Source organism: Candidatus Zixiibacteriota bacterium (genome assembly GCA_034003725.1).
In the GTDB taxonomy this organism is placed as follows: domain Bacteria; phylum Zixibacteria; class MSB-5A5; order GN15; family FEB-12; genus WJMS01.
In genome coordinates this window covers 228,416-286,086 of record JAVEYB010000001.1, presented here as the reverse complement: position 1 = coordinate 286,086, position 57,671 = coordinate 228,416, and the positions used below count along the sequence as shown (strand labels likewise).

The window sequence follows — 57,671 nt, the reverse complement described above, 5'->3', positions numbered from 1 at the left end:
CTTGTTTTCCTGAAAACAGTCAACCCCGCCTCCCGATGGTCAGTATAAAGGGGCAAGTGTTTTCTTTCACGGACATTTCGATAGGGTTCCGGACCGGAACGCCGCTGCTGGCCTGGATATCGCTGGCGGTGCTCATAGGGCTGGCTGTCTGGTTGTATCGCCGGACCAACCCGCCGCTGCCCGCGTGGCTCCGCCTTTTGCTCGGCACGCTCCGGGTCGGGGCGGTGGCGCTGCTGATGCTTGCGCTTCTGGAGCCCGTGGTCAGCTACAGCCGAGAATACGAACGCACCCGCCGCGTCCTTGCGCTGATCGATCATTCGGCCAGCATGGACCGACAGGAGCTTGGCGCGACCCGGGCCGCGCGAGTCGATTCTCTTCAACAGATCGAGACCTTCCGCGATCTTGAAAGTGCTGTGGAATTGACGACGCGGTATTTCGGCGCCGATCTTTCCGCCTCACCGGTACAGGTCGACCGGTCCAGCACCGCGCTCGGAGACATTCTGTTTGAAGCAGACCAGCAGCAGTTGACCGCGCCGGCCGACTACTGGCTGGTGATAAGCGACGGGCGGTCCAATGCGGGCCGCGACCCTGTCGATGTTGCGTCCCGGCTGCGTACTGCCGTGATAGCAGTCGATATGGCGATCGACGTGGGCGCTTTCGATATCCGCCTGGCCGACCTCGACTATGATCTCGTGCAATTTGTCGGCCAGTCGACTCAGATCACGGCTCGCCTTTCCTGGCATAACGCCTCCGGAAAGGAAGCGCTCATAGAGCTTCGGCAGGGCAACCGAGCGCTCACACAAACAAGGTACACTATAGGTCAGGAGGGGGGATTCGGTGACGTGGCGCTCACGTACACGCCGACCGATCCCGGACAGCACCTGCTTGAGATTGCCATCGTGCCGCTGGACGGTGAAGAAACGACCGACAATAACTCCCGGACGATTTCCGTTAAGGTTCTCAAGAGCCGACTTCTGGTATTGCTGGCAACCTCCCGACCCGACTACGAAGTCGGCTTTTTCAAACGGTATTTGGACCAATCGGATAAGTACGATGTCGACTTGGTGGTAACCGCGCCGGTGTCGGGTAACCTTGGCGGGCGTCTCCCGGAGCGCCAGACGGAACTGAATCGGTACGATCTGGTTGTGCTTCACGATCCCGATCCACAACAGTTGGAATCGAGCCGCCCGCTGCTGGAATCATACCTTGCCGACAAGGGAGGCGGCCTGTGGGTCATGATGGGTGAACGCTTTGCCGCTCGCGGCCCGGTCGCCTGGTTTAATGGCATGCTGCCCTTTTTCCAGAGTGTGCGGCGCGAGATCCAGTACGCGCAGTTCGACGGGGAACCGGCGGAAGGGCAGCTTTTCCATCCGGCCGTCCGACTGGCAGAGAGTCGGGCTGCTATCCGCGACGTCTGGTTGAACATGCCGCCGTTCGGGACGCTGGTTCCGTGCGATTCGGCTGATCCTGACGCCGTCATGCTTGCCTTTGTCGGCGGGGGCAGTCCGTGGGCGCGGTTGCCGATTCTCGGATACAAGCGTGTCGGTCCCGGAAAGGTTCTGGCTTCCGCCGCCGGTCCCTACTGGCCGTGGGGATTTGTTACGCTGGGGCTCGGGCAGGGGGCCGAGACGTATCAGGCGCTGGTTAACGGCGCCGCCGAGTGGCTCACGGTCGCGGACGACTTTGATCCAGTCCGGATCGGTCCTGACAAGCAGGTCTTCCCCCGCGGGGAAACCGTTCGATTTTCGGGTTTTGCCGGAGATCTCGGATTCCGCCCGATTGAGGGCGCAACCGGGTCTGTCTCCCTGCAGAGCCGCGGGGGTGATGATCGGTTCGAACGCGATTTGCTTGAGCTCGGCGAGGGCCGTTATCGGGCCGACTTTGAGCAGCTCCCGCCCGGAGAATATTCCTATGAGGCTTTCATCGAGAACGGCGGACGGGAACTGAAGCGGACGACCGGGGCGATCCAGGTCGAGTCGTTTTCACTGGAGGAGTTCGACCAGAGCGGAAACCCGCAGGTGCTGCGGGCGATTGCCGGTCAGTCCGGCGGTTCCTACCACACGTTCAGAGAGTTCGAGCAGGCGCTGGCGTCTATCGATACAACTCCTGCGGTGGAGACGGTGGAGGGGAAAATCACGTTCTTCAACAAGCTCTGGCTGTTGCTGCTGTTCATTGGATTACTTGCGATGGAGTGGTTGCTCCGCAAGCTCAACCACTTAGTCTGAGGCCCCAGTCCGGCGAAATTCATCTAGAACCGCCTCAAGATCGATCTTCTCTGCTAATGCGGCTTTCTGCTGCGAGAGTGTTGCCACCTGGGCGCGAATCCGCTCGGCGCACCTCATGATTTGCCCGATGTAGTGGCGCTGGTCTTCCGTGAGCGGCTGGTCGTCATCGAGCATGTACTCGGCATAGCCGATTATCCCGGCGAGTGGATTGTTGATTTCGTGATTGAGACTCAGGCACTCGGCCAGGTACGGTTTGAGCTGTTGCAGGACGATCAGGTCGCGGTGCTGGCGTTCGTTTAACGTGTTGGTCGGCATGGACTGAATCCCTCGCCCATAGGTGTCGCCAAAGTAATCCAGATACCCGGGATCTTCTATACATCTATGTATCGGAACAAGAACTACCGAAATGAACCCTGATGACGATTAACGCTCGATAATTTCTTTTGAACCGTGCTGCTTCCCCCTATATTCGCCACAACCATCTGGAGGACTTTATGAAACTGGCAGTATTGGGGGCGGGACTGATGGGCCGGGCGGCCCTGTACGACTTTTCCCGCGCTGACGGCGTTGAACAGGTTGGTGTATTTGATATCGATGGAGCGCTGGCGAAGGAGATCGCCGGCGCCTACGGTGGCGGAAAGGCAGAGCACGGGACGCTCGACGCCGGTGACGAGGACGCGGTCGAACGAATTTTTGCCCGGTACGATGCCGCGGTTTCCTGCGTGACGTACCGGTACAATCCCGGCCTGACCCGAGCCGCCATCAAAGCGGGCTGTCACCTGTGCGACCTGGGGGGCAATAACGACGCCGTGCGCGATCAACTGGCGATGTCCGACGAGGCGGAAAAAGCCGGGGTCATCATTGTTCCGGACTGCGGGCTCGCTCCGGGCATGGTGGCTGTGCTCGCCGCGGATGGAATCAGTCGGTTCGACAAGGCCCTTTCGGTAAAAATCCGGGTTGGCGGTCTGCCCCAGTCGCCGCGTCCTCCGCTTAATTACCAGATGGTGTTTTCCTCCGAAGGTCTGATCAACGAGTACTGGGAGCCGTGCCTTATTCTCGAGGGGGGAAAGAAAAAGACGGTGAATCCGATGACCTCGATCGAATCGCTGGAATTCGACGGTATTGGCAAGCTCGAGGCGTTTTATACATCGGGCGGGACATCGACTCTCCCCGACACGTTCGAGGGGAAGGTAGATTTTCTCGATTACAAGACTATCCGCTATCCGGGCCATTGCGAGTTGTTCCGTCCCATGCTTGAACTCGGACTGGCGTCGCGCCACAAACTGACGGTCGACGGTCACTCGGTCGAGCCACGGGCGGTATTTAAGGCTGTTCTCGACCGAAATCTGTCATTTGGCGATCTGGATTTGGTGCTGTTACGCGTGACGGTCGATGGGATCGCAGGCGGTGTGACCAGACGCGTAGTCTATGAGATAGTCGACCGGCAGGATACTCGCACGGGATTGACTGCGATGATGCGCACAACCGCGTTTCCGGCCGCGATCGTCGCCTGGATGGCTGCCGACGGGCAGATCAGCGCTCGCGGGGTCAAGCCGCAGGAAGTCGCCATCAATCCAAAGCTGTTTATCCCCCAGTTGAAGAAGCGCGGGATCAACCTGTCCATTCGCGAGGAGGATCTGTAGGTCCCCGGCCGCGATCACCAGAGATCGATCGGCGAAATCAATTCAACCCGGGTCGTACGTCCGGGTTGAACGCATACGGAATAGGACAGGGTGTCGCCGGAAGGCGTATAGATCATTTGCAGACAGTGGTTACCGACCGGTACACCCGCGAACGAAAACGAACCGTCGGGAGCCGGAGCGGTCACACTGGCGACCAGCGCCCCCGCGCCGTTGGGATGGATCAATCGAAGCATGACGGAGTCGGACCAGACCGGTCCCGGCATGGATCCGTCCGCGTTCAGCAGCATCCCGCGCACGTCGTTTGATGTGAGCTCGGCCGCCTGGGCGCAAATGACTTTCTCGATAGTCTGTCCCGAGCCGGTCGATCGAAGCACCGTGCCCGAGAGGGTGTAATCGGTGCCCCACGCGTCGCGCCTGTATTCCCATCCATTGATGCCAGGCTCGATGTAGGGACCTTTCCAGTTGGGGAAGCTTGCCGGGTTTGAGACCAGCACCTCAAGGGTGGCGGGCAGCGCACCAATATCGCCGACATAACCGAAATCTGTCCGCGCGCCGCTGGTGCGGACCTCCGGGTTTCCGGCGATCGCCCATGCCAGTTGTTCCATCTCCAGTTTGGTCTGTTCGAATCTGGCCGTCTCTATCGACGGCTGCAGCTGGCGTGTGGCGATAGTGGCAAGAATACCTATAGTCACGATGATGATCACCAGCTCCACCACCGTGAAGCCGCGCTGAAATTCTGCACGCCGTATCATGGACAACTCCCGGTCGTGACGTCGAAGGTCGAGCCGTCGGAAAACGCCAACGTGAAGTTGGTGTGGTCAATATCGACGTTGGGACCACCGTTCGAAAACGCCTTGAAGAAATCAAAGTCGATTCGGATCGATGAGGCTGCCTGCAGCGTCTGCGGTGTCGAGAACGTCGCGGTCTGCCCCGATGCAACCTGCGGGTTGTTCTGATTCACGACGGTGGCGCCGTCCCAGATGACGTAGCGATAGTAGGCGGTCGGGGAGAGCCAGCTCAATCTTACCCACTCCACTTCTATGTCGGTACCGCCGTTGTTTTCGATCCACACGGAGAATCCGTGGCAGTCCGAATACAGGGAGTCCGAACCACCCGCGAGTGCAATTGAACCGGTGGTTCCGCCGGCGCCGGGGGGCCAGACGTTTGATGGCAAGTGGTATTCGGTATACAACCGGCTGTCCGGAAGCACGGACACGAACCGATGCAAGGTATCCGCCGTTGGCTGATACACCAGCATAAGATCGTGGTTGCCGACAGGGATGGAGTCGAAGGTGAAGAATCCGCCGCCGTCCGGGGTCAATTGGCCGGTGGTCATGCCGCCCGCGCCATCGGGATAGGTCAGCCGGACGATGACCGAATCGGCCATGGTATCGCCGGGAGGGGTGCCGTCAAGATCGTAGACGTTGCCGCTCACAGAATTGTACAGCAAGTGATCGAGCGACTCAATGATTCGACGTGTTAACGGAGATCCTGAACCGGTAGACGTAATAACCGCGCCACCGCTATACGTGTACGGCACGCCCCATGCATCCACTTTGAAATCGTCGGATGTTTGTACAAATCGATTCTCGATATATGGTCCCCGCCACGTCGCAAACGCACCGGGGTTGGTGTGGAGATTATCGAGACTCAGCGGCACCGCCCCGACGTCGCCGACATACCCGAAGTCCGAGCGAATACCGTTGTTGTGCAGCGCGGGATTGCCCGCGATTGCGTGAGCGAGCGCGTCGAGCTCTCGGCGTGTCTCTTCGAGCTTTGTCGTCTCGCTGATCGAGCGACCGCCCCGAAGGGCCACGGTCACGAGAATCCCGGCAATCACGATCACGATCACCAGTTCGATGAGCGTGAATCCGCCGGATCGACCACATGTGGAGGCTCGGATCGACTTCATGGGGTCTCCGGTGTCTGCGGTAGAACGAAGGTGGCGGGGCTGTCATGATTGTTGAACTGCGCTTTTACGTAGGCAGCGGACCGTACCACGCGGGATACCCGAATTTCGTCCACGCGTCCGCGATAGTAGGAGTCGTTCCAGCCGGCGTTGAGCGCAATGCCCAGATCGTAGTTGCTTGCGGTGGGATTTAGATCACTCGTGTAGCTGTACGTTCGGTCCGGGTCTCCATCGATGTAGGAGCGAACCTGCGCGCCATCGTACGTACATACGACATAGTGCCAGTCATCCAGGAACCAGGTTGCCGCCCGTCCGAAATTGAATCTGCGCCAGGAGTTGTCGAAGAAAACATTGTACGGCGTGCCCCCGTCGCGAATTTCCCACAGGGCGTAGTTGGAGCCCCGCTCCATGAGGTTGGCATCACCGGTTGCACGGCGAAGGTACATCCACCCTTCCATCGTAATAGCTTTGCCGGTGACGGTCGCACCGGCTGCCGGTATGCGAATGTAATCATTGTTGCCGTCGAAGTCGATCGCCCGACCGATCCGCCCGCCGACGAGATCACTGCTGTTCATTCCTCCGAGCGAGGTGCCGTTATTGCCGTTGCCGGTGGCGTCAATTGCCTGGGGTGCGATACCGCCAGGGTTGTCATCGAGGTGGTGAACGAGCACGTAATTGGAGTCCCACACTTCATAGGCTCCGCCGGGATCGTCGGGAAGCGGCTGGGTGGCGCCGGGTTTATCATACCACACCCAGATCGATGTGTTCACGCTGCCCGAGACAAACGGCACTTTGACCCATATTTCGGCCGAGGCGTTGGATGGAATGTTGTTTGGGGTAAACTCGACAATCTCGCATGCGAGCACGTTGTTGCCGTTGCGATCCAGGGTGAAGCGAATGTCGCCGCCTCCGTTGTCCGCCGGATGGGCTCCGTCGGCATCGAGCATTTCCGAAGGAAGATTCAACCTGGTAAGCAACAATGGGAAGTCGGCCAGATCTGCGGGCACGCGTGCCGCCACTATGATGAGTTCGGCGCGGCGGCCGAATCCCGAGGGGCTTCCTCCGAAGTAGTCGGCGGCAAACCTGAAGGTGGCCGTGCCGTTGTGGCGAGGCAGCACGGTGGCGTACCGAACCAGCGTATCAACACTCGGGAGAAAGACGAGCTCGATACGGTGTCGCCCCGCCGGTACATTCGACAGTGCAAACGCACCTGATGAATCCGGGTGAATGGACTGACTCGTCATCGACCCCGCACCGTCCGGATAGGTCAACGTCACTGTTACCGAGTCCCGGTAAATCGGGCCGGGCACGCCTCCGGATGCATCCAGGACGACCCCGGCATACCAGTTCAGAAGGTAATCCGACGGGTCGTCAGCGAGGCTGTGAGTGAGTGAAGAGCCGCCGCCCTGGGAGACGATTTCGACTCCGCCGGTGTACTGGTAGGACTGACCCCATTCGTCACGGAGGAAGCCGGTTGTATCCTCTACCATCCCGGGCGGAAGGTATGGTCCGCGCCAGGTGCTGAGGCCCGGATTCACCAGTAACGCGTCGAGGTCGGAGGGGAAGGCACCCACATCTCCGAAGTATCCGAAGTCTGCCCGCACGCCGGACTGTAACACAGAGGGATCACCGGCAATCGCTTTTGCCAGCATCTCCATTTCGCGTTCCGTTTTGATACGTCTCGTGTCGATGACCAGACTGGTCATCGACTGCATCGCCACTGCCGCGAGGATCCCAACAACTACAATCAATACCAGCAGCTCAATGAGACTGAATCCGCAGTCGGGCAAGTATGTGCGATGCCGGCGAATCAATGGAGCCCCCGTGTCAGCGTGATATCGGTGTAAAAGGTTCTGCCCGGGTCGACATTGACCAATCGTGTGATCGTGTCCGAGTCGGGAAGGTATATGATGTGCAGGCGATGGAGCCCTGCAGGTATCGAGTCAAACTCGAGCCGTCCGCCGGCGTCGGGGGTTGCGGAACGCCACCGGTATGATCCGGCGCCATCCGGGTACACCAGCACCGCACGGATGGAATCGCGATAAGTGGAGCCGGGCGGCACGCGCTCGACATCGGTGATCGCCAGCGTGACGCTGTTGTAGAGCAGGTCTTCGACCGAAGCTGCGATATGCCTCGTCAGCGTGGTGCCGGAACCAGTGGACACTATGGAAGCCCCGCCGGAGTATTGGAACGGCACGCCCCACGCGTCCTGTCTGAACGTGTAGTCCGGTCCACCGTTTCCGAACTTGTCAGTGACATAAGGGCCGCGCCAGGTTGCCAGTCCGCCCGGGTCAGTGACAAGTGCGTCGAGTGTCGGCGGCAACGAGCCAATGTCGCCGACATAACCGTAGTCGGAGCGAACACCTCCTGATACCCGGTCCGGGTTGCCGGCGATGGCGGAGGCCAACAGGTCCATCCTCGCAAGAGTCGCATTGGTACGAGATACTTCGTTGCTGCTTCGCAGCGATCTCACGGCGATTCCGGCAATCAGGCCGATGATCATCACGACAATGATCAGTTCGATAAGTGAATAGCCGCACTGGCTCTTGAGACGGTGGTATGGCATAGTAATAGTCCGGCGACCTTCGGCGAGCCGCTTAGTCCGTATATCGACTGATTCAGGCGGGAGTTTACGCTAAGAGATTGGGGGAGATAGCGGTAGGAGTAGTATTGCGATACGGAGTCAGAGGGGTTGAGACGGGAATTCCCGGCGAAACCGTATTGGCCCGGTCGGTCGCGGGAAGCAGGTCGGAAGGGCGGAACCCGATCGGTGACCGGGATCCGGCGGGGGCTTGAAATCGATTAGAAGGTATCGTCGTCGTCCCACTCCGACGACTTCTCAGGAATTCTGACGATCAGATCCGACGTAATCTTGCACTGGCAGGCGAGCCGGGAATGATCGGTGAGATTCTCCGCCTCGTCGAGCATATCTTCTTCGTCTTCGGTCTTCTCGTTCAGCGTCTCAAAGCCCTTTTCGACGATCACGTGGCATGTGGAGCAGGCGCAGTTGCCGCCGCAGTTATGATCGATTTTGATGTTGTTGTCGAGCGCCGCATCGAGAATTATCGTTCCCTCGGGGACGTCCACCTCGATATCCAATGGCAGAAACGTTACTTTCGGCATAGCAGCCAGACTCAACCTCCTTATCGAGTGCCCGGACCGGACTTCAGTGGGGCGTTATCTTCCGGCGGCGAGGCCGGAGCGCGGTACACCACGATATTGTCGTGTTCATTGCCGAAGCGGACGGACCTGGCCACTCCGGCGAGCTTTCCGGTGATATACATGTACGCCCAGGGGGGAATAACGGTAGAATTACAGCCGCGCACAAGTACCTGACGGCCGGCGAAGGAATTCCAATCGACAGCCCCGGCTTTGTCAATGAAGGAATCTTCGAAGAACGCACCATCGGTCAGGAACTCGGCCGGGTCCACCACCACAAATGCCATCGAACGCGTAACCCTCAGCAGGTGAACGAAGTACCGCAGCCGCAGGAGCGCTTGGCGTTGGGGTTTTCGAAACTGAAGCCGCCGCCGAGCAACCCACCTTTGTAGTCCACGATCGAGCCCTTGATGTAGACAAGGGCCGAGGAATCGACGCGAACCCTGAGGCCGTCGAAATCGAACTCGTGGTCGGTGTATTTGGGCTCGTTGTCGAATTCCATGGCGTAGGACATTCCGGAGCAGCCGCCCGAAGCAACGCCGATACGGACAAAGAGGTTTTCTTCTTTTTCCCGGCCAATCAGCCGTTTGAGTTCGGCTACCGCCTGTGGCGTCACGCGCACGATCTGCTCATCGGCCTGCGGTTGAACGCCGCCGGAAGTCATCTGGTCAGCCATTGCTATCTCCTTCGATCGCTTTCGAATTACAGACCCATGTCCCCCTGCCCGGTCGTCGAATATAACAGCGGCAGTGGCCGGCGGTTCACGATTTTTCGAGATTTCGTAAAAAATGGCCGAATTTGGTCCATGAACCGGATTTGGCGGGGAACTGACGGGGGCGCAAGCAGGTCGGCGGGGCGGTGTCGGAGAAAAAATGGTCCAAAATGCAATTTTTTTGTAGACTAAGCAGAGCCTTTTTACTATTTTAGGCCGGTAAATGTGGAAGCATGGGTAAATGATTCTGACATATTCCAAGAGCCAGTGACAGCAAGGATGTGTGACGATGCAATTATCACGTAAGGCCGACTATGCACTTCGGGCGGTGCGGCACATTTCGACTCTGCCGAAGGGGAAGCTGGGGTCGATCAATTCGATTGCCGAGGCCGAGTCGATTCCGCGCGAGTTTCTCGCGAAGATACTCAAGGATTTGACCCGAAGCGGCATCCTGGTGTCCTACCAGGGCGTGACCGGCGGCTATCGTCTCTCCCGCCTCCCCAAAGAGATTTCATTCCTCGACGTGATCGAGGCGATCGAGGGGCCGATCCACATGAACCTGTGTACCGAAGGCCCCAATTGCGGCTGCGACCAGTACGGCGGCTGCCAGTTCCGCGAGTTCTGGGAAGTCCAGGAGACCAGCGTGAAGAAGGCGCTCGCGAAGCACCATTTCGGCAAGTACGCCCGCCGCGGAGTGCGCCGGTAGAGACGGCCCTCCGCCGGAATGATTCGATATCGAAGGTCTGCCCGGGCAGTCGGCCCGCGCGGGCCTTTTCCATTTCCGGTTGTGGGAGACCGGTGGACGATGCTATATTGCGTGGCTGAAAAAGCCCTGCGGGGCTACGAACGAACACACTCGGCTTGCTGTTGAAGGTATAGAAGAGGCAGTAAGTCGTCGGAGGATAGAAGCAATGATGACACGGTTCGACAGCAAGGAACACAAGGTGAAAATCGGTTTGGCCGAGATGCTCAAGGGCGGCGTCATAATGGACGTTACGAGCCCGGAGCAGGCCAAGATTGCCGAGCAGTGCGGTGCGGCCGCAGTCATGGCGCTGGAGCGCGTGCCTTCCGACATCCGGGCCGAGGGCGGGGTCGCCCGCATGGCCGATCTGGACATTATCGACGGCATCAAGCGGGTGGTGACGATCCCGGTCATGGCGAAGTGCCGGATCGGGCATTTCGTGGAAGCGCGCGTGCTGGAGACGATGGAGATCGACTTCATCGATGAGTCCGAGGTGCTGACGCCGGCGGACAACGTTTTCCATGTCAACAAGTGGGACTTCAAGGTACCGTTCGTGTGCGGCTGTCGCAACCTGGGCGAAGCCCTTCGGCGTATCTCCGAAGGGGCGGCGATGATCCGCACCAAGGGCGAGGCGGGAACGGGCGACGTTTCGCAGGCCGTGAAGCACCTGAGAGAGATTACATCGGTGATGCGCTCGCTCACCGCCATGACCGAGACCGAGCTGTACGGGGTGGCGAAAGAGCACCGGGTGTCGATCGATCTGGTTCGCAAGGTTGCGGAGACGGGCAAGCTTCCGGTGCCGAATTTCGCCGCAGGCGGAGTGGCGACGCCGGCCGATGCGGCGTTGTGCATGCACCTGGGCGCCGAGGCGGTGTTTGTCGGCTCGGGCATTTTCAAGTCGAGCAACCCCGAGAAGTACGGTACGGCGATCGTCAACGCGACCACGCACTGGCAGGATTTCGCGGTGATCGCGGAGCACTCGCACGGGCTGGGCGGCGCGATGAAGGGGATCCAGGCGGAGTCGATCCCGAAAGAAGAGCAGTTGCAGGTGCGGTAAGGCGCGCGCGGTTTTCATCAGAGTTATCCTTTGACCCGGTTCGCGAGGGCGAGCCGGGTTTTTGTTTGGGGGTCCGTCAGATGTAGCCCGCTCGCCATGGCGAGGTGGGCGACCCGGGCGGACAGGTCTGCGACCTGTTTCTCTTTCAAGATAGATTCCCTCGTCCGAGGGAATGACAGACTTCGTCTGTCTTGGAGTCATGTCGACGAAAACATCCCAGATGTGTCATTCCCGTCCGGCGTGGCGGGGGAATCCTTCCTCAATTCATCCAGAAAAGCACCACCGAAAACGTAAAAAGTCGTTGTACGAGGTTGTGTCACAGTCGGTTACAGCGAAATGGCTTTGTTTTGTCATTTTTAGGGGTACCCTATTGTTCTCTTCTCTTCGGTCGACGCTTCCGGGGGGAGTAAATACCTGCGGAAAGGGCGTGAACGGATGCATGGTACCTCCTTTGTTCTACAAGAGGGGGCGGTCACATTATTTCCTCCGAGTTGGTAGCGAAAGTGGAGGGCATGCGAATTTGACTCAGTCGGCGTTCGAAAGACGTCACCCTTCTACCCGCCGCGGCGGGTGGGCGTGGAATGACGAACCCACCTGCCGTCCCCGCCCGAGGCGGGTGGGCGACGCGACCGCCTTTGTTTTGTGGAGGGCGGCGTTTTCGTGATCAGGTGTGAAGTGGTGGGGAAAGTGGGAGCGGGCGAGTGGAACCCACAGCAAGCTGTGGGCGACCCCGCCCTCTCAAGAGAGCGTCGAATGTGATTCTTGAGTCTCAATGCTGCCACTACATTTCTCAGATGTCCGACCATGCCAGAATCGAGTATACGTGGCTGACCTGGAACCCGGTCACCGGGTGTGATGCGGTGTCGCCGGGGTGCGAACATTGCTATGCCGCCCGCATGGCGAAACGGCTTCAGGCGATGGGAGTGGCCAAGTACAAAAACGGGTTCGCGGTCACGCTTCACCCGGACCTGCTTGAAGCGCCCCTGTCGTGGAAAAAGCCGCGAGTGGTGTTTGTCAATTCGATGTCCGACCTCTTTCACGATCAGGTGCCCACAGAATACATCCAGCGGATATTCGATGTCATGCGCCGGGCCGATTTGCATACGTTCCAGATTCTCACCAAGCGCTCGAAGCGCCTCAAACGAATCGCCAGTGAGATCGACTGGCCGCCGAATGTGTGGATGGGGGTAACGGTCGAGCGGCGAGAGTATGTCTACCGAATCAAGGACCTCTGCGCGACCGGGGCGACGGTCAAGTTTCTGTCGCTCGAACCGCTGTTGGGGCCGCTGTCTGATCTCGACCTGAGTGGGATTGACTGGGCGATTGTGGGCGGGGAGTCCGGCCCGGGGGCGCGTCCGATCAGACCGGAGTGGGTGCGGGATATCCGCGACCAGTGCGAGGTTCAGGGGGTGCATTTCTTTTTCAAGCAGTGGGGCGGGGTGAACAAAAAGCGCGCGGGCCGGAGGCTCGATGGGCGGTTGTACGAGGCGATGCCGGAGTTGTATGTGCGGGGGGAGGCGCAGGGGCGGTTGTTGTAGTCTGGCCGTCAGATGTAGCCCGCTCGCCATGGCGAGCGGCCAAGCATCTGACGGAACATCTGCAATCCCACCTGCCGTCCCCGCCCGAGGCGGGGACTTTAGGTGGGCCACAAGTTCTGTAACATTCCCATCTGCCATCCCCGCCCGAGGCGGGGACTTTAGGTGGGCCACAAGTCCTGTAACATCTTCCCCTGCCGTCCCCGCCCGAGGCGGGGCGACATTCGACGGAAGTCATTGAGTACAAATGGCGGTTTTAGCGAGTGCGGTCAGGCGGGGTCGCCTGACCGCACTCACATAGGCTTTATTCAACAAGCCCCAAGCTATGGGCGACGCGGACAGTCGGTGCTATGGGCGACGCGGACAGTCGGTGCTGTGGGCGACGCGGACAGTCGGTGCTGTGGGCGACGCGGACCTACAGCGCTGAGTCGCTTTTCGGATACATCGAGTAGTTCGGAAGCCAGTACATATCGGGCATCATCGCGAACGTTGCGTGGGTCGAGTCCGAAGCAAACAGGTACGTGCGGTCGTTGTACACCATGCGCGGTGACTGCTCGGTCGGTCGGAAGCGTTCTTTGCTCACCGGGTCGGTAACGATGCCGCAGTGCTTCACGATGTCCCGGTCGAACCGCTGTTTCTCGCCTGCTGAAGCAAAATAGAACGCTTCGAAGTCGACAAAGCTTGCGAACCTGCTATCAAGGACCGCCGGTGTCGCCGAATCGAATAACGACGGGACGCTGACGCCGAGCTGGTTCAGATAAAATCCGGGGTCTTGCACGAAGACCTTCTGGCAGGGAGTTCAGCAGAACCCGACCGGCCGCCCGTTGACGTACAGCGCAGGAAGGCGAAGGCTCAGCCGGACTTTGCGGACGGGGCAGCGGTCGTTTACGGTGACCTGACTGTCGGCCATCAGCATGTACGGCATGGGGCTGGCGCTCGTGTCAGTCGGGGCGCCCTCGGCCGTTACGTAGGCGACCGGCCGGTTCTCGGCGATTTCGACCGGGGCATCGCCGGTGCAACTCACCATAAGCATCGCTGTGGCCAGCGCTGCCGCCGGCCATACGAGTCGTGCGTTCATAGGTTAGTCCTTTTTCGAGATCCGCAGTGTAAGAGATTCGTGGAATTATTTGCTCCATTATATGCGGACCGGCGTCGGGGGTTTCATATCTAACCGTCATAACCGGTCGATCAGAGGTCTTTACATTCAGGCGCGAGCCGATATATTTCGGCACCTTTTTCCTTCTCGCGTGTGTTATGTAGAGATCATGAACGCCAGTGACAAAACAATCGGAGTATTGGCGCTGCAGGGCGACTACGGGCTGCACAAGCGGCAGATCGAGTCGCTGGGGGCGCGGTACCGCGAAGTGCGGCTGCCGCGCGATATGGAGGGGCTCGACGCGCTGATCGTGCCGGGGGGGGAGTCGACGACGATGGACATCCTGATCGATCGGTTCGGCCTTCGGCAGCCGATCGCCGAGTTTGGCGCGGCGCGTCCGATTTACGGCACGTGCGCGGGGATGATTTTGCTGGCGAAGGAAATCGAGCGGAACCAGGCCGGCGTAAAGACGTTTGGATTGATTGATATCGATGTTGCCCGGAACGATTACGGGCGGCAGGTTTTTTCGTTTGAGGAAGAGATCGAGGCCGACTTTCACGGGACGAAAAAGCGCTTTCTGGGCGGGTTTATCCGGGCTCCCCGGGTGACGCGAGCGGGGGCGGCCGTGACGGTGCTGGCGCGGTTTCAGGACTGGCCGGTGCTGGTGGAGCAGAACAATATTCTGGCGGCATCGTTTCACAGTGAACTGGAAACGGACACGACACTGCTGGCGTATTTTTTCGAACATTTTTTGCTCGACAGCGCCGATCATAAACGTATATTAGATGGATGAATAAAGTCTTTTTTACCCAACCGATGGAACGCTATTCGGCCGAGTCGCCGAATCCCAAAGCGCCACCGGTATCCAGGCGAATGAATACGCCACACCAGCGTCTGCCGGAGTGGATCAGAATACGCCCGAAAAACGGGCCGAACTTCGAGCGGGTCAGAGATATCCTGAAGACCACCGGGTTGCACTCGGTCTGTCAGGAGGCAGCCTGTCCGAATATCCGCGAGTGCTGGGATGAAGGCACCGCGACTTTCATGATTCTGGGCAAGCACTGCACGCGCGGCTGCAATTTCTGCGACGTGCTCAAGGCCCAGCCGATCGGACATGACCTGGAGGAGCCGCAGCGGCTGGCCGATGCGGTGGCCCAGCTCAAGCTCAAGCAAGTGGTGATCACCTCGGTCACCAGAGATGACCTGCCGGATGGGGGAGCCTCTACATTTGCCCGGACTGTAGAGCTCCTCCGAAGGCAGGATAAAGAAGTCAAGGTGGAAGTCCTCACGCCGGATTTCACCGGCCGGAGGCAGGATATCTATACGGTACTCGACGCCGGAATCGACGTTTTTGCGCACAATGTCGAGACGGTGGGGCGGCTGCACAAGCGGGTGCGCGGTGCGGCGAAGCTCGACCGATCGCTGGAAGTCCTCAGAATAGCATCGCAGTATTCTCCACGCCCCGTGATCAAGACCGGATTCATGGTGGGCTTGGGGGAGACGAAGGATGAGCTGATGGAGCTGATGTACCAGTGTCATGCGGCGGGCGTGGATATTGTCACGATCGGACAGTACCTGAGGCCGTCGCTGGCGCATCTACCGGTTGAGCGGTTTTATCATCCTGAGGAGTTCGCCGAGCTGGCGCGGATCGGGATGGAGCAGGTCGGGCTGGGGCACGTGGAAGCCGGGCCGCTGGTGCGCAGTTCGTACAAGGCGTTTCATCAGTCGAAGCACCTCCTGGAGGTTTCATGATCAAGGAGATCCATATCGCCCGGCACCACGGTTTTTGCATGGGTGTCAAGCGTGCGATAAATATCGCCGAGGAGACGGCGGAGAAATCGTCCGGGAAAGTGACGATTCTCAACGAAATCGTGCACAACGAAGCGGTGGTGGAGCGGTTTCGCAGCCAGGGGGTGGGGCAGGCGTTTTCGGTCGATGATGTCGACGAAGGGACGCTGATCATATCGGCGCACGGTATCGCCCCGGACGTGATTCGGCGGGCCGGGGCCAAGGGTTTGAACGTGGTTGATGCGACCTGTCCGCTGGTGACCGTGATATACGATATCATCAAGAAGGTCGTCCCGCAGGGGTACTACGTGATCCATTACGGCGACCGCAACCACGACGAGACCGAGGGAGTGGTCGGCTACGCGCCGGACCGAATCACGGTGGTATCGTCAATCGAGGAGCTTGCGGGTTTGCCGTCGTGGACGGATCGCAAGCTGGGGTTGACGGTCCAGACGACATCGGAGATGTCCAAAACCGAAGAGTTCAAGAAGGCGGCCCAGGAGAAGTGGCCGCATATCGAGATATTCGACACCATCTGTAACGCCACCAACAAGCGGCAATCGGCGATATTGGCGCTGGCGCCGCACATGGACATGATGCTGGTGGTCGGATCCAAGAGCTCCGCCAATTCCACCCGGCTGGCGAAGATTTCGCATGAGTTGTGCGGTCGGGGGTACCTGATCAATTCAGCCGACGATATCGACGAGCGCTGGTTTATCGACCAGCCGGAGATCGAGAAAGTCGGTATATCCGCAGGCGCATCGACCCCCGATTTTCTGGTCGAGGCGGTCGTGCAGAAGCTGGTCGATATATCGGGCGGTACGGCGCACGTGGTACTACCTGAAAAGAAGCAGCGAATCCGCAATGTAGCGGGCACGGCCCGCTGACGACGCCGGGACTCCGAGAGCATCATCCGGGCGGGTGAATATCGTGACCACGACAAGCAGGTGAGGTACCATGCCGTATCTGGGTGATTTCTTCATAGTCGCATCGTTCGGCTTCGCCGTCTTTTCATTGATAGCCTATCTGCTGGCGTGGCGTGGCCGCGAGGATTTGGTCGGTCTCGCGCGGCGTTTTTTCCAGATTTCAACGGGGTCGGCGGCGCTGGCGATGATAACGCTGCTGTACCTGATTCTGACCCACGACTTCACGGTGAAGTATGTCTTTTCCTATTCCTCCACCGATATGCCCGTGTACTACCTGTGGTCGTCGCTGTGGGGAGGGCAGGAAGGAACGTTTCTTCTGTGGGTGTTTTTCGTCGGCGTGATGGGCCTGGTGATGATGCGGACGGCCGGGCCGTTCGAGCGCGGCAATATGGTGTTCGTCAATCTCTTCATTCTGTCGATACTGCTCATCCTGCTGAAGAAGTCTCCGTTCGAGTTGATGCCCGTGTGGCGGGAGGAGGGATCGGGGCTGAACCCGCTCCTGCAGAACTACTGGATGACTATTCACCCGCCGATCATGTTTCTGGGTTTTGCCGGCGCGGTGTTTCCGTTCGCCTTCGCGATGACGGCGCTGGTGGAGCGCAATTACCAGACGTGGTCCGAAGCCGCGCGTCGCTGGACGCTGTTTGCCTGGTCCGGGCTGGGTGTGGCGCTGGTCCTGGGGGGATACTGGGCGTATGAAACGCTCGGCTGGGGCGGATTCTGGGCGTGGGACCCGGTGGAAAATTCATCGTTGATACCGTGGCTGTTTTTAACCGCACAGGTGCACGCGCTGTTCATCAAGCGACAGCGCCGCGGGCTGCTTCGTTTCTCACTCATCGCCGTCTGTCTGTCGCTGTGGTCGGTGCTGTACGGGACATTTCTGACGCGGTCGGGCGTGCTGGCCGATTTTTCCGTACACTCGTTCGTCGATCTGGGGATCAACCAGTTTCTGATCGGCGGGTTGCTGTTTTTCATCCTGCTCGGGCTGTCGCTGGTGCTCTGGCGGTGGCGAGATATCGATCCGGAGAAATCGTTCGCAACGGTCAATTCCCGCGCGTACCTGGTGACTCTCGGCGTGTTGTTATTGTCGCTGGGGGGTGCGCTGGTACTCGCAGGAACGTCGTCGCCGCTCATAACGCGCCTTGCCGAGAACCCATCCAATGTCGGGCTGACATATTACTTCAATACCATGACTCCAATCGCGGTGGCGATTCTCATTCTGGTTTCGTTGTTTCCGGCCTTCAGATGGAACAAAGGGCTGGACCGGCCGCGGCTGATCATAGTCGGCGCATCGGCAGCTGCAGTTGTGATCGCGATACTGCTGCTCACCGGGTACACCAACAACCTGCTGTATCTGCTGCTGTTCGGGTTTGCGGCGTGGGCGATCGTGAGTAACGGGTGGGTGTACCTGCTGTCGTTGCGTAATCCGATTTCGCAGCCGGGATACCTGTCACATGTGGGGCTGGCGCTGGCGCTGATCGGCGCGGCGACGTCGGCGGGCTTTGCGACGTCGGCGATCGTCACCCTGAAACAGAACGAATGGGTTCAGGTGGACGACTATCGTTTGCGCTTCACGCATATGCAGGATACGCCCAAGGGGTTCGATTGCCACGTCGAGGTAGACGACGGTCGCGGAGTCTTTATCGCGACGCTTCCGCATGAGTTTCCCCGCAACTCCGAAGGTGTCATGAAGAAGCCGTTCGTGCAAAACTACCTTAACCGGGACCTGTATTTGTCGCCGGTTTCAATCGAACGTCCGGCTGTTCCCGATCCGGGTGCGATGACGTTGACGAAGGGGGAGTCGGGACAGATCGGTGAATACGCGGTGACGTTTCACGAGTTCGACGTGAAGGGCGCGCACGGCGGCGAGTCGATGTCGGACATGACGGCGGCGGCGCGTCTTACGATCATCCGTGACGGAAACAGCGAAGAAATCGCTCCGTCGCTTTCGGTGTCCAATCGGGAGATTACGCCGATTGTGGCGTCGTTCGACGGTGGTCGGGGCTCCGTCCATATTACCGGCGTGGACCCGGACAACGGGGGCGTCATGCTACAGTTCCACGGCGATTTCGTCCCGACGGGCGACTCGATGGTGGCCGCGACGCTGACGATCGATATTTCGGAGAAGCCGTGGATCGTGCTGTTCTGGCTCGGGACCTTCCTTGCGTTTGCCGGCGGCGGTATGAGCATGGTACAGCGTCGCCGCCGCAAGAACCGCGGAACGGAGATCGTTGAGACGGCCGACACCGAGCGCGCGGTTATCGCGACGCGCGATGTCGCGTAGCGCGGGCGGGCCAAAAAGCGATTGTGGCGCTCAGAATTTTATTGCATTTATTCGAGAAACGTACTTCTTTAGAGCGTGGTCAGGGGCGTTTGACCACGTAACCTTCGAACGACTCAATGTGTCGGTGGACACAGTTTCGAGGTATCTGTCATCACGACATCGTTAGTGCGTTAGCGGGCGGCATAGCCGCCGGCAGCACGGCGCACTTTGTGCGCCGCGGGGCAGGCAGGGGGGCCGAGGTATGGGGCAAACGGAGGGTTGTGCGTGCCACGGATCAAGATGGCGCGGCTGGTCGATTTACCGCCGGGCGCAATGGTCGAAAAGCAAATCCTGGCGCGTCGCGTGGCGGTGGTCAACGATAACGGGACCATTTTGGGCATCCAGTCGGAATGCGCGCATATGCGCGCCTCGCTTGCCAAGGGCGGTATCAAGGACGGTATCCTGACGTGTTCGTGGCACGGATGGCAGTATGATCTCCGCACCGGTGAATGCATCAATAACCCGGGCTTTCGTCTGAAACAGTACGAGGTTGAGATCGACGGCGGTGACGTGTACCTGCTGTTGTGATAAACGAACATTCGATGACTTCCAAGATCGAGAAATACCTGCACCAGGTGACGCCCGAACGCGAGGCGGTGCTTCGCGAAATGGAAGCCTTTGCAGAGGAGAGCGACTTTCCGATAATCGGTCCGCTGGTCGGTCGCTTTTTGTACCAGATGGCGGCGCTCACCAAGGCCCGGCGGGTACTGGAACTGGGGTCGGGATTCGGATACAGCGCTTATTGGTTTTCGCTGGCCATGAAGAGCAAGGGGCATATTGTCATGACGGATGTTGACAAGGCGAACAAACGGCGGGCGTTCGATTATTTTCAGCGCGCCGGCCTGCAGAACCAGTTCGATTTTCGGATCGGTGATTCGCGCAAGGTCATCTCGACGCTGGACGGCCCGTTCGACATCATTCTGAACGATATCGACAAGCAAGGGTACCCGGCGACTATCGACCTGGTTGCCCCGAAGCTCCGCAAAGGCGGATTGTTCATTACGGACAATGTGATCTGGAACGGGAAGGTTGCCGAGCGGAAGCAGGACGAGGCGACGCGGGCGATCGTGGAGTTCACGCAGAATCTGTATCAGGACAGCCGGTTTTTCACCACGATCCTGCCGATTCGCGACGGGGTTGCGGTCGCGCTTCGCGTATAGGAGGCTCGATGTCACGGCTGGCGATGATACGGGACTGGAAGCGGCGCATGGACGATTATGCGCTGCGGCTCGCGGGAGCCGTTCCCGAGGAGTTATCGGAGTACCGGGGGGCGCCGACGCAGTTTACGTGCGCTGAACTGGTGGCTCATCTGGTGGAATGCGAACTGGAAATGGACAACGATCTGGTGCGGGGCGGGGCGGGGCCGGTCGAGATTCCGAAACTTATTTTGGATAGAAGTGTTACAAACAATAGAAAGGCGCTTAAGCTCGTTTTTCAATTCACCGATACAGTAATTGGATCGCTGACGGACGGCGATCTCGATACGCTGATCGGTTTCCCCGGTACAGACAAGACGGTGCCAGTCGAGTTGGTGTTACGGGCGATGATCGAGCACCAGGTTCATCATCGCGGACAGTTGATCACCTACCTTCGATTAAACGGTGTCGCGGTGCCGGCGCGATGGAGCGACTGACGAGCGAGCCTGAGAGAGAATTATAATAGTTGACAAAACAGTCGCCGGCGCGTTTCTATGGTGACTCAAATACCCTCCCGTGCTGGGGTGGAGTGTTCTCGCCGGCGATCACAGACGGTCCCGGAACCGGGCGTGTCCCAGGGTTCTCACATAGTTTTCGGGCTGGTTACGCTACGGGGTTTTGTCACAGCAAGTGCCCACGTTGTAAGGAGGTGTTGGTGTCATGCCACCCAAACGCGCAAAGTTTCTGACATACGGCGAAGACGCGACGTGTGCGGAAGCGAAGAAGTTCATCGAGGACGCCGGTGTGATGCTGGAGATCCGAGATATCGTGCAGCAGCCGCTTTCATACGACGAAGTCGACCGGCTGATCAAGCATATGGATCCGAGCCATTTTCTCAACTACATGTCGCCGTCGTACGAAAAGCACGGTCTGGACGAGAAGATGCCCGACCGGCCGACGCTGATCGGCTTGATAGTCGAAGACCCGACGCTGCTTCGTCGCCCGATTATCCAATCATCCCGGCTGGTAACGGTCGGCTGCGACAAGAAGAATATCGCGTTGATGTTGCAGATCGGGATGAACGGTAACAAGGACGACGACGAGCGCGAGAGCGACCGCCACAATCGGCGGGCGAATCGCGGGCAGAACGCCAAGCAGCCTACAGCCGCGCGCTGACCGGGCTGCTTCGCAATTTCCTTTTCTCACTGCGTACGGCGCTCTATATTCCGTAGAACTTCCAGAAGCCGAGAGCGGCGAAAGGCGGGTGCATGGATATAGAACGCGAAATCCTCGAGACAGACATACTCATTGTCGGCGCCGGACCGGCCGGCCTGGCGATCGCGTACAAGCTTGCGACGACGATAGCCTCGGATGAATCACTTTCGATGCCGGAAGTGATTGTCATGGAGAAGGCCTCGTACGTGGGCGGGCATGCGCTATCCGGGGCGGTCATGGACCCACGGGGGCTGGTGGAACTGATCCCGGACTATCGAGAGAAGGGCGCGCCAATCGAGGCGGAGGTGTCCGGAGACTCCTTCTATTATCTGAAAGAAAACGGATCGTTTAAGTTTCCTTTCATGCCGCCGCCGGTGCAGAATCACGGCAACCAGGTAGTCTCACTAAACAAGCTGTGCGGCTGGCTGGCGGAGCAGGTAGAGGCGGCGGGAGTCGATATTTTCGCCGGGCTGGCGGGTTACGATCTGATCGTCGAGGACGGTGTGGTCACCGGCGTGCAGACGGTCGATATGGGTCGCGACAAAGACGGGACGCCCCGCGCCAATTTTGAACCCGGGTCGATCATCAAGGCGAAAGTAACGGTATTGTGTGAGGGGGTACGCGGTTCGCTGACCCGTCACGCATTCGAAAAGATCCCTGAACTCACCGCAGGGCGAATTCCGCAGGCATATTTGACGGGCGTTAAAGAAGTCTGGGAAGTTCCCGCGGGTCGGATCAAGGCGGGGGAGGTCATCCACACGATCGGCTGGCCGCAACCGTCGCACGAGTACGGTGGCGGGTGGATTTACGGGATGAGTGATTCGATGGTGTCGCTCGGTTATGCGGTGGGTCTGAACTCACCGGATCCGACCAATGATCCACACATGAAGTTCCAGCGCTACAAGACACATGCGGTCGTCAGGCGCATTCTCGACGGCGGGACGATGCTTCACTACGGCGCGAAAGCCATCCCCGATAACGGGTACTTTTCCGTACCGAAGCTGTACCATGCGGGTTTGATGTTGTGCGGCGACAGCGCGGGTATGCTGAACCCGGCGCGGCTGAAGGGTATACATCTTGCTATCAAGGGGGGGATCATGGCGGCCGAGACGCTGGTGGACTGTGTGCGTGCCGGCGACTTTTCGGCGGAGCGGCTGGCGGCTTATCAGACGCGTTTTGACGGCAGCTGGGCTCGGGAAGAGCTGTACAAAAACCGCAATTTCCACGCCGGGTTCGACGGCGGGTTGTTTGCGGGGATGTTTCACGGCGCGGTGCAGATGGTGACCGGCGGCGCAGGATTGTTCAATCGGCGGCCGCACAAGCCGGATCATCAGTATGTGCTCAAGACGAACGAATACGCGGCCCGGTTCGGTCATGGACCGGAGAAAAAGACGGTCAAGTTCGACAACAAGTACCTGTATGACAAGGTGACGGACGTTTACAAGTCGGGGACGATGCATGAGGAGCACCAGCCGCCGCATTTGCTGGTGGAAGACTATGACATTTGCAACAATCGCTGTACCGAGGAATACGGCAATCCCTGTCAGCACTTTTGTCCGGCGTCGGTTTACAATATGGTTGATGACGAAAACCGTCCCGGCAGAAAGAAGCTGGAACTAACGCCGTCCAACTGCGTGCATTGCAAGACGTGCGATATCGCCGATCCGTACAACATCATTCGGTGGGTCACGCCGCAGGGGGGCGAAGGGCCGAACTATACGAACATGTAAGTGGGCGGGCGCAGAGTCTGCGGTCGGCCGGAGCGATCCGGCCGACCTTTTTTGTTTCGGCGTCCGGTTGTTGCGAACAAGGAGGGACCTCGAGCGTATTAGAGGTAGACAATCCGTCAGAAGGAACGCGTGATGCTGGTCAAAGTGGTTGCGGTCCAGTCGGAGATAGGCCGGCTGCCGACGCTGGAAGAGAAAATCTACATTTTTAAGCAACGTCCTGACTTTGTGTGTCTTCCGGAGTACTGCCTGGTAAGTCCGGAGGACACAGACTATCATCGGGCGGAGTTACGCACGCCCGAGCATCTTCAGACGCTGTCGCGACTTTCGTCGGATCTGTCGACCTGCCTCATAGCGGGCTCGATGGTGGAGCCGGACGGCGATCGCCTGTATAACACGTCGTATCTGATAAATCGCGGCAACGTGCTGGGCAAGTATCGGAAACGATATCCGGTCGAGAGCGAGATCCGACAGGGGATCAGTCCCGGGGACGGTTCGGTGGCGTTCAATATCGAGGGGACGATTGTCGGATTGTTGTTGTGCGCCGATGTCCTGGAACCGGGATCGTATGGGTCTTTGGCGGCACGGGGGGCCGATATCATTTTCGCGCCGACCATATCGCCGTTGCGTCAGAGCGACACGGTGGGGCAAAAGCGAATTCGCGACGAGCAGTATTATGTCTCGGGCGCGCGCGAGACGGGCGCGTATGTAGTGAAGGTGTGCGGGGTCGGTGAGATATTCGGCAAGCCCCTGCAGGGACGTTCGCTGATTGCAGCGCCGTGGGGGGTTCTGGAGCAAACGGAGATCGAGGCCGAGCAGCGTCGGCGCATACTCACGGTGACGATCGATATCGAGGAAGTCCGGGAATTTCGGCGCAAGCAGCTCATTCGGTCGGCGCTGACGGCGCGCAGTCCGGTGTCGTGACGTATCCACACACTACCAGTGAGGAACCCGCCGGTGTATATTGATGCATCGGCGGTTTTTGCTGTCTGGAGACGTTCCGAGGAGAGAGTACATGGCTAATGAAGTGATTGGGGCGGTCGGTGTGGGACTTATCCTGTTCGCCTTCCTGTTGAATCTGTTTCGACGATTGAGCGAACGACACCCGGCGTATCTGTTGTTGAACGCTATCGGGGCCGGGATGGCCTGCTGGTATGCGTGGATCGGCGGCACACTGCCGTTCGTGATATTGGAAGGCGTGTGGTGCCTGGCGGCGCTGGTTCAGCTGGTGATGGTAAAAAGAAGCGCCCCCGTGGAGACGGGGGCGCGGTAGTCCGAATATGATTGCGAAATCAACGCCGAAGCGCCGGCTTACAGCGAGGCCTGTTGCTGATCCTGCAGCTCGCGGTTGCGTTCGAGATAGTTGACAATATCCGAATCCTCAACGAGCTTCTGGTACCAGCGCGCGTACAGTTCCTGCTGTTTGGCCGACTTGACGGCCATGTAAATCGAATCGCGCTTCTGGGTAAACAGGCTAAGGTCGGGAGCTTCGCGGTTGATCAGTTCCATCACCGTGCCGCCCGCAGTCCATGCCACCGCTTCGGAGATCTGACCGGGTGTCGACATGCTGAAAGCCGCGCCGATGATTTCGGGCTGCCGCCCGATGCCCTCGATGAATCCCTGGCGGGTGATGGGTCCCTGCATTTTGTAGGTGAGGCCGACCTTTTCGGCCGCTTCTTTCAGGGTAACACCACCGTTGACAACCAGCTCCCGCACTTCTCTGGCTTTGTCGGCACAGCGCGCGCGGACGGAGTCACGCACGAGTTCCGATTCGATCCGCTGGCGCACATCGGCGAAGTCCGTGGGTCCCGCGGGGAGAACCTGTCCCACCTGGGCAACGAAGTACATCGACGAGCTTTCGCGCACGCCGGTCAGGCCGCCGGGCTCGTTGCTGAAGGCGAAGGAGTTTGCGTCGGCATCGGGGCCGAGGAAATCGGCGCCGCTGCCCTTGGTGAACGGCTTGGTTTCCTTGACCTCGAGACCGGTCTGCTCGGCTGCGGCGTCGAATCCCTGTTCGAGCGCGATAGTGCGGAAGTTCGACAGGGAATTGTAGGCGCGATCGAGCGTCGCGGGCGACGCCTCGATCCGCAGGAGGATATGAGAGACATTCGCCTTGCGGATCTTTTCCTTTTCCTGCTTGCCGCGCGGAACTTCGAGATCGGTCCGGTAGCCGTGGTGCTGGATGATATGCCATCCGAACTGGGTCTGGAACGGTTCGGACAACTCGCCTTCCTTCATCGAGAACGACCGTTCGTTGAATTCCGGAACCATCTGGTTTTCGGGGAACCAGCCGAGGTCGCCGCCGTTGACGGCGGAGGCTCTGTCATCGGAGCTAGCTTCGGCCAACGCGGCGAAGTCGCCGCCGGCCTTGACCGAGTCGTAGATGGCCTGAATTTCGAGCCGGGTCGTTTCGATGTCCTCATCGGACGGCGCCTTTTCGATCATCGCAACCTTGAGCGTACGGCGTTCGCCGACCGTGTAGTCCTCGATATTTGCATCGTAATAGGCGCGTATCTGCTCTTCGGTGATGGTCGGAGTCGGCTTGATGAAATCGTTGTATGCGGCGTTGGCGACGCCGACCGTCACGGTTTCGTTGCCGGCGACGAAGTTCTGTCTGACCTCATCTTCGGTCACCATTGCAGCGGAAATTACCATTTCCTGGATCTTGAGTTTCAGGATGTCCAATCGGGCCAGTTGTTCGACCTGCACCCAGAACGGCGCGGCCTGGGGATCGAGCATGAGTCGGAAGTACTTCTGCGGATCAAACACGCCGTTCGTCTGAAAATCCGGGATGCTTCTTACGTACTCGGGCGGTGACATCTGCAGGTAGTAGAACAGTTCGGTATCGGAGACAGTCAGTTCCTTTTCCTTGACCTGTTGCATAAGCAGGTGGTCGTGGAGCAGTTGGTTGAAAGCGATATCTTCAATCTCCCGCGAGCGCTCCTCGGACACTTCGCCGTCGGTCTGCTGCGACTCCTGGCGGTACAGGTTGTTGTAAACCGCGTAGTAATTCTCCCAGGGAATCTCTTCGCCGTTGACGACGGCGACCACGTTGGGGTTGCCGTACTGGGCGGAGCTGCTGAAACTGAGACCCCACTCGAGCACAATCATCGCGACGAAAAAGAGCAGGGTGATAATGATGATCGGGAAGATCATCTTGCGAAGCGCTTCAAACATTCGAACCGTCTCCTTCGTTGAATCACATCTATCCGGACAGCGTGGCGCACGCGGCCGAAAGGGCCGACACGAGCCATCCAATATAACCAAAACCCGCCACTTGGCAACAATCGGCTATTGCAAATTATACGTGTAAGTCGTTATTTGGGCACAAATCGACAGCCACAGGGTACAACCATCGACTGATACACGAGCATATGACCACGTTATCGACCATAACCCGGGGATGCTTAGCGATTGTCGGCTTCATTGCCGCAACTGCTTATGCCGCAACGATTGACTGGCCCTTAACCTCGTCGGTTGACCTCTCGTCCGGTTTTGGCGACTACCGGAATCGCCGGTTCCATGCCGGGGTCGACCTTCGAACCGGCGGCCGTATCGGCGAGACCGTGGTGGCCCCCGTTTCAGGTTACGTAATGCGGGTGAGGACCTCCTACGACGGTTACGGCAAGGTGATATACCTTCGAGGGGATGACAGCCGCGTGTATGTGTTTGCGCACCTTGACAGCTTCAACGACCGGATTGATCGGACTGTCATGGCGGCACAGCTTGCATCTCATCGTTATTCAATCGACCTGTCTTTGCCGTCGGATTCGATTCGCGTGGCGCAGGGCGAGTTTCTGGGCAAATCCGGCCAAACCGGCTCCGGGGCACCGCATCTGCATCTCGAAGTTCGTACGCTTGACAACGTTCCGCTCAATCCGCTTCTGAACGGCTTCACTCTCAACGACCGGACTCGGCCGACATTCGAGCGACTGGGCATGGTGATGGGCGACCGTCGGTCGCTCTTTCCCGATGGCAGCCGGAAGATCTTCTTCCCCGCCGTGCCGTCGGGTCGTCCCGGGAACTATACCATAGCGGAGAAGCCGCAGTTCAACAGGCCCTTCGGTATTCTCGCGGACTGTTATGATCAGATGCGGGAGGGTGGTATGCGGCAGGCCATCTATGCGCTTCGTTTGTATATCGATGACCGTCCGTACTATGAGATCATCCTTGATTCGCTTCACTTCGAATCCGGCGCAATGTCGGATTTGGAATTCGACAATGTCGAAGCGGCCGGCGACAGGAAGCGGGTTCGGCGACTGTATCAGGAGACCGGCAACGAATTCAGGGGAAGCCGCGTCCTGACGGGTGCACAGGGGATGGTGGGGGCGGGCGACAATCTTGCGTATGGACTGCACCGCGCGCGCATTGTCGGGACGGACTGTTTTGGAAACGAAGCCGAGTTGGCGTTTGATTTCGTGTGGGGGCCACCGGACGGCTGGTGTCATGTCGAATCGACATCCGAGAGGGGAGAGCGCTCGATCGATGTCGTGATGACCCCCAACGCCGCGCTGTCGGCAGTTGACGTTGATCGTATCGACATACAGGTGTTTTTCGAGAACCAGTGGGTGGGAGTTGACAGCGTGCACAGAGCCGATCTGAGCGACGGTCGTTCGCGGTACTCAATCGTCAGTCCTGCCAGCCTCTCCCGCTCGGTGCTTCGCTTTGCGGTGCGCACCAGCGACGGTTTCCGGCTGCTCGACGAGCCGTTTTACGGGCTCAGTTCTTTTGCCTACACCAAGATAGGGCTCGTGCCGAGCGTGCTTGACGACGGTCTTTTTGTCACGATGCACTCGGCGGCTCCTCGCGCCGGAGCGGCTCGCCTGGAGCTGTACTATCGAGACTCGCTGCTTGGGGTAGAGTATCCGGCCGGTTTTACGAGTCCGTATCGGTACCTGTTCTTTGTGCCGCCGGAAGTCAAATATGCCCGAATCGACCGCCTGAACGCGTCGCTGAACGAGGATCGAAGCATGCCGGCCGGGGGCCAGACCTCGGTGGACATTCGTTTAGTTGGCGATGAGGGCTCGGAAACGGTGACACTCGATTCGGTCGCCATGTTCAAGTTCGGTCGTGAGCACTTCTACCGGCCACGATTCGTGCAACTGACGAAGATCGACACTATCATGGCCGGTGACTTAAACTCAGACCTGTATGAGTTGTCGCCAGCGGTATTCTTGACGCGCAAGGACTTTGAAGTGACGTTTGCGATCAGATCGATCAACCAGGTGAACGACAAAACCGGGTTATGCTGGTGGAATCCGGAGAAAAAAGAGTGGATATGGCTGACCGACAGCCGCTGGAATGCAGAGCGCAAGACAGTGACCGCGTCGGCGGCCGGCGGGGGACGATACGCGGCGCTGTTCGACCTTCAGCCGCCGGTTATCTCGCGGATCAATATCAAGCCCGGCATGACGTATTACAATCCGCGCCCGGAGATCCGCTTCACGCTCGCCGACAATTTATCGGGTATCGCCGACGACCGGGCGATCGATGTCAGACTGAACGGGCAATGGCTCATCCCGGAATACGATCCGGAATCAAAGATTTGTAAGACCCGACCCGTCGATCCTTTGCCAGACGGAGAGCATCATGTCGGAATTACGGTGGTCGACCGCGCCGGTAACCGGGCCGAACAATACTTCCGCTTCTATGTTAAGGATAAGAGCCGTAACTGAGCCGTCACGAACCAGAGGAGCTGCCGGGTAGGTGTTATTTCCCATTCGCGATGATCAACCGACGGTCCGGACGCCATACGTGACGGTCGCGTTGATCGTTGTCAATACGCTCATTTTCCTCTATTCGCAGACCATGGGACCGCGCGGTTTCCAGGTATTTCTGGCAACCTATGGTTTCACACCGGGGATTTATTTCGGCAGCGCGCACGAACTGACGATTCCGGGCTGGTACTATCTGACGCCGTTCACATCGATGTTTCTCCATGGGGGGTGGATGCACCTTATCGGCAACATGCTTTTTTTGTGGATCTACGGCAATAATATCGAGGATTTCTTCGGCCCGGTGAAGTTCACGTTGTTTTACCTCGTGGCCGGTCTCGCTGCAGTGGGTCTGTATACGCTGCCCAATGCCGGATCGACCGTGCCGCTGGTGGGGGCATCGGGAGCTATTTCGGGCGTTATGGGGGCGTACCTGGTGTTGCATCCCCGGGCCGAGGTTACCTGTCTGCTCTTTTTCTTCTTTATCCAGTTTATCGTTTTGCCCGCCAAGGTAGTCCTGGGAATCTGGCTGGTGTATCAGCTGGTGATGACGTTGATCGGCGATCAGTCCGGCGTAGCCTATCTGGCGCATGTCGGCGGGTTCGTGTTCGGCTGGGTGATACTCTGGGCGTGGGTGAAGTTGAGCGGTCGCGGGTCCGGTCCCCGCGGCGGCCAGCGAGTCTACCGCATGCAGTGGTAAGCGGCTGCTCAGAATCTGCGCAGTTCCCTCCTAACTGACTATCCTGCAATAAGATGTTCTCCGGGCGGTTCGCCCGGTAAAGTAGCGGCTTATTCCGGCCGATACATCATGTAAGTGTAAGTATGTCTCGAACACCCCCTAAGGAGGATGGCGATGGCCGCAAAAAAACAATGGGTGTTTCGCTCCTATGAGGATGTCGAAGAGCGGTACCTGAAGGGCGAATTCGACTGCGACGATATCGCGGACTTTGATGATCCGATGGTGCTTGACTGGTGCGAACGACTTGCGGACTGGGCGCCGAAGGTGGCGCTCTGTTTCAATCCGAACACGAGTCCGGTGACGCTGGACCGTATCTCCCAGCACGAAATGCCGGAGCTTCGCCGCCTGGTCTGTTTCCATAAGAACACGAGTCCGGAGACGCTGGAGCGTTTGCTGACCGATGGAGACCGAGAGTGCCGGGACAGCGCGTCGGTTTATCTGCAGAAGTGGCACCCGGGCCGCTCGGCGGCCGACAAAAAGCGTGTCACCGTTCGCGCCAAGTTCTGAAAAGATTCTGTTTCCGCTTAGTCCACCAAAGCGCGTCCGTGCCAGCCACACGGGCGCGCTTTGATTTTGGGCAGGGGGGTGGGGGAACTCCGCGAACAAACGGGTAGTGTCGGGCATCACGGGTGGGCGGGCGGGGTGAATTCGAAACCCCTTGACTCCGGCCGTAGAAAAGGTATTTTTCACCGATTTGTGAAAAATGTCACCAGTGTGCATGCTGGTTTTTTGCCCGTCTACGTGAGGAGTTCGCTGTCATGATTACCAAGCAGCAGTCGCTCGAGTACCACAGCCTGGGGAAACCCGGCAAGATAGAGGTCAATCCCACCAAACCGTGCATGACGCAGCGCGACCTGTCGATGGCCTACACGCCCGGCGTCGCGCAGCCGTGCCTCGAAATCAAAGAAAATCCGGCGGATGTCTACAAGTACACGGCCAAGGGCAACCTGGTCGCGGTGGTGTCCAACGGTACGGCGGTGCTCGGTCTGGGCAATATCGGCGCCGCCGCGGGCAAGCCGGTGATGGAAGGGAAGGGCGTTCTGTTCAAGCGGTTTGCCGACGTCGACGTGTTCGATATCGAGCTGAACACGGAGGATCCCGACGAGGTGATCAAATGCTGCCAGTTGCTGGAGCCGACGTTTGGCGGTATCAACCTCGAAGACATCAAGGGGCCGGAGTGCTTTTATATCGAAGAAACGCTCAAGGCCACGATGAAGATCCCGGTCTTCCACGACGATCAGCACGGGACGGCAATCATATCGGCTGCGGCGCTGGTCAACGCGCTGGAGCTGGTGAACAAGGACATTTCGAAGGTCCGGGTGGTCTATTCGGGCGCGGGCGCCGCCGGTATCGCGTGTGCGAAGCTGTACATTTCGCTGGGCGTGAACCCGGAGAACATCCTCATGACCGATTCCAAGGGCGTGCTGTATGAGGGGCGCGGCGACAAATACAACAAGTACAAGCAGCAATTCGTCCGCAAGACCGACCGTCACACGCTGGAGCAGGCGATGGAGGGTGCCGACGTGTTCGTGGGGGTCTCGGTCGCGAACACGGTGACCAAGAAGATGGTCCAGTCGATGGCCAAGGATCCGGTCATTTTTGCGATGGCGAATCCGGACCCGGAGATCACGTACCCGGATGCGGTTGCCGCCCGCAAGGACGTGATCATGGCGACGGGTCGTTCCGACTATCCCAACCAGGTCAACAACGTGCTCGGATTTCCGTTCATTTTCCGCGGTGCGCTGGACGTGCACGCGACGGCTATCAACGAGGAGATGAAGATCGCCGCCGTGAAGGCGCTGGCTACGCTGGCGAAGCAGAACGTGCCGGAGGAGGTCGCGCGTGCGTACGGTGTCGATCATTTCAAGTTCGGCCGGGAGTACATCATTCCCAAGCCGTTTGATCCGCGCGTTTTGATCTGGGAATCGACGGCGGTGGCCAAGGCCGCCATGGACAGCGGGGTCGCCCGGCGTCCGCGCGATATCGACGAGTACCGCGTCGAACTCGGCAAGCGCATCGGCAAGGGCCGCGTGTTCATGAACGTGATCTACGACAAGGCCAAGAAGAAGCCGAAACGGGTAGTATACACGGAAGGCACGTCGACCCGCGTGCTCAGGGCGGCGCAGATCGTGCGGCACGAGCAGTTGGCCGCGCCGATCGTGCTTGGCGATCCCGACGAAATCCGGCAGATCGCCAAGCGGTTCGAGATTGACCTGACCGGAATTGAGGTTGTCAATCCGCTGACGTCGGCGAAGTTCGAGGAGTACGCTCAGTTGTTCCATCAGAAGCGTTGCCGTCACGGGGTCGACATGGAGAAGGCCCGCTGGATGGTTCAGCAGCCGCTGTATTTCGGCATGATGATGCTGGAGGCGGGCGACTGCAACGCGCTGCTGGGCGGCGTGCGTTCGGATTATCCTACGGCTATGCGGGCCGCGCTCGAGGTCATCGATCTCAACCCGGGTGTTCACCGGGTGTCGGCGCTGATCGCGATGATCAAGAAAGATCGGTTGTACATGTTCGCGGATACGGCGGTCAATATCGATCCGACCGCGGAGGAGATGGCCGAGATTGCGATCGGCTCATCGCGCGTGGCGCGGGCGTTTAATATCGAACCGCGCATCGCGATGTTGTCCTTCTCCAACTTCGGTTCAGCGCCGTCGGAGGCGTCGAGGAAAGTGGCCCGGGCGACCGAGCTGGTGAAGAAAAACGCCCCCGACCTGATGGTGGATGGCGAGATGCAGGGTGACACGGCGGTTCGCCCGGAAATCCGTGAGTTCCTGTTCCCGTTTTCGACTCTGAAGGACACGGCCAACGTGTTCGTGTTCCCGTCGCTCGACGCCAGCAACTGCGCGTACAAGCTGCTCAAGGAGCTGGGCGAGATGACGGCGGTCGGTCCGATCATGATAGGCTTTTGCAAGCCGGTTCATATCCTGATCCGGACGCAGGAAGTCAACGAGATCGTCGACATGACGGCGATTGCGGTAGTCGACGCACAGCTCAACGAAGCTCGGTAGTGGGTCGTTGACCGACTGAGAAGTATCGGCATCTGCACCGGCGGTCGGGAAACCGGCCGCCGGTTTTTTCTGGACGAAAACGTCCGGATTGATGTATGGTCCGGTGAGATGCGCGCGCACGGGCGCATGCGAACGGTGCGAAACGGGATGGACAGTCCGAAGAACATAGTAATCGTCTCGGACGGGACGGGTCGGACCGCCAAGCGGCTGATGGATGCGGTGCTGGTCCAGTATGCCCGGAAGGATGTCGAGTTCAATATCGTCGAGGTGTACCGCGAGGTGCGCGACCGGGCGGCGATCGATCGCGTACTGGGCGACATCAGCGATGATTACCTCGTCATTTATTCCATTATCTCGAAGCGATGCAGCAAGTATTTCCACGAGCGACTACGCGGGCGCAATATTCTGCATTTGAACGTGCTCGAGCCGATGCTGTCGACCATGTCGAAGTTTCTCGGCGTGCATCCCGACTACGAGCCCGGCATCCTGCACGTGATCGATGATCGCTACTATTCGAAAATCGATGCGATCGGGTACACGGTCGAGCACGATGACGGGCGGGGGCGGACGGTGGAGGATGCGGATATCGTGCTGGTGGGGTTGTCCCGCACCTGCAAGACGCCGATCAGCATGTACCTGTCCTGCAACTACGGGCTGCGCGTGGCCAACATACCGGTTGTCGCGGAGATACTGCTCGAAGAAAACCTGTTCAAACGACTTACGGATGTCGACCCGCAAAAGGTTTTCGGGTTATTGATGCAGCCCGACGTGCTGGCGCGGATTCGGGAAGAGAGGTCGCAGCATCTGGTCGGAACCACGATGTACGATCATATGCAGGCGTATTTCGACGTGCGCCGGATACGTGAGGAGCTTCGGTTCTGCCGCCTGCTGTATGCCAAGGCAGGGTGGCGGAAAGTAGATGTGACGCACCGGGCGATCGAGGAAGTCTCCCGTGAGATAATGGAGGAGATGGGCCTGGAAGGCGTGGAATAGCCTCCTGAGCGGCTCAAACGCGGGCCGTGCCGCCCGCCCGCCCGGAAATCCCCCAATAACGGCCATAATTTTGTTGCACTATGGGTTAGCTCGCGCTAAACTATTCGGCGGCGGGATCGATACTAGCCATAGTGCCCGTCACACAGGGCTGCCTGTAGATACTCGAACGTAAAGGGATGTACGTTGGGATTTTTTGACATGCTTTCGAACGATGTTGGGATCGACCTCGGCACCGCCAATACGCTTGTCTACGTCCGCAATCAAGGTATCGTTCTTAACGAACCGTCGGTCGTGGCTATCGAAAAATCCTCCGGCAAGATCCTCGCTATCGGCTCGGCCGCCAAGGAGATGACCGGTCGCACACCGGGGGGAATCGAGGCGATCCGTCCGTTGAAGGACGGGGTGATCGCCGATTTCGAGATGTCAGAGCGTCTGATCGCCGATTTCATTCGGCGCGTGGTCAAGCACAAATACCTCATGAAGCCCCGGGTCGTTATCTCCGTACCATCGGGCATCACCGAAGTGGAGAAGCGCGCGGTGCGTGACTCGGCGGAGAATGCGGGTGCGCGCGAAGTGTATCTGCTGGCTGAGCCGATGGCTGCGGCGATCGGTGTCGGTCTGGCGGTGGATCAGCCGACCGGGATCATGATTATCGATATCGGCGGCGGCACCTCTGAAATCGCGGTCATCGCGCTCAACGGGATCGTAAACGACACGTCGATTCGCGTGGCCGGTGACGAATTCAATGACGCGATTATCAACTACTTCAAGAAGAATTACAATCTGCTGATCGGCGAGCTCACCGCCGAAGATATCAAGATCAAAGTCGGCTCCGCGTATCAACTGGAAAAAGAGTTGTCGATGGAGATCAAGGGCCGCGACCTCGTGGCCGGTGTGCCGAAAAATCTCAAGATTTCCTCGGCGCAGGTTCGGGAAGCGCTATCGGAGACGCTGGACATCATAGTCGAGGCAGTCCGTCAGGCGCTCGAACAAACCCCGCCGGAACTGGCCTCTGACATTCTGGAACGCGGCATTATCCTGACCGGCGGCGGCGCGTTGCTCCGCGGGCTCGATAAACGGCTTCGGGCGGAGACGAATCTGCCGGTGAACGTGGCGGATGATCCGCTGACCTGCGTGGTTCGCGGGACCGGGCGGGTGCTGGACAATCTCGCCCAGTACTCGAAGGTATTGGAGCGTAGTCGTAAGGACTGACGGTAGAACAGGTTACGAGCGAGGCCGGAGATTCTCCGGCCTTTTTTTGTGGTGTTTTTGTCATCCGTATTAATCTTTTGCGGATACAACCTGTCTTATCTCTCGGAAACTGGACGAGGATGGCAACCGGAACAGATGCTGACCAGGCAGAACTGGTACGACTGGCCCAGAAGGGAGACCGCCAGGCCTTTGGAATCCTGGCTCGACAGGTTATGAAACCGCTCGTGGCGTTGACATATCGAATGACGGGAGATTCCGATGCGGCGAGAGATCTCGCGCAGGACAGCCTTGTCGCCGCCTGGGAGAAGCTGGCCGGTTTCCGCGGCGACTCCCGGTTCGATACCTGGGTGTTCCGGATAGCCTCCAACAAAACGCTCAATTACCTGCACGGCCGTCGCGAGTACCAGCTGACCGAAACGCTGGAGGAGTCGGTGGCAACGGCGGACGCCGACCGGCCCGACCGGCAGATGCAGACGCAGGAACTCAGGGTCGGCGTGATTGCTTTTATGGCGACGCTGCCGGAGAGGCAGCGGCTTGTTTTCAACCTCCGGTTTTATCGCGGGATGTCGTTTGCGGAGATTGCCGATGTTACCGGCAATGCATTGGGAACGGTTAAGACCAACTATCGTGAAGCGGTCGGGAAACTCCGCACGTACGCGCGCGAACAGGGGTGGCACGCATGAGTGACGATCGTTTTCAAGGCCGAGATGACGGCGACGACCGCCTTGACGGTTTCGAGAAGTATCTCGGAGCCGATGCCGATTTCTACCCTGATGATGTGGAAGTCGAGCGGATGCTGGCCCGGGTCAACGAGCGGATCGATGAGCTCGGTGGACCGGTATCGGCGCCGGTATCGATTCGCATGACGCCGATCTGGAAGCAGGCGTTGGCGTCGGCGGCGGCGATCCTCCTCGTGGTCGGGGCGGCCTATGTCGGCATGCAAACCGGTCTGCTCGTGCCCGGAGGCGGGGAACGCGAGACTGCGGTGGTAACGTTCGATACGGCATCGTTGATGACCGAGATAACGGATTATGAAACCGAGCTGTATGCGCTGACCGACCGCGGCGTGCAGACACTGTTGCAGGAAGCGGTAGCCGGCGACGGCGCGGTATCGGCGGAGCGACTCCTGGGAGACCTGACCGACGATGAGTACGAATACCTCCAGGCGACTTTTGACGTAGGAGATTTGCTGTGATGCGACGCGTGTTGATGATATTCGCCTGTGCGGCGATGTTGACAGTGCCCGGCGGCGCCGCCGAGACGTCCGATGAGCACGCATGCTTTCCGGCGGGCGAGGCGCTCGCGGCAGGCGGCGAGACGCCGTGCGATCCGCTGCCGATTCTGTTGGCGCAGGGAGAGCCTCCGATGGACAGCAATGCGCGGCCGCGGATGCTGCATCGCGACGGCCCGAAGGGGCCGGGCGGGGGAGAAATGCGCAAACACCTCGAGCAACTCCGCATGCTGAAGATGCTCGAATTTCTCGACCTCGCCGAAGATCAGGAGATTGCGTTTCTGACACGCTTCAAGAGCCTTCGGGCCGATGAAGACCAGATCGAGGCGGAACGCAAGGTGTATGTGGAGAGGCTCTCCGAGCTGGTAACGTCGGAAGACCCGAATGACGGAGCCATCCGGGCGGCAGTTGATTCAGTCCGCATCAAGATGAAGCAGCGAATTGCGCTCTTCGAAGCGTTTGTGGACGATGTCGGTGAGCTGCTCACGCCCGCGCAGCTGGGTAAACTGGTGATTTTCCACGACCGATTCGAATACGAGCTGCTTGAGCGCGTGCGCAGTTTCCAGGACCGTCGCGGAGCAAAAGGCGGCGCTGGAAATCCTATGGAACGACCGTAATAGTGTGGATACACAATCAGAAAAGGATAACAACAATGAGAAAGACAATACTTCTGCTGCTCGTGGCGCTGCTGATACCGGCCACGCTGGTACTGGCGCAGCCATGGGACGGCCGCGGCCGTGGTGACTGCGACGGTCCGCGAATGATGGGCGGCCGCGGGATGCATTGCGACATGGGGCCCGGCACGGGGTTTGGCCGTGGCATGGGAATGGGCGAGGGGATGTCCGGCATGATGATGCTGCTTCGGAACGCCGACGAGATCGGCCTGACCGACGAGCAGAAGACGAAGATTGAGGATATGTCAACGCGCTTCCAGACCGAGCGGATCGACAAAGAAGCCGAACTGAAGAAGGCCCGGGTGGCTCTTCGCGCATTGATGATGAAGGACGATGCCGCGCAGGCGGACGTGATGGGGGCAATCGACCGTGTCGCCGTGCTCGAAGGCGAGATGAAGAAGATGCGCTATTCGCACTACACAGCGATGCGCGGTGTGCTGACGCCCGAGCAGCAGGACAAGATCAAGCAACTTCGCACTGAGCGTCGGAAAGACAGATGGGACGATAGGGACGACCAACGCGGCATGGGGATGGGTATGCGCCGTGGAATGCAGGGTGGCAACTAATCTCCATAGGTTCGTTTCAATCGCTTCCTCCAGCGGGCCCGCCGAGACTCGGCGGGCCCTTTTGTGTGTTGGTCGATACGGTGGCAGTATATCGATTACTGCCATTTTGGCTGACCCCTGCCAATTGTGATTGACCTGCCCTATGTCTACGGTGTATAATTCGCCATATGTACAAAGAGAAGATTCTTGAATTCTTCCGGGTCGACGCTGACAGGCCGTTGCGTGTGAAAGAGTTAGCAAAGGCGCTTGGAATCGATGAAGGCGCGTACAGCTCTTTTCGCAAAGATGTCAAATCGCTCATTGAGTCCGGCGAGCTGGTTAAAATCAAGGGGGGAAGGCTGGGGCTTGCGCGGGACCTCAATGTCCTGATCGGGGCAATTTCCATCAACCGCAAAGGAATCGGCTTTGTCCCCCGCGATGGAGAGGCCGAGGATATCATGATTCCGGAGAACGGCCTCAACACCGCGATGGACGGCGACCGGGTGATGGTGCGAATGACGGGTAAGCATTTCGGTCGTGAGGCGGGAACGGTCATTCGCGTGTTGGAGCGAGCCAGACGGAATATTGTCGGGACCTTTCACACGAGCCGGAGCTTTGCTCACGTCGTTCCCGACAACCCCCGTTTTCACCGTGACATCTACATTCCGGCTACGGAAACCGCCGGCGCCAAGGAGGGCGAGAAGGTTGTCGCCGTACTGGAGGTGTGGGAGAGCCCCTGGCTGAATCCCGAGGGCAGGATCACGGAACGCCTGGGATTTCCCGGCCAGCCGGGTGTCGACATGCGTACGGTGATCAAGAGCTTCGATTTGCCCGAGGAGTTTCCGCCCGACGTGCTCGATTCCGCGGAGCGCGCCGCCGCCAAACTTACAGCGGAATCCATGGAAGGTCGGCTAGACCTGACCAAAGAATGCATCTACACGATTGATCCATCGGACGCGAAAGACCATGACGATGCGGTGTCGGTCGAAAAGACGGCAACGGGGTACCGGCTGGGGGTTCATATTGCGGACGTTTCGTTTTTCGTGGAGCCGGGAACGCCGCTTGACGACGAGGCGTTCGAGCGCGGCAATTCGGTGTATTTGCCGGGGACGGTTATCCCGATGCTCCCCGAGAATCTTTCGAACGATGTCTGTTCGCTCAAGCCGAATCGCAAGCGCCTCGCGCATTCCGCGATCATGGAGTTCGACCACAAGGGCAAGATGACCGGCTGGACGTTCGCGGATACGGTTATCAAGTCTTCCGCCAAGCTTGCCTATGAAGAAGTGCAGGACTTTTTTGACGGCAAGCCGGCGCCCAAGAAGCTGGAGCGGGTGGCGGACAACCTTCGGGTAGCGCGCGAACTGGCGCAGTTACTGACGAAGCGGAGGATGGCCGACGGATCGCTGGATTTTGATTTGCCGGAAGCGAAAATCATCCTGAACCAAAAGGGCGAGGTTCTTGAACTCGGCAACCGTGTGCGACTCGAGTCGCACCGGCTGGTCGAGGAGTTCATGCTGGCGGCCAACAAGGCGGTGGCGATCGAGGTGTTCCGACAGGGCCGGCCGTTTATCTACCGGGTGCACGACAAGCCCGATCTGGAGAAGCTGGAGGCCTTCTCGTACATGATGAAGCGGTTGGGTTACCACTTCGCAGTTTCGAAGAACATGAGGCCGGGTGATTTCTCCCGCTTTCTCGAGGAGGTCAAGGAGGCGCCGGAGGCGGATTTTATCAATGAGTTGATGCTTCGCTCCATGAAAAAGGCCGTCTACCAACGCGAGAACATCGGGCATTTCGGCCTGGCCTTCACGCACTACACGCACTTCACCTCGCCGATTCGTCGCTACCCGGACCTGCTGGTGCACCGCCTGCTTCGCAAACTTCGGCAGAAAGCCTTCAACGCCGCATTCACGAAGCGGGTCACGGGTGTGATCGATCATGTCGGCGAACATTGCTCGGAGACGGAACGCCGGGCCGAAGCCGCAGAGCGGCAGGCGGTGAAGATCAAGCAGGTCGCGTACATGGCCAATCATCTCGGCGAGGAGTACAGCGGCGTGATTTCCGGGGTGACCTCGTACGGGTTTTTCGTGCGTCTGGACAATCTCGGGGTCGAGGGACTGGTGAAAATGTCGTCGATAGAAGACGACTATTATCGCTACGAGGAGAGCAACTACCGTATGATCGGTACGCGGCACGGGCGGACGTTCCGACTCGGCGACGCGATCAAGGTCGGGGTGATGTCGGTCGACACGGTCGCCGGGCAGGTAGACCTGTTCGTATCGGAGGAACGGCGCGACCGCGCGGTGCGACCGTTCAAGCCTCTCGGTAAGAAGGGGAAGGTGCTTGCCACGGTGAGCAAGAAGAAGCAGAAGGCCGACCGGCCGAGGAAGAAAAAGAAAAACAGACGCAGATAAACGTATTGTCATGGTTTCACCGATAGTCATACTGGTTACGCCCGGCGGTTATGGGCCGGGCGCGATAGCGTGGGAAAAACTCGGCACGGTCCTTACCGAGCTGGCCGAGTTGTACCAGCTCGTGAAAGAAACGAGAATCGATATCGTGCTGGTCGACGAGGACCGGATCGACATCACGCCGGCGGTGGCGACCCGGATTCGCCGCTACAATCCGCTGGTGGATATCTGGCGGTTTTCGAATCAGCAGCGCGATCCGGACGATCACGAGAAGTATATCGACGGTCATGTGTCGACCGAGTACGGGCAGGCCGGCGTTCGGGACAAGATACGGCAGATACTTGACGACAAGCGGTTGCTGGAGCGGTACGGCTTTGTGGGCCGGTCGCCGCAGCTTCGGCAGATCGCGCACACGATCCAGCGGATTGCGCCGACGGACGCATCGGTGTTGATAGTCGGCCCATCGGGATCCGGTAAGGAGCTGACGGCACGGGCGCTGCACAAGGATTCGAAGCGGTCGGATCACCCGTTTGTAGCGATCAACTGTGGTGCGCTTGCTGAAGGAGTTCTGGAATCGGAGTTGTTCGGCCACGAACGGGGCGCGTTTACCGGGTCGGTGGCAAAGCGCGAAGGGCTGTTTCACAAGGCCGACGGAGGCACGATTTTCCTCGACGAAATCGGCGAGACGACGCAGAACATGCAGGTGAAGCTTCTTCGCGTTCTCGAGGACGGCACGTACTATCCGGTCGGCTCGTCATCGCCGCGCCGCGTGGACGTGCGGGTGGTTGCGGCCACGAATCGCGATCTCACGGAGGCGATCGCCGAGCGGCATTTCCGGGAGGATCTCTACTTTCGAATCGGGGTCGTGAAGATAATCCTGCCGCCGCTGCTGGAGCGGCCGCAGGACATTCAACCGCTGCTTCATCACTTCTGGGAAGGCGGGCGTGAGCCGAACTACAGCGACTCGGCGCTCAGCCTGTTGACGCGCTACGACTGGCCGGGCAATGTGCGGCAGTTGCGCAATTTTGTCACGCGCATGACGGCGTTAAAGCCGACCGGGCTGGTGGAGGCGGTCGATGTGGAACGATTTATCGCCGAGCAGCACGCCGGCGGTACCAACCTGCCGGTTTCGACTGGACGAACGGTGGAGGAAGCCGGGCAGGAGCTGATTTATCGCGCTATCGTGCAGCTCGGCAACGAGGTTCGTCTGCTGCGCGATCTGATAACGGCACATCTGCCCGATGAGTCATCGGCGACGCGCAGCGAGGGCGACCGGGCCGTTCCGCCGGGAAACGCAACGATGGATGACATGGAACGAATGTTGATAGAACAGACATTGGCCGCCACGGGCGGCAACCGCAAAGAGACCGCCCGGCGGCTTGGTATCGGCGAAAGGACCTTATACAGGAAAATCAGCAAGTACCGTCTTAATTGAAGCACGTTTCGGTCAGCCTGGCCGCTTTCTGGCTGACAGCTGTGTTCACTGCATCATCGGTGTCCGGGCAACGCGTATCGACGCTGGTGTTTCCGTCGGAAGACGAAATCCGCCAGGCGCTCGAGATGGGGGAGATTGAGATCTCGCATTATCTCCGGCTTCTCGAACTCTCCCAGACGGGGATAGATACGTCCGATTCCTACCTGTTCGATGAAATTCCCAATCTTGCCGGTTTTCTGTGGGGCGAGGGTGTCCTTCGGACCGATCTCGAATGCGAGCAGGAAAGCGGGTTTCTCGACACGACCGGCACGGTGTCGCGCGGTTACGTGCGCTACCAGACCGGGAAAGAACTGCGCGAGCAGGGCCGAAGCCGGTATCGCACTGCGCTCCGACTCGAACTGCACCGGCACTGGCGTCTGACGGCGAGAGTGAATCGCGAGTATACGGGACGCGAACGGATGGGGTCGCGGTTGCTCGAATACCGCAACCCGCACGGGGCTTTGCGGTCACTGAAAATCGGTTCGTTTACCGAGCGATACGGGCTTGGCGCGGCGTGCGGCTATTCCGGGCGTCGGCTGTCGTTTGCCGACAAGCTTACGGGCGAGTCACTACTCTATCCGGACTTTGGCGGGTACAACGGTGTGTCATCGGACGTGCGCTCCGGCACATGGGGGTTGCGGGCCCTTGTCTCGGCGGCGCGGGACCGGACACATCGATTGGAGACAACAGGTGCAGCCATGACCCGCACTTTTGGACGCACGGACATCTCGCTGATCGGGGGCGCGACCCGCCTGATCAATCGTTCGACGCGGCGCTTTCGAGCCGATACCAAGACGGCCCTGTCACTGGGGTGGCAGTACAGCAAAGGCAGAGCCGCGGTTGAAGTAGCGCAGCAGTGGTCGGGCAGGGGCGCCCTGGCCGCGCTGCTGGAGTGGCGCCATCGGCTCGAACGCGCGCACTTCGGTATTGCCGCGTGGCACTATGGCGAGCGCTTTGACGGGCTCGTCTCAGGAGCGAAAAGCGGCGGTTTGTCGCGAGCGAAAGTGTGGGAGGATGTTTCGTACGAGTATCGGGATCGGATGAGCGGACAGTCGGGGCTTTTCGTGCGGACCGTAACGCGGATAGCGCCCCGAACTGATTTTCTGGCAACGGCGCAGGCGGGCGGGATCGACGGCGATAGCGCGGGGGTCGAGTTGTTGTGCGGGTTGACGCACCGGGTTTCTCCGGACTGGACAATTCGATTCGATTGGCTGATCGACCATCAACGGACTCTGCCGCCAAAAGACTGTACGGAACAGCAGGTCCGGTTCGAACCCCGTTTTAGCGGTGCTAACGTTCGCTTGAGGACATATATTGCGTTCACGCGAAGTACCGACAGGAAACGCGAGCGGTCGGAGGAGTATTGGTCATGGTTCGCGCGGGTTTCGCTGGATTTGCACGACATGGGCAGGCTGGATCTCTGGACAAATGTCTCGCGAATAGAAAATGGTTCGCTCGATTACTGGTACGGGTACGTGCAACACGAGCAGCCGTTGTTTGAATCGATCCTGGTGGTGCTGAAATTGTCGCGCGCCTATCGGCGGAACATGAATCCGCCGGGGTATACGCAGTTTGCGATACAGGTCACGGCGGCTCTGTAGTATGCGAAGACTCATATTCATACTGCTCGTGCTCCTTTGGTCCGCTCAGGCAGCGGATGTCATGGCCGCGGTGCGGGTCAGCGAAGTTATGGCAAATGAGCCGGGCTCGGCGACATCGCTGGAGTGGATCGAGTTGCACAATGACGGATCAGCTGCCGTTTCACTTTCATTCTATGAGATTCGGGTCGATGGTGTCCCGATCGCTTTTTCGGTGCCGCTGACGATCGATTCCGGCGAGTACATTATTGTCTGCCGCGACTTCTTCTCATTTGAGGAGACATTCGGCGACGCATCGGGCATCTGGGGTGACGATTCATCGGAGCACGGCAGGCTCGTCCAGCCTTCCGGATCGTTCAGCCTCTCGAACAGTGCAGGGTCTGTTTCGGCCGTGCGCATCACGCCCTTTGCGGCCGACTCGCTCAGTTGGACTTTAAGCGGCGGTGACGGCATATCGTGGGAACGGGAAAACTATGTTTCGCCGACGCCGAGGCAGTCGCTTGATCCATCGGGTTCCACGCCGGGCTACATTAACTCACGGATGCCGGTACCGGTCGATCTCTCGATAGATACGGTGGCAGTCTTCCCCACCGAAACAGGCAGCAGAGTCATCGCGGTCGTTACCAATCGCGGACAGCAAAGCTCAGAAAACGACAGCCTGCGCGTGTTCTACGTGAATGCCGCCGACACATCGGATATCAGCGATCTAATCGAGCTGATCGCGATACCGTCGCTGGATACCGGGTTCTCAACGCCGATCACATTTGATCTTGCCCCTGCGGCGATGTACGATACAATCGGACTTCGGCTTCCCCTCGACAGCCGGGTGAACAATAACCGTCGTGACGTCATGGTCGTGGGGCCGGCGTTTCCACCCGTCATGTTGTCGGAGTTCCTGGCGAACCCAGCCGCCGGGCAGACCGCCGAGTGGATCGAACTAACCACCCGCATGGACGCCCTGCATGATATCGCCGGCTGGTCTATCGGCGACGCGCTCAGTGTTCACGTGATCAGCGCTGACGAGTTCATCATCACGCCGGGGCAGTATCCGGTGCTGACCGATAACAGCGCGGCGTTTCTGCTGGATTACCCGGATTTCGATGGGACGGTGGTGATGCCGGACGGCTGGGCCACGCTGAACAATTCCGACGACGTCGTCCGGCTGGTCGACCCATTCGGATTCGTGGCCGACTCAGTGACCTACGGATCGACGTATGCCGACAACCACACATGGGCGCGCGGCTACGGACAGGACGGGCAGCTTCTGTGGGGCCGCTCATCCGTCGCGGGCGGCTCCCCCGGCGACAGCAACGATATCAGGATAACACCGAACGCACCGGGACTGCGCGTGTCGATTGACCCACAGGTCATCTCTCCTGATGGTGACGGTATCGATGAAACCGCCGTGATCCGCGTTGCCGGTCCCGCCGACGTCGTGTACACAATCCGTCTGTACGATCGCCAGGGACGAGAAGTGCGCACGTTTGAAGACGGCGCCCGGGACCTTCGTCCTGAATACGAGTGGGACGGCCGTTCGGGCGGCGGCGCTCGTCTTCCTATCGGGATCTATATTTTGTACGTCGAAGCGGAGGGTGTGGAATCCGTCAAGAAGACGGTGGTGGTGGCGCGATGATACGGATGATGGGCGTGTCCGCTTGCCTGTTGATGCTGTGCACCGCAACGGCCGCACTCGACCTTGCGTCGTCGCGCGGACCGGGGCAGGGGGCGACTGTTTCGTTTCGGGAGTCATGCCCGACCGAACTGCTGATCGTTCCGACAGGCGCATTGGTCGACCGGCAATGGGGGATCGAAGCGGGATTTGACCGACGCTATGAACTCAGCGAGTTCGACCAGTTTTTTGTGGCTGGAGCCTGCCGTCGCGGACCGATTTCCGTGGCGATAGGACTGGCACAAATGGGCGACGCAGACCTGTACCGGGAGCAAGTTATCCGAGTGCTCGCGGCGGGCCACCACGGGGCATTTTCGGGAGGGTTGATCGTGTCCGGCAAGCAGGTCGACATCACCGGAGGCTATGACCAGCTCCGCGCATCGGCAATCGGCCTGGGACTTTCGTATCGGCACCGTTACGTCATGGTGGGAACGTCGCTCGACAACCTCAACAAGCCCGTCCTATACAAAGGCGCCGTGCCGGACAATCCCGTGTATGCCGGCTATGTGGAAGTGATCGGCCATCGGACGTTCTCGTTCACCGGCCGGGTGTCGTTTGAAGAAACGAAAGAGGTGCAGCTCGGGCTGGGGCAACGCATCAAGCTGGGATCGTACAGCACCTTTTTCTGGGGGTTGGAGACGCGGCCGGTCGAGTATGGAGCGGGGGTGGAACTGCGCATGGGTCGGCACCTGTTCACCTACGCGGCGTCGTATCATCCGACGCTGGGTTTGTCGTTTACCGTGACGCTGGCGACCGGCGGCGGTGGATCGCAACCGACGGAAGAGAGATTTGATTGATCGACACGAGATAGAACGGCGGGAGCGCGAGTTCCTCGCCGGGTATGCGGCACGAGCGGCGGAGTCCCGGGGGCGGGTGTATCCGCAAGACGAGCACCCGCTGCGGACTGCATTTCAGCGGGACCGCGACCGGATTATCCATTCGGCGGCATTCCGCCGCATGGAGTACAAGACCCAGGTCTTCCTGCCGCATGAGGGCGACCACTATCGGACGCGCCTGACGCACACGATCGAAGTGGCGCAGGTCGCGCGCACCCTGTCCCGCTGCCTGGGGTTGAATGAAGATCTGACTGAGGCGGTGGCTCTTGCGCACGATCTGGGGCATACGCCGTTCGGTCACGCCGGTGAGGACGTGCTGGACGAGCTGCTTGCTGACTGCGGCGGTTTCAATCACAACCGCCAGTCACTTCGCGTGATCGACTGGCTGGAGCAGCGGTACCCGGGATTTGCGGGGCTGAACCTGTCGTATGAGGTCCGCGAGGGGATCGCGAAACATGAAACCAAAGCGGTGATCGCCACCGCCGAGTTCCATCCCGACGAGCACCCGACACTGGAAGCAACGCTGGTCGATTTGGCCGACGAGATCGCTTACAATGCGGCGGATGTCGACGACGGCATCAACGCGGGGTTGATCTCGTTCGACGACGTGGTGTCGCTCAGTATCCTCGCTGACTGGGATCCGCGACGGGAGCTTGCCGCGATGACGCTCGACCAGCGGCGCTACGCGGTGGCCCGGATTCTGGTCAATCGTATGGCCACTGATGTGCTTGATGAAACGCAGCGGCGAATTGCCGCTCACCGGATCAAGACGCTCAGCGACGTGCGTCGTGCATCGGGCAAAATCGCCGGATTCTCCGCCGAAGTCGATGAGCAGGTTCGCCAGTTGAAGGCGTTTCTCATGCAGCGCGTGTACCGGCATCCGCGGCTGATGGTGATGACCGCAAACGCGCGCGAGATAATTCAGACGCTCTTCGCGCGTTTTCTCGAGGACCCGTCGCTCATGCCTGCCCGGTTTCAGGAGATGCTGGAACAGCATCCGCTCCAGACGGTCATTGCTGATTATGTGGCCGGGATGACGGATCGCTTCGCCCAGCGGCTGGTCTCACAACGGCCGGAACGGTGTGACTGATCTTTCCACCGGCGACGGCTGTCTTTCAGACCCATTTAAGCGGACTAATTGGGTCCATGCTACACCATTTAGCGTGCGGATTTTGGTGCATGACGTGGGCCAATTTCCTGCATGCGGGTGCATAATAGTGTAGCCTGGCTGAACAAGGCGAGTCCGGACTTGTCAATCAAGTTCATGTGCTGTAAGAAATTGACAATGATACCAGGAAGTGGCACGTAATTTGATTATATGTAAGGCAGTGAAATATATCTATCAAACTCGTAAGGATACGTAGTTTATGCTCAAAATCTCCCGACTTGTGCTTCTGGCTGCCTGCCTGATTTTGGCAGCTGGCAGCAGCTTTGCGTTTCCGACCCTGGTCATGACGGAGACAGTCGAGACAGATCGGTTTGTCGGCTACGATAGCCGTACGTACGATTTTTTCTCTGACATTCGGTTCTACACGCAGCAGGATGACGGTTCCCAGACCATGGGATACTGGATCGGCACGCACGATGATTTGCTGTCGCAGTTGACCTGGAGTCATACGCTCCCCAGCGATCTGCAGGTTCCGCCGGATATCATCCGTCGGGCTACCCTGTGGATCAACGGCAGTGCGATCGACGGCGACGGAAACCTGATTGAGATTAACGGGACGTTTACGTGGAATCCGCTGAACAACGCGTTTGATGACAACACGCTGTATGATTTGACGGATGTTGACGTTCCGGGCTTCTGGAACAACGGTGCGCTGGATGTGAGCATTTTTGCGGGCGAGACTGCGTTCCGCATCAACAAGGCGGCTCTGGCGATTGACTACACCTCGGTCCCCGAGCCGTTGACCTTTGGCCTGTTCGGGCTCGGGTTGCTCGGATTCGGCCTCGTGCGCCGTCTCAACAAGTAGACTCCATACGACAAGTCGGACAATAGACTGCAACCGGCGGCTCGTTTTGAGCCGCCGGTTTTGTTTTGGGCGATTGTCTCGAAAGCGGGCCGATGCAGCGACTTTGAGATCACGGTCAGCCAGATTTGGCCAACGTTGAGGCAATTCAGCGCACAGATGAATCGTGACCTGATTTGTCTCTAAGTTTGCATGATTCTGCAGGAATGTGTAGGAATATTGAACAACTCGGGTCGGTGCGCAAGTGGCCGGAAGTCGCAATATGTTGAATGACAACGCTTTGTCATCACGGCATTAAATTTGCTAAAATTCACGGCGGACAACATATGTCAGGCGGTCTCAGAGGGGCATATATAGACTCGATCGTGCATCGGGGTTCCTCCAACGGGCGCCGTCATACAGTGCGGGAAACCTTAGTTTCAAGGGCATGGGTAATACATGAGAAAGCTTGTCGCAGCAGCGCTGCTTTTCACAGCAATCGCTTTCACCGCCGGGTCGGCGCTGGCCCTGCCGCTGGGCATGAACCAGTCGAGCTGGTCCAATGCCAGTTGGGCGGGTGAGCGCTGGAATTACGTCGAGCAGTTGAATTTCTATGAGATGGGCGGCGACCAGAGCGGGTACTGGATCGGGGCGGCATCGCGTGGATTCGACCAGTCCTCGTTTTCGTACGCGCACAATCTCCCGGTAAATCTTACCCAGGGCGTCAATCGCGCCTGGTTGTGGATCAACGCCGACTATGTCGACACGTATGGAAATATCGTGACCCTTGAGGGGCGCTTCTCCGGTCGGCTGAACCAGTCCAGCTGGTCGTTTGACTGGAACCGGTTCACCTGGACGCACGAGAGCAACACGGTCTACGACCTGACGCCGCTTCCGGCGGACATTTGGTCGGGCGGGACCCTTGACATGTCGATAGCATCGACCGGCTGGTTGGAGCGCGGTATCCGCGTGAACAGTTCCACTCTCGCGCTCAATTACAGTGCAGGCAATCCGACACATGCGGCGGTTCCGGAACCGCTCACGTTGAGTCTCTTCGGCCTGGGCCTCGCAGGTCTGGGCCTGTATCGTCGCTTGAGGTAGCGGCGATCCATCGCACACACCTCCGTTTCTGTACGCCGGCGGGTTATCTGGCAGTCCCCCGCCGGCGATTTTTTTGTCGTATTTAATTTTCAAGATTTGCCGAGTATCGTCTTGACGGAACGATTAAGATAGAGTATCATGGTCCGTTTTCGACGTGGCTTTTCCAATACAATGGCAATATGATTTTCAACAGCATTGAGTTTCTGGTTTTCTTCGTAATCGTGCTCGGCGCTTACTGGATTATGTCCCGGAAGGCGCAGAACTGGTTTCTGCTGGTGGCGAGCTATGTCTTTTATGGCGCCTGGGATTATCGATTCCTCTCGCTGATCCTGCTGTCAACATTCGTCGACTACTACATCGGAAACAAAGTCTACGCCGCCGAAGCGAGTTCGAAGCGGAAGCAGCTGCTGGCGGTCAGTGTCGTGGTCAATCTCGTTATCCTCGGGTTCTTCAAGTACTTCAACTTTTTCGCCGGGAGCCTGCAGGACCTGGTGGGTCTGTTTGGATTCGAGTTGAGCACGTTCAGTCTCACGATTGTGCTTCCGGTCGGCATCTCGTTTTACACCTTCCAGACGATGAGCTACACGATCGATATCTACAAGGGCAAGCTCGAACCGTCCCGCGATTTCTTCGATTTTGCGCTGTTTGTGGCTTTCTTTCCCCAGCTGGTCGCCGGTCCGATCGAACGTGCAATCAACCTCCTTCCGCAGGTGTATGCGAAGCGCAGGTTTGACCTTGACCAGTTCGGCGGGGGCTGTTACCTGATCTTGTGGGGGTTGTTCAAGAAAGTGGTGATTGCCGACAATCTGGCTGTCACAGTCGACCAGATATTCGCGAAGTCAGAAGGATTCTATTCAGGCGAAGTGCTAGTAGGCGTCCTTTATTTCGCCTTCCAGATCTACTGTGACTTTTCCGGCTACTCCGATATTGCCCGTGGTGTTGCGAAGACGCTTGGGTTCGAGCTGATGGTGAACTTCAATTTGCCCTATATCGCCCGCAACCCGAGCGATTTCTGGCTGCGCTGGCATATCTCGCTGTCATCGTGGTTGCGCGACTATCTGTATATCCCGCTCGGCGGCAACCGTCACGGCAACCTCATGACCTATCGCAATCTGATTCTCACTATGCTGCTTGGAGGGCTGTGGCACGGCGCGGCCTGGAATTTCGTGGTGTGGGGACTTTTCCACGGATTGATCCTAGCCGGGCACCGCAAATACACGGAAATTCGCGAGAAGTTTTTCGGGCCGGTTAAGAAGAAAGCCACCTGGTACGGGATCGCCATTTCCGTGACCGTTATGTTTGTCTTTACGCTGTACGGCTGGCTGCTGTTCCGGGCGCACACGTTTGCGCAGATCTGGGAGATGACGGTCAATTTCGTGCCCCTGGGGTTTGATCCGCCCTTTTTCAACGCGCTGGCCAAACTGGTGGTCTACGTATCCGTGCTGGTGCTGGTGCAGATCGGCCAGATCTACACGAAGAACCTCGAGTTTATCGTAGAACGTCCGGTTGCATTGCAATCGGCCTTCTACCTGGCCTGCTTCTATTTGCTGGTAGTCTTTGGAGCCTTTAATGGTACGTCGTTTATTTACTTCCAATTCTAACGGCTGGAAATTCACTGCCGTCGTGGTGGCCCTCGCCGGTGTGCTGTGCGTGGAAGTGCTGCTCGGCGTTGCCGGCCCCGAGAGCGAGATGGTGATGTATTTCGATCTCGTGCGCGAGCTGGTCAAGCAGAAGAAGAATGTCGTGATTGAAGTGCTCGGCGACTCCGTCTCTCGCACCGGTATCTGGGCCGGTATGCTCGAGGAAGAACTCGGCGGCGGGGCGACAGTCGAGAATTACTCGCTGCAGGGATCGGGGCCGGTGTTCAGTTATTTTCTCCTGCGCGACCAGGTGGAAGCCGGTACCGCGCCGAAGTATGTCATCTATGCCCATTCGCCGCACACCTATTCCGGCGTCCGATTCCCGGTGTTGGTGGGGACATTTGCCACGTGGCCGGAGACGATCGAGCTGATGTTGACGGGGGAGGAACCGTACGAAGTTCTGTACGGCGTGTTGAACCGCTTCTCGTACACGCTTCGCTATCGCGACCAGTTCGACAAAGCGAGTCGCGGCGACATGACGTTTTTCACCGAGGCACGAGAGATTTATTTCGGCGACCGGTTGTACGAACACGAGCTTGCGAATGTGAGACGTCAGGACTTCTCGGTGGAACTTCCGGACCGGTATGTCGACCCATTCACGATCTCCTCACTTAACCGGAAGTATTTCGAAAAGTTTCTTGATCTGGCCGAGACCAACGGCATCACGATTCTCTGGGTGACGATGCCGCTTCCGCAGTCGGTATACGACGCCCGGCAGGCCGATGGGTTCATCGCCGACTACTATGCGTTTATCGACAGTATCGAAAGTCCGAACGTGGTGATGCTCCAGCCGGAGTTCACGGTTCTCGATAACAAGTACTTCCGCGATCATTCGCATTTGAACGCCGACGGGGGCATCGAGTTTACGAAACAGCTGGCGGCGAAGATTGCCCCGCTTGTCAACGGCGGCGACGCCAACTTGCCTGCTCGGGCGGGCCTGTCATTGCCGACTCCTTAGCCGGGCTTCTGAACCCGGTCACTATCCCCTGCGCCAAAAAGAATTGTGGCGTGATTACTCCATATCCGGTATCTTTGATTATCGGAGGGGCATCAGGCTCCTTCCGATAACAATTGCTTTCGTGCGCAGTCGGGTACAGTGGTGAAAGCTATTCTGGCCGTCCTTGCAGTCGTTTTCTTGTTTGCAGCCTCGATGATGAGTTACGCGGAGTGCGGGCTATACCTTTCCGGGGCGTGTGCCCGGGAATCGGAGGACGCCGCTGCATCGTGCCACGAATCTGACTTTTCGGACGACTCACCTTGTCACGAGGCAACCCCTTCAGGATGTAATACTGACTCGGGTTGTCTCTTCGCCCGGGAGAACGCCACCAGACAACCATGCGAACCGAAGCCGGACTGCGAACGCGAGTGTCATCGAATAGTTGCGCCGCCGCTGGTCGCCGATGGGCCGAGCCGGACAACAACGCCTGGTCCCGATACTCACGTTTTCAGCACCATTACGGTGAGGTTCGACGCGGTGGCGAGTGCGGTCACTCAAGCTCCCGATACACCGCCTCCTCGCGCGGTGCACGAAGGCATCGCGACGACGGTTCTACGCATTTGATCAGTTGCACCAGCCATGGATTCGCATGGCACTGATGCAAACTGATTAGACGTTGAACCATTATCGGAGGGTACTCCTTTGAAAAGACATTCCTTGTTCGTGATAGGCACGCTGGCGCTGCTGGCGGTATTTGCATTCGGCAATACCGTTCTGGCCGACCAGACCGCAGCCGATAAGGACAAAAAGGACAGCGAGAAGAAAGCCGAGTTGTCGTGCGCGGCGACCTGTGCCAAGCCGTGCGTGGACGTTTCGCCGACGGCGAAAGAGAAGGCTGCCTGCAACCAGGCGTGCCCGAAGGGCGGCACGTGTACGGGCCAGTGCACCGACTCCTGCAAGACGACCTGCACGGTGAAGTGTGCGGACAAAGCCGCTTGCCCGAAGCACACGGAGAGCAAAGACAAGCCGGCGTCGTGCGCGCACAAGGCGAATCCGCCGAAGAGCTGCCCGATGAAACCGGCCGATCCGGCCCCGAAGAAGTAGCGCGGCTTGTTTTGACGACAAGGCTGCCTCGCAGGAGGCAGCCTTTCTTGTTGGGGTGTGGGGGGTAGTGACCCGATGAGTTTGCTTGTTGCGCCGCGACCCCCGCCGGATGCGAGCATGTTTCCGGTGTAGCTACCTTCAGGGGGGAAAACAAAAAGTCGCTGTACAAGCGTGGTTTTCTAAGACTTACGGGGAAATGGGTTTGTTTTGTTATTTTTATGGGGACCCCATTTCTTTCCCTTCCCCTTATCGTGATGTCCGGCAAAGGAATAACTGCTGTTTGAGCAGGTTTTTTCAGTCTCTCGCGATACCAAAGTACCATCGTTTTTGCACCCTGTGTGAGAGGAGTCTTTACTAAAGGGGAGCCGGGCATTTTTTCCATCGAAGTGGTAGGGAAAGTGGGAGGGGGAGGCTCCGCCGGAACAGGATCGTTTCAGGGGAACCCACCTGGAAGGTGGGCCACCCGGCCGACCCTGGTCGCGGTTGGTCCGCTTTTCGTTTGGGAGGTTGGTTCACCGTGACCAAGGTCACGGGCACGGGCTATTCGTTTGGGAGGTTGGTTCACCGTGACCAAGGTCACGGGCACGGGGCCCGGAACAGGATCGTTTCACGGGAACCCACCTGGAAGGTTGGCCACCCGGCTGTCTCGCGGTTCGGTTTTCTGTGCAGCAGCATCTTCTCTCAACTTGCTTGATCATCCTCCCAAACCGTGCTGCCCCTTGCATATCGACGATCCCCCATACACCCCTAACCCGTTGCGCCACAACACCACAACCCTTCGTCAGAAACGGGCACGGGGGTTGCACGGATACCCGGCATGGACTGCTTTTTTGGCTCGTACGAAATCGGTGTCGACCCCGACGACAATATCAAAGCCGTCGTTACCTTCTCAATCCCTGATGTCGGCATCAAGTTCAAAGCGCCGTTCAACGGTGTCAATCCCGACCACTGTGATTTTGCGTCGCTACTGGCCCTGCTGGAGTTTATCGATTCCAACCAGAAGTATTTCAAAAACCACACCTACTCGATATTCGGAAACAACCGTCGGGTGATCGAACAGGTCAACGAGAAAGAGCAGGCGCCGTTGTCGTTTGCGCCGCTGATGGCCAAGGCGCGCAAGTATAAGCGCAAGTACCGCTTCTCGTTGGAGTGGGTTCCGACATCGCAAAACGACGCTTTCGACGACCTTTTGAATTGACCCGTATCGACCGGCCATGCTATACTACCGCATGGCGGTCGTCTCTCCCAATCAGTTAGCCAGCGATATTCAGGCGGGGAAGTTCAAGCCGTCGTATTATTTCTTCGGCGAGGAGGACTACCGTATCGCGGAGGCGGAGAAGTTTGTCGCCCGGCATTTCCTCCCGAACCGTCAGATGATCACCAACTATAGCCGAATCGACGGGCGCAGGACGCCGGTCGCCGATCTGCTGGCGGAGCTGCAGGCGCTTCCGATGCTCGGCGAGCGGCAGGTGATTGTCGTGATGTCTTTCCAGAGCTACCGGCCGGACGATATCGGGAAGGTGGCGAAGATGCTTACGCCGCCCGATCCGAACCGGATTGTGATTTTCTCGAGCCCATCGGACAAGATGCCCAAAGCCAAGTCGGCGTTTTTCCGTACGATATCGTCGCTGGTCGACGTGGTCGTGAAGTTCGATCGGTTGACGCCGGACGAGGCGGTCCGGACGTTTCGCAAGCTGCTGGCCGGGCACCAGATGTCGATTGAGGACGACGCGCTTCGGTTGTTCACCGAGATGATCGCAGGCAACCGCGGGGCTCTCGAGCGGGAGGCCGACAAACTGATCGAATACAAAGAGCGGACCGGCACCGTGACGATCGATGACATTCGGATGGTGTGTTCGGGGTTTGAGGTCTACGACGTTTTCAAGCTGGCCGATTATGTAGTCGACGGGGATCGGCGACAAGTCATGAAAATGCTGCATAGGCTGATGGCGGGCGGCGACGTGTCCGGCACGATTCTTTTCAGTCTCGGACAGCACTTCATTAACCTGTATCTGCTTCGGACCGGCGGGCAGCTTCCATCGAAGTATCGCTGGCTGGCCCGGAATATAGGTCCGCAGGCGCGGCGGTTCAGCGAGGAGCAGCTTGAGCGGTACATCATAAGAACCGCAGAGACCCAGTCGGATATGCGTCGCGGACGGGTTAAGGCCGAGGCGGCCATGGAGATGTTGGTGCTTTCGCTTCTGGAGAACCCGGGTCGGTGAGCGCAGATCCTCAAAAAAAGCAGGAAGAAACCGCCGCCGGGCCGGTACCAACGATGAGCAGCGGGGTCGAGCGGAAGCTGGTAGAGGCTGCCCAGAACGGCGATCAGCGGGCGTTCGGCCAGTTGATTCGGCTTCACCAGAAAAAGCTCTTGCGGTTTATCGCGTCGCTGGTCGGTTCAGTGGACCAGGCGGACGACATCGTTCAGGAGGCGTTCGTGCGGGCATGGCAGAATCTGAAATCCTTTCGCACCGAGTACGACTTTTACCCCTGGCTTTCGACGATCGCCCGGAACCTTGCCTACAATGAACTTCGGCGGCAGGAGAAGACGCAGTCGCTGGATCAGATGAAAGAGGGCGGCTTCAACCCGGTCGATACAGACCTCGGCCCGCTGGAGAAGATGATGAACGGCGAGATGCAGGAGCGATTCTACAAGGCGTTGTGGGCGATGCCGGTCTTGTACCGCTCGGTGTTCGTGTTGCGCCATTTCGAGAATATGGATTACGCCCAAATCGGCAGTTATCTGAAGATACCGCCCGGCACGGTGGACTCGCGCCTGTATCGGGCGCGACGGTACCTGATGGACGAGCTGAAGGATTTGCTGTAGAGAGCGTTTCGGAAGAACAAGAGAAGCGCAATGGATGAGTCGTATTTCAAAGATCGAATCTCGGGCTATTTCGATAAAAGCCTGCCGCCGGATGAATACCAGCTGGTCGACGATTACCTGAAGACATCGGCCGAAGGCCGAGCGCTGCTGGAGCGGATCGGTCGGCTGGATGAGTTCGTGCGCATGCACGGCGAGTTGTCGGTTGATGACGCATTTTTCGAGCGCCAGGCGCAGCGAATCGAAGCGCGGCTCGGTTTTGAGTCGGCCACTCCGGTCAATGTCGAGAAGGCGCCGGTGAGGAGGTGGGGCGGCCCGGCGTGGAGATGGGTCGGCGTGGCAGCATCGATAGCCGTCCTTGCCTTTATCGGATACCATCAACGGGACATTTTTGGTCCCGCCGACATCATCCCACCCTCGGATGCCGCACGGGAGATTCGGGGGGAGCGGGCGACGGATTCCGTCATGAGTGAGGGCCGCGATGTCCTGCAGAAGTCCGTGGGTGGCCCATCCGAGACTGAAGAGAGGACGGCCGACCACGAGGCGGCGACCGGTGACGCGATTGGGGAGGCCGGACGTGTGGCTTCGGGTAGTGAGGCCGATCGTATCGTCAGGAAGGAAATCGAGGCCACGCGCGACGAGACTCCGTCGGCGCCGCCAACCGTGATGTCACCACAGACGATTGAGCCTTCGCCGAAAACCGAGCCGCGGGCCAGCGAGGAGTCGGTGACGCGCGAGTTGTCGACACAGTCGGAAGCACCGGCGCCGGTAGTCCAGCGACCGTCGTCGGGCGCCACCCGGGCGCAGAGCGCTCCGGTGACGATGTCCGAAGAGACTGCGGAGGCCGTGGAGCCGATGGAGTTTTACGACCAGGCTCCGGCGGATACCGGCTTACTGGTACGCTATCGTTCAGAGCGGGAGCGGTTGATGGCTGAGATGAAAAAGGACAGCTCTCGGCTTCCCGGTCTCGACCGTGACCATTCCCCGGCGACCAGGTCACTGACGAACCGCTCGTCTGCCCCGGCGACGATCACGCCTTCGGTGGACGATCGCCCCGATCGATTGCTCGAGGCCTGCTACCAGATCGCGCGTCTCACGCCTGACGAGGCTGAGCGGACTGCCATGATCGGTCAAATCGAGGCGATGGCCAACGATTCGACTTCGACGGTCCGTTCCAAGGCCCGCCGCTATTTCGACGAACTTACCCGCAAATAGCCCTCTCGCCCGGGAAATCTCATACGCCCGGACAACTTTTCGCTGCCGGGCTCGTATACCAATCCAGAATCGGGGAGGCTCACGGGTTAGGAGAGGATCATGGAAAAGCGACTCTACCGGTCCAACAGCAGCACGATAATCGGCGGCGTATGCGGGGGGCTTGGGGAGTATTTCGAGGTTGATCCCGCGTTTATCCGGATACTGGCGGTTCTGTTGTTTTTCGCCAAGGGTATCGGGTTGCTGGCGTATATCGTGGCGTGGATAATCATCCCTCGTCGCCCGCTTGACATCGAGACTCCGAAGCCGGCGAACGGGGAGTATCGCTTCGCCAACTGGCACAAGTATATTCCGGGAATCGCGCTGATCGGACTCGGCGCGATTCTGCTCATGCGGAATTTCTGGTACTGGATTTCGTGGACGGAGATCTTTTCGGTGCTGCTTATCCTTGTTGGATTGTCGCTGATCCTGACGAGATACGCGGGCAAGAACGAACATGTGAAGACAGAGTTAAACGGTAACCATATGAATGGCTCAAACGGAGGGCCGGGCGCATGACTCCCGCACGGTTTCGCTGGGGGATGCTGTTGGTATTGCTAGGCACGCTCATCCTGCTGACCAATATCGGCGTCATTAATTACAATTTTCTGTGGGACCTGATGATCTGGTTTCCGATCGTATTGATCGCGATTGGTATCGAAAAGATCTTCACGCGTTCGCGGCTGGAGTTCATTTCCTACCTGACGACTGTTGCGCTTGTCGTCGCGGCCGTCTGGATCGCATTCGATGCATCGGGCAACGGTTCGGACACCAACTTCTTTTCGAGGACTAGTTTTGTTGAGGAGTTCGATCCCGAGGTGCAGCAGATAAGCGCCGTTCTCGATGTCGGCGACGGCGATCTGACGATTCGCGACGCGACCGGGGATATCGTCTATGCGCGGTTTGCGGAATTCACGAGGAAGCCGAAAGTCAGCTACGAGGTCAAAGAGGGCCGGGCGGTGGTGGAGTTTGTCGAAGACAAGGGTATTGTGCGCAGTCCCATATCGGTGAAGACCGACGAGTTTTCAGACTGGATCGTGAAGTTTTCGGACAAGACGCCGCTGGAGTTGACCTGCCGGGGCGACGGGTCGGACATGCATTTGAATATGGCCACCACACCGCTTCGCAGACTCGAGCTCGACGCACCGTCGACTATCGTCTACGTGAAGGTCGGCGAGCTCGAGCCGGAGGTGTCGATCTCGCTGTTCGGTACGGACGCCGACGTCAAGCTTCGCGTGCCGCGCACGGCCGGTTTGAAAGTGTTCGGGCAGGATTATGAGACGTTCCTCGAGAAGGTCGGGTTGATCCGCGAGGGAGATGTGTTCATTTCGGAAGGATTCGATACGCTGCAGCCGAAGATATCGGTCGATCTCGATGACCGCCTTCGGTCACTTTCCATAGACACCTACTAACGTTTCTTCCTCCAGTAGCGTTAGGACGAACCGGCCCCACTGCACCTCGGGGCCGGTTTAATTTTTGGGAGGGGACTGCACGTACCATGTGCAATCGTGCGAGGACGATAGTGATAATCTTGTAGGGGTGTTGGGGGGAGTCGACCCCACCCC

At 58.8% G+C, this 57,671-nt stretch carries 54 protein-coding genes; 43 read left to right on the top strand and 11 right to left on the bottom strand.

Going from position 1 to position 57,671, the window contains the following annotated elements; translation table 11 throughout:
• Positions 1 to 56 precede the first annotated feature (56 nt).
• Positions 57 to 2,225, top strand: a complete 2,169-nt coding sequence (locus RBT76_01295; GenBank protein MDX9856407.1) for a hypothetical protein — start codon at positions 57 to 59, stop codon at positions 2,223 to 2,225.
• Here the strand turns inward: RBT76_01295 and RBT76_01290 are convergent.
• Positions 2,217 to 2,540 carry a histidine kinase dimerization/phospho-acceptor domain-containing protein gene (locus tag RBT76_01290; GenBank protein ID MDX9856406.1) on the bottom strand — a complete coding sequence of 108 codons (324 nt, stop codon included), beginning with the start codon at positions 2,538 to 2,540 and terminating at the stop codon, positions 2,217 to 2,219. The genes RBT76_01295 and RBT76_01290 overlap by 9 nt on opposite strands.
• 179 nt (positions 2,541 to 2,719) lie before the next feature.
• Here RBT76_01290 and RBT76_01285 point away from each other — a divergent pair, with 179 nt between their 5' ends.
• On the top strand, positions 2,720 to 3,868 hold the full coding sequence (locus tag RBT76_01285; protein ID MDX9856405.1) for a saccharopine dehydrogenase C-terminal domain-containing protein: 1,149 nt from the start codon (positions 2,720 to 2,722) through the stop codon (positions 3,866 to 3,868).
• 14 nt (positions 3,869 to 3,882) lie between these two features.
• On the opposite strand, the gene RBT76_01280 is transcribed toward RBT76_01285, so the two are convergent.
• From RBT76_01280 to RBT76_01250, 7 genes are all read right to left on the bottom strand, one after another.
• Entirely contained in the window at positions 3,883 to 4,620 is a 738-nt protein-coding gene (locus tag RBT76_01280) for a hypothetical protein (protein ID MDX9856404.1), read from the bottom strand.
• Positions 4,617 to 5,780: a type II secretion system protein gene (locus RBT76_01275; protein MDX9856403.1), complete on the bottom strand. Its 1,164-nt coding sequence runs from the start codon at positions 5,778 to 5,780 to the stop codon at positions 4,617 to 4,619. Before RBT76_01275 ends, RBT76_01280 begins: the two co-directional genes overlap by 4 nt.
• A complete protein-coding gene (locus RBT76_01270) occupies positions 5,777 to 7,483 on the bottom strand; it encodes a DUF2341 domain-containing protein (GenBank protein MDX9856402.1) in 1,707 nt (568 codons plus the stop codon). The genes RBT76_01275 and RBT76_01270 overlap by 4 nt, the downstream gene beginning before the upstream one ends.
• A 104-nt stretch (positions 7,484 to 7,587) precedes the next feature.
• Positions 7,588 to 8,343 (bottom strand): prepilin-type N-terminal cleavage/methylation domain-containing protein, encoded by a 756-nt coding sequence (locus RBT76_01265; protein ID MDX9856401.1) that lies wholly within the window; start codon positions 8,341 to 8,343, stop codon positions 7,588 to 7,590.
• Positions 8,344 to 8,579: 236 nt separating this feature from the next.
• Positions 8,580 to 8,900 (bottom strand): 2Fe-2S iron-sulfur cluster-binding protein, encoded by a 321-nt coding sequence (locus RBT76_01260; protein ID MDX9856400.1) that lies wholly within the window; start codon positions 8,898 to 8,900, stop codon positions 8,580 to 8,582.
• Positions 8,901 to 8,920: 20 nt separating this feature from the next.
• Positions 8,921 to 9,241 (bottom strand): DUF2480 family protein, encoded by a 321-nt coding sequence (locus RBT76_01255; GenBank protein MDX9856399.1) that lies wholly within the window; start codon positions 9,239 to 9,241, stop codon positions 8,921 to 8,923.
• Complete coding sequence (locus RBT76_01250; protein ID MDX9856398.1) at positions 9,238 to 9,612, bottom strand: iron-sulfur cluster assembly accessory protein; 375 nt, start codon at positions 9,610 to 9,612, stop codon at positions 9,238 to 9,240. The genes RBT76_01255 and RBT76_01250 overlap by 4 nt, the downstream gene beginning before the upstream one ends.
• Positions 9,613 to 9,937: 325 nt before the next feature.
• On the opposite strand from RBT76_01250, the gene RBT76_01245 reads away from it, so the two are divergent.
• The 3 genes from RBT76_01245 to RBT76_01235 all read left to right on the top strand — a co-directional run bounded on the left by RBT76_01245 (position 9,938) and on the right by RBT76_01235 (position 12,985).
• On the top strand, positions 9,938 to 10,354 hold the full coding sequence (locus RBT76_01245) for an Rrf2 family transcriptional regulator (GenBank protein MDX9856397.1): 417 nt from the start codon (positions 9,938 to 9,940) through the stop codon (positions 10,352 to 10,354).
• Between the two features lie 205 nt (positions 10,355 to 10,559).
• Entirely contained in the window at positions 10,560 to 11,447 is an 888-nt protein-coding gene (pdxS, locus tag RBT76_01240; GenBank protein ID MDX9856396.1) for a pyridoxal 5'-phosphate synthase lyase subunit PdxS, read from the top strand.
• A gap of 794 nt (positions 11,448 to 12,241) precedes the next feature.
• Positions 12,242 to 12,985 carry a phage Gp37/Gp68 family protein gene (locus tag RBT76_01235; protein MDX9856395.1) on the top strand — a complete coding sequence of 248 codons (744 nt, stop codon included), beginning with the start codon at positions 12,242 to 12,244 and terminating at the stop codon, positions 12,983 to 12,985.
• Between the two features lie 412 nt (positions 12,986 to 13,397).
• On the opposite strand, the gene RBT76_01230 is transcribed toward RBT76_01235, so the two are convergent.
• The gene (locus RBT76_01230; protein ID MDX9856394.1) at positions 13,398 to 13,760 is read right to left on the bottom strand and encodes a hypothetical protein; all 363 of its coding nucleotides are present in this window, start codon (positions 13,758 to 13,760) and stop codon (positions 13,398 to 13,400) included.
• Between the two features lie 21 nt (positions 13,761 to 13,781).
• The gene (locus RBT76_01225) at positions 13,782 to 14,060 is read right to left on the bottom strand and encodes a hypothetical protein (protein MDX9856393.1); all 279 of its coding nucleotides are present in this window, start codon (positions 14,058 to 14,060) and stop codon (positions 13,782 to 13,784) included.
• Between the two features lie 187 nt (positions 14,061 to 14,247).
• Between RBT76_01225 and pdxT the strand changes: the two genes are divergently transcribed.
• The 11 genes from pdxT (at position 14,248) to RBT76_01170 (ending at position 24,466) form a co-directional block, all read left to right on the top strand.
• Entirely contained in the window at positions 14,248 to 14,871 is a 624-nt protein-coding gene (gene pdxT, locus RBT76_01220) for a pyridoxal 5'-phosphate synthase glutaminase subunit PdxT (GenBank protein ID MDX9856392.1), read from the top strand.
• Positions 14,868 to 15,830: a lipoyl synthase gene (gene lipA / locus RBT76_01215; GenBank protein ID MDX9856391.1), complete on the top strand. Its 963-nt coding sequence runs from the start codon at positions 14,868 to 14,870 to the stop codon at positions 15,828 to 15,830. The genes pdxT and lipA overlap by 4 nt, the downstream gene beginning before the upstream one ends.
• Complete coding sequence (gene ispH / locus RBT76_01210; GenBank protein ID MDX9856390.1) at positions 15,827 to 16,753, top strand: 4-hydroxy-3-methylbut-2-enyl diphosphate reductase; 927 nt, start codon at positions 15,827 to 15,829, stop codon at positions 16,751 to 16,753. Before lipA ends, ispH begins: the two co-directional genes overlap by 4 nt.
• 70 nt (positions 16,754 to 16,823) lie before the next feature.
• Positions 16,824 to 19,076, top strand: coding sequence for a cytochrome c biogenesis protein CcsA (ccsA, locus tag RBT76_01205; GenBank protein MDX9856389.1), 2,253 nt, complete (start codon positions 16,824 to 16,826; stop codon positions 19,074 to 19,076).
• A gap of 264 nt (positions 19,077 to 19,340) precedes the next feature.
• The gene (locus tag RBT76_01200) at positions 19,341 to 19,643 is read left to right on the top strand and encodes a Rieske 2Fe-2S domain-containing protein (GenBank protein ID MDX9856388.1); all 303 of its coding nucleotides are present in this window, start codon (positions 19,341 to 19,343) and stop codon (positions 19,641 to 19,643) included.
• Between the two features lie 14 nt (positions 19,644 to 19,657).
• Positions 19,658 to 20,275 carry an O-methyltransferase gene (locus RBT76_01195; protein ID MDX9856387.1) on the top strand — a complete coding sequence of 206 codons (618 nt, stop codon included), beginning with the start codon at positions 19,658 to 19,660 and terminating at the stop codon, positions 20,273 to 20,275.
• Between the two features lie 8 nt (positions 20,276 to 20,283).
• The gene (locus RBT76_01190; GenBank protein MDX9856386.1) at positions 20,284 to 20,748 is read left to right on the top strand and encodes a DinB family protein; all 465 of its coding nucleotides are present in this window, start codon (positions 20,284 to 20,286) and stop codon (positions 20,746 to 20,748) included.
• Positions 20,749 to 20,971: 223 nt separating this feature from the next.
• On the top strand, positions 20,972 to 21,427 hold the full coding sequence (locus tag RBT76_01185; protein MDX9856385.1) for an ArsC/Spx/MgsR family protein: 456 nt from the start codon (positions 20,972 to 20,974) through the stop codon (positions 21,425 to 21,427).
• 92 nt (positions 21,428 to 21,519) lie between these two features.
• Positions 21,520 to 23,196 (top strand): electron transfer flavoprotein-ubiquinone oxidoreductase, encoded by a 1,677-nt coding sequence (locus RBT76_01180; GenBank protein ID MDX9856384.1) that lies wholly within the window; start codon positions 21,520 to 21,522, stop codon positions 23,194 to 23,196.
• A 132-nt stretch (positions 23,197 to 23,328) separates the two neighbouring features.
• Entirely contained in the window at positions 23,329 to 24,117 is a 789-nt protein-coding gene (locus RBT76_01175) for a carbon-nitrogen hydrolase family protein (protein MDX9856383.1), read from the top strand.
• Between the two features lie 91 nt (positions 24,118 to 24,208).
• Positions 24,209 to 24,466: a hypothetical protein gene (locus RBT76_01170; protein MDX9856382.1), complete on the top strand. Its 258-nt coding sequence runs from the start codon at positions 24,209 to 24,211 to the stop codon at positions 24,464 to 24,466.
• A 38-nt stretch (positions 24,467 to 24,504) separates the two neighbouring features.
• On the opposite strand, the gene RBT76_01165 is transcribed toward RBT76_01170, so the two are convergent.
• Positions 24,505 to 26,370, bottom strand: a complete 1,866-nt coding sequence (locus RBT76_01165; protein ID MDX9856381.1) for a peptidylprolyl isomerase — start codon at positions 26,368 to 26,370, stop codon at positions 24,505 to 24,507.
• A 197-nt stretch (positions 26,371 to 26,567) separates the two neighbouring features.
• Between RBT76_01165 and RBT76_01160 the strand changes: the two genes are divergently transcribed.
• From RBT76_01160 to RBT76_01030, 27 genes are all read left to right on the top strand, one after another.
• Positions 26,568 to 28,868: a hypothetical protein gene (locus RBT76_01160; protein MDX9856380.1), complete on the top strand. Its 2,301-nt coding sequence runs from the start codon at positions 26,568 to 26,570 to the stop codon at positions 28,866 to 28,868.
• A gap of 31 nt (positions 28,869 to 28,899) precedes the next feature.
• A complete protein-coding gene (locus tag RBT76_01155) occupies positions 28,900 to 29,607 on the top strand; it encodes a rhomboid family intramembrane serine protease (GenBank protein ID MDX9856379.1) in 708 nt (235 codons plus the stop codon).
• A gap of 153 nt (positions 29,608 to 29,760) precedes the next feature.
• Positions 29,761 to 30,153 (top strand): hypothetical protein, encoded by a 393-nt coding sequence (locus tag RBT76_01150; protein MDX9856378.1) that lies wholly within the window; start codon positions 29,761 to 29,763, stop codon positions 30,151 to 30,153.
• A gap of 251 nt (positions 30,154 to 30,404) precedes the next feature.
• Positions 30,405 to 32,660: an NADP-dependent malic enzyme gene (locus tag RBT76_01145; protein MDX9856377.1), complete on the top strand. Its 2,256-nt coding sequence runs from the start codon at positions 30,405 to 30,407 to the stop codon at positions 32,658 to 32,660.
• A 126-nt stretch (positions 32,661 to 32,786) separates the two neighbouring features.
• On the top strand, positions 32,787 to 33,653 hold the full coding sequence (locus RBT76_01140) for a pyruvate, water dikinase regulatory protein (protein ID MDX9856376.1): 867 nt from the start codon (positions 32,787 to 32,789) through the stop codon (positions 33,651 to 33,653).
• Positions 33,654 to 33,851: 198 nt separating this feature from the next.
• Entirely contained in the window at positions 33,852 to 34,865 is a 1,014-nt protein-coding gene (locus RBT76_01135; GenBank protein ID MDX9856375.1) for a rod shape-determining protein, read from the top strand.
• A gap of 119 nt (positions 34,866 to 34,984) precedes the next feature.
• Positions 34,985 to 35,548 carry a sigma-70 family RNA polymerase sigma factor gene (locus RBT76_01130; GenBank protein ID MDX9856374.1) on the top strand — a complete coding sequence of 188 codons (564 nt, stop codon included), beginning with the start codon at positions 34,985 to 34,987 and terminating at the stop codon, positions 35,546 to 35,548.
• Entirely contained in the window at positions 35,545 to 36,060 is a 516-nt protein-coding gene (locus tag RBT76_01125) for a hypothetical protein (GenBank protein MDX9856373.1), read from the top strand. The genes RBT76_01130 and RBT76_01125 overlap by 4 nt, the downstream gene beginning before the upstream one ends.
• Positions 36,057 to 36,713, top strand: coding sequence for a hypothetical protein (locus tag RBT76_01120; protein MDX9856372.1), 657 nt, complete (start codon positions 36,057 to 36,059; stop codon positions 36,711 to 36,713). The genes RBT76_01125 and RBT76_01120 overlap by 4 nt, the downstream gene beginning before the upstream one ends.
• A gap of 35 nt (positions 36,714 to 36,748) precedes the next feature.
• Positions 36,749 to 37,336 (top strand): Spy/CpxP family protein refolding chaperone, encoded by a 588-nt coding sequence (locus RBT76_01115; GenBank protein ID MDX9856371.1) that lies wholly within the window; start codon positions 36,749 to 36,751, stop codon positions 37,334 to 37,336.
• A 167-nt stretch (positions 37,337 to 37,503) separates the two neighbouring features.
• Positions 37,504 to 39,726 (top strand): ribonuclease R, encoded by a 2,223-nt coding sequence (rnr, locus tag RBT76_01110; GenBank protein MDX9856370.1) that lies wholly within the window; start codon positions 37,504 to 37,506, stop codon positions 39,724 to 39,726.
• A gap of 10 nt (positions 39,727 to 39,736) precedes the next feature.
• Positions 39,737 to 41,158: a sigma-54 dependent transcriptional regulator gene (locus tag RBT76_01105; GenBank protein ID MDX9856369.1), complete on the top strand. Its 1,422-nt coding sequence runs from the start codon at positions 39,737 to 39,739 to the stop codon at positions 41,156 to 41,158.
• Positions 41,155 to 42,798, top strand: a complete 1,644-nt coding sequence (locus RBT76_01100) for a hypothetical protein (protein ID MDX9856368.1) — start codon at positions 41,155 to 41,157, stop codon at positions 42,796 to 42,798. Before RBT76_01105 ends, RBT76_01100 begins: the two co-directional genes overlap by 4 nt.
• 1 nt (position 42,799) lies before the next feature.
• Positions 42,800 to 44,428: a lamin tail domain-containing protein gene (locus RBT76_01095; protein ID MDX9856367.1), complete on the top strand. Its 1,629-nt coding sequence runs from the start codon at positions 42,800 to 42,802 to the stop codon at positions 44,426 to 44,428.
• Positions 44,425 to 45,261, top strand: a complete 837-nt coding sequence (locus tag RBT76_01090) for a hypothetical protein (protein MDX9856366.1) — start codon at positions 44,425 to 44,427, stop codon at positions 45,259 to 45,261. The genes RBT76_01095 and RBT76_01090 overlap by 4 nt, the downstream gene beginning before the upstream one ends.
• Positions 45,254 to 46,390 carry a deoxyguanosinetriphosphate triphosphohydrolase gene (locus RBT76_01085; protein MDX9856365.1) on the top strand — a complete coding sequence of 379 codons (1,137 nt, stop codon included), beginning with the start codon at positions 45,254 to 45,256 and terminating at the stop codon, positions 46,388 to 46,390. The genes RBT76_01090 and RBT76_01085 overlap by 8 nt, the downstream gene beginning before the upstream one ends.
• Positions 46,391 to 46,667: 277 nt before the next feature.
• Positions 46,668 to 47,273 carry a PEP-CTERM sorting domain-containing protein gene (locus RBT76_01080; protein ID MDX9856364.1) on the top strand — a complete coding sequence of 202 codons (606 nt, stop codon included), beginning with the start codon at positions 46,668 to 46,670 and terminating at the stop codon, positions 47,271 to 47,273.
• 435 nt (positions 47,274 to 47,708) lie between these two features.
• Positions 47,709 to 48,350 (top strand): PEP-CTERM sorting domain-containing protein, encoded by a 642-nt coding sequence (locus tag RBT76_01075; protein ID MDX9856363.1) that lies wholly within the window; start codon positions 47,709 to 47,711, stop codon positions 48,348 to 48,350.
• A 179-nt stretch (positions 48,351 to 48,529) separates the two neighbouring features.
• Entirely contained in the window at positions 48,530 to 49,951 is a 1,422-nt protein-coding gene (locus RBT76_01070) for an MBOAT family protein (GenBank protein MDX9856362.1), read from the top strand.
• Positions 49,920 to 50,948, top strand: coding sequence for a hypothetical protein (locus RBT76_01065; protein ID MDX9856361.1), 1,029 nt, complete (start codon positions 49,920 to 49,922; stop codon positions 50,946 to 50,948). Before RBT76_01070 ends, RBT76_01065 begins: the two co-directional genes overlap by 32 nt.
• A gap of 681 nt (positions 50,949 to 51,629) precedes the next feature.
• Complete coding sequence (locus RBT76_01060) at positions 51,630 to 52,031, top strand: hypothetical protein (GenBank protein ID MDX9856360.1); 402 nt, start codon at positions 51,630 to 51,632, stop codon at positions 52,029 to 52,031.
• A gap of 817 nt (positions 52,032 to 52,848) precedes the next feature.
• Complete coding sequence (locus RBT76_01055) at positions 52,849 to 53,229, top strand: hypothetical protein (GenBank protein MDX9856359.1); 381 nt, start codon at positions 52,849 to 52,851, stop codon at positions 53,227 to 53,229.
• Between the two features lie 16 nt (positions 53,230 to 53,245).
• The gene (holA, locus tag RBT76_01050; GenBank protein MDX9856358.1) at positions 53,246 to 54,253 is read left to right on the top strand and encodes a DNA polymerase III subunit delta; all 1,008 of its coding nucleotides are present in this window, start codon (positions 53,246 to 53,248) and stop codon (positions 54,251 to 54,253) included.
• Positions 54,250 to 54,858 (top strand): sigma-70 family RNA polymerase sigma factor, encoded by a 609-nt coding sequence (locus RBT76_01045; protein MDX9856357.1) that lies wholly within the window; start codon positions 54,250 to 54,252, stop codon positions 54,856 to 54,858. Before holA ends, RBT76_01045 begins: the two co-directional genes overlap by 4 nt.
• A gap of 30 nt (positions 54,859 to 54,888) precedes the next feature.
• The gene (locus RBT76_01040; protein ID MDX9856356.1) at positions 54,889 to 56,070 is read left to right on the top strand and encodes a hypothetical protein; all 1,182 of its coding nucleotides are present in this window, start codon (positions 54,889 to 54,891) and stop codon (positions 56,068 to 56,070) included.
• A 99-nt stretch (positions 56,071 to 56,169) separates the two neighbouring features.
• Entirely contained in the window at positions 56,170 to 56,625 is a 456-nt protein-coding gene (locus tag RBT76_01035; GenBank protein MDX9856355.1) for a PspC domain-containing protein, read from the top strand.
• A complete protein-coding gene (locus RBT76_01030; protein MDX9856354.1) occupies positions 56,622 to 57,518 on the top strand; it encodes a hypothetical protein in 897 nt (298 codons plus the stop codon). Before RBT76_01035 ends, RBT76_01030 begins: the two co-directional genes overlap by 4 nt.
• The last annotated feature ends 153 nt before the right edge of the window (positions 57,519 to 57,671 follow it).

What these genes read in the sequence shown, in the direction of transcription:
- RBT76_01290 (MDX9856406.1), bottom strand. Translation starts at nt 2,540, where the DNA reads ATGCCGACCAACACGTTAAACGAACGCCAGCACCGCGACCTGATCGTC.
- RBT76_01285 (MDX9856405.1), top strand. Translation starts at nt 2,720, where the DNA reads ATGAAACTGGCAGTATTGGGGGCGGGACTGATGGGCCGGGCGGCCCTG.
- RBT76_01280 (MDX9856404.1), bottom strand. Translation starts at nt 4,620, where the DNA reads ATGATACGGCGTGCAGAATTTCAGCGCGGCTTCACGGTGGTGGAGCTG.
- RBT76_01275 (MDX9856403.1), bottom strand. Translation starts at nt 5,780, where the DNA reads ATGAAGTCGATCCGAGCCTCCACATGTGGTCGATCCGGCGGATTCACG.
- RBT76_01270 (MDX9856402.1), bottom strand. Translation starts at nt 7,483, where the DNA reads ATGACCAGTCTGGTCATCGACACGAGACGTATCAAAACGGAACGCGAA.
- RBT76_01265 (MDX9856401.1), bottom strand. Translation starts at nt 8,343, where the DNA reads ATGCCATACCACCGTCTCAAGAGCCAGTGCGGCTATTCACTTATCGAA.
- RBT76_01260 (MDX9856400.1), bottom strand. Translation starts at nt 8,900, where the DNA reads ATGCCGAAAGTAACGTTTCTGCCATTGGATATCGAGGTGGACGTCCCC.
- RBT76_01250 (MDX9856398.1), bottom strand. Translation starts at nt 9,612, where the DNA reads ATGGCTGACCAGATGACTTCCGGCGGCGTTCAACCGCAGGCCGATGAG.
- RBT76_01245 (MDX9856397.1), top strand. Translation starts at nt 9,938, where the DNA reads ATGCAATTATCACGTAAGGCCGACTATGCACTTCGGGCGGTGCGGCAC.
- pdxS (MDX9856396.1), top strand. Translation starts at nt 10,560, where the DNA reads ATGATGACACGGTTCGACAGCAAGGAACACAAGGTGAAAATCGGTTTG.
- RBT76_01235 (MDX9856395.1), top strand. Translation starts at nt 12,242, where the DNA reads ATGTCCGACCATGCCAGAATCGAGTATACGTGGCTGACCTGGAACCCG.
- RBT76_01225 (MDX9856393.1), bottom strand. Translation starts at nt 14,060, where the DNA reads ATGAACGCACGACTCGTATGGCCGGCGGCAGCGCTGGCCACAGCGATG.
- pdxT (MDX9856392.1), top strand. Translation starts at nt 14,248, where the DNA reads ATGAACGCCAGTGACAAAACAATCGGAGTATTGGCGCTGCAGGGCGAC.
- lipA (MDX9856391.1), top strand. Translation starts at nt 14,868, where the DNA reads ATGAATAAAGTCTTTTTTACCCAACCGATGGAACGCTATTCGGCCGAG.
- ispH (MDX9856390.1), top strand. Translation starts at nt 15,827, where the DNA reads ATGATCAAGGAGATCCATATCGCCCGGCACCACGGTTTTTGCATGGGT.
- ccsA (MDX9856389.1), top strand. Translation starts at nt 16,824, where the DNA reads ATGCCGTATCTGGGTGATTTCTTCATAGTCGCATCGTTCGGCTTCGCC.
- RBT76_01195 (MDX9856387.1), top strand. Translation starts at nt 19,658, where the DNA reads ATGACTTCCAAGATCGAGAAATACCTGCACCAGGTGACGCCCGAACGC.
- RBT76_01190 (MDX9856386.1), top strand. Translation starts at nt 20,284, where the DNA reads ATGTCACGGCTGGCGATGATACGGGACTGGAAGCGGCGCATGGACGAT.
- RBT76_01185 (MDX9856385.1), top strand. Translation starts at nt 20,972, where the DNA reads ATGCCACCCAAACGCGCAAAGTTTCTGACATACGGCGAAGACGCGACG.
- RBT76_01180 (MDX9856384.1), top strand. Translation starts at nt 21,520, where the DNA reads ATGGATATAGAACGCGAAATCCTCGAGACAGACATACTCATTGTCGGC.
- RBT76_01175 (MDX9856383.1), top strand. Translation starts at nt 23,329, where the DNA reads ATGCTGGTCAAAGTGGTTGCGGTCCAGTCGGAGATAGGCCGGCTGCCG.
- RBT76_01170 (MDX9856382.1), top strand. Translation starts at nt 24,209, where the DNA reads ATGGCTAATGAAGTGATTGGGGCGGTCGGTGTGGGACTTATCCTGTTC.
- RBT76_01165 (MDX9856381.1), bottom strand. Translation starts at nt 26,370, where the DNA reads ATGTTTGAAGCGCTTCGCAAGATGATCTTCCCGATCATCATTATCACC.
- RBT76_01160 (MDX9856380.1), top strand. Translation starts at nt 26,568, where the DNA reads ATGACCACGTTATCGACCATAACCCGGGGATGCTTAGCGATTGTCGGC.
- RBT76_01150 (MDX9856378.1), top strand. Translation starts at nt 29,761, where the DNA reads ATGGCCGCAAAAAAACAATGGGTGTTTCGCTCCTATGAGGATGTCGAA.
- RBT76_01145 (MDX9856377.1), top strand. Translation starts at nt 30,405, where the DNA reads ATGATTACCAAGCAGCAGTCGCTCGAGTACCACAGCCTGGGGAAACCC.
- RBT76_01140 (MDX9856376.1), top strand. Translation starts at nt 32,787, where the DNA reads ATGCGAACGGTGCGAAACGGGATGGACAGTCCGAAGAACATAGTAATC.
- RBT76_01135 (MDX9856375.1), top strand. Translation starts at nt 33,852, where the DNA reads ATGCTTTCGAACGATGTTGGGATCGACCTCGGCACCGCCAATACGCTT.
- RBT76_01130 (MDX9856374.1), top strand. Translation starts at nt 34,985, where the DNA reads ATGGCAACCGGAACAGATGCTGACCAGGCAGAACTGGTACGACTGGCC.
- RBT76_01125 (MDX9856373.1), top strand. Translation starts at nt 35,545, where the DNA reads ATGAGTGACGATCGTTTTCAAGGCCGAGATGACGGCGACGACCGCCTT.
- RBT76_01115 (MDX9856371.1), top strand. Translation starts at nt 36,749, where the DNA reads ATGAGAAAGACAATACTTCTGCTGCTCGTGGCGCTGCTGATACCGGCC.
- rnr (MDX9856370.1), top strand. Translation starts at nt 37,504, where the DNA reads ATGTACAAAGAGAAGATTCTTGAATTCTTCCGGGTCGACGCTGACAGG.
- RBT76_01105 (MDX9856369.1), top strand. Translation starts at nt 39,737, where the DNA reads ATGGTTTCACCGATAGTCATACTGGTTACGCCCGGCGGTTATGGGCCG.
- RBT76_01095 (MDX9856367.1), top strand. Translation starts at nt 42,800, where the DNA reads ATGCGAAGACTCATATTCATACTGCTCGTGCTCCTTTGGTCCGCTCAG.
- RBT76_01090 (MDX9856366.1), top strand. Translation starts at nt 44,425, where the DNA reads ATGATACGGATGATGGGCGTGTCCGCTTGCCTGTTGATGCTGTGCACC.
- RBT76_01080 (MDX9856364.1), top strand. Translation starts at nt 46,668, where the DNA reads ATGCTCAAAATCTCCCGACTTGTGCTTCTGGCTGCCTGCCTGATTTTG.
- RBT76_01075 (MDX9856363.1), top strand. Translation starts at nt 47,709, where the DNA reads ATGAGAAAGCTTGTCGCAGCAGCGCTGCTTTTCACAGCAATCGCTTTC.
- RBT76_01070 (MDX9856362.1), top strand. Translation starts at nt 48,530, where the DNA reads ATGATTTTCAACAGCATTGAGTTTCTGGTTTTCTTCGTAATCGTGCTC.
- RBT76_01065 (MDX9856361.1), top strand. Translation starts at nt 49,920, where the DNA reads ATGGTACGTCGTTTATTTACTTCCAATTCTAACGGCTGGAAATTCACT.
- RBT76_01055 (MDX9856359.1), top strand. Translation starts at nt 52,849, where the DNA reads ATGGACTGCTTTTTTGGCTCGTACGAAATCGGTGTCGACCCCGACGAC.
- holA (MDX9856358.1), top strand. Translation starts at nt 53,246, where the DNA reads ATGCTATACTACCGCATGGCGGTCGTCTCTCCCAATCAGTTAGCCAGC.
- RBT76_01040 (MDX9856356.1), top strand. Translation starts at nt 54,889, where the DNA reads ATGGATGAGTCGTATTTCAAAGATCGAATCTCGGGCTATTTCGATAAA.
- RBT76_01035 (MDX9856355.1), top strand. Translation starts at nt 56,170, where the DNA reads ATGGAAAAGCGACTCTACCGGTCCAACAGCAGCACGATAATCGGCGGC.
- RBT76_01030 (MDX9856354.1), top strand. Translation starts at nt 56,622, where the DNA reads ATGACTCCCGCACGGTTTCGCTGGGGGATGCTGTTGGTATTGCTAGGC.